48 protein-coding genes (2 of these 48 cut by a window edge) are annotated in these 57,671 nt (G+C 37.0%); 19 read left to right on the top strand and 29 right to left on the bottom strand.

The window, feature by feature from the left end:
• Positions 1-12, bottom strand: the beginning of a protein-coding gene (locus R2Q77_RS15600) for a deoxyhypusine synthase family protein (protein WP_316804656.1). 969 nt of this gene lie to the left of the window's left edge; 12 of the gene's 981 nt are visible here — the first part of the coding sequence; its start codon is at positions 10-12; the stop codon falls past the left edge of the window.
• A 207-nt stretch (positions 13-219) separates the two neighbouring features.
• Here R2Q77_RS15600 and R2Q77_RS15595 point away from each other — a divergent pair, with 207 nt between their 5' ends.
• On the top strand, positions 220-1,347 hold the full coding sequence (locus tag R2Q77_RS15595) for a BamA/TamA family outer membrane protein (protein WP_316804655.1): 1,128 nt from the start codon (positions 220-222) through the stop codon (positions 1,345-1,347).
• Between the two features lie 110 nt (positions 1,348-1,457).
• On the opposite strand, the gene R2Q77_RS15590 is transcribed toward R2Q77_RS15595, so the two are convergent.
• The 7 genes from R2Q77_RS15590 to R2Q77_RS15560 all read right to left on the bottom strand — a co-directional run bounded on the left by R2Q77_RS15590 (position 1,458) and on the right by R2Q77_RS15560 (position 10,227).
• Positions 1,458-3,833 carry an outer membrane beta-barrel family protein gene (locus R2Q77_RS15590; RefSeq protein ID WP_316804654.1) on the bottom strand — a complete coding sequence of 792 codons (2,376 nt, stop codon included), beginning with the start codon at positions 3,831-3,833 and terminating at the stop codon, positions 1,458-1,460.
• A 35-nt stretch (positions 3,834-3,868) separates the two neighbouring features.
• Positions 3,869-5,479: a M56 family metallopeptidase gene (locus tag R2Q77_RS15585; RefSeq protein WP_316804653.1), complete on the bottom strand. Its 1,611-nt coding sequence runs from the start codon at positions 5,477-5,479 to the stop codon at positions 3,869-3,871.
• A gap of 4 nt (positions 5,480-5,483) precedes the next feature.
• Positions 5,484-6,977, bottom strand: coding sequence for an N-acetylmuramoyl-L-alanine amidase (locus R2Q77_RS15580; RefSeq protein ID WP_316804652.1), 1,494 nt, complete (start codon positions 6,975-6,977; stop codon positions 5,484-5,486).
• A 113-nt stretch (positions 6,978-7,090) separates the two neighbouring features.
• Entirely contained in the window at positions 7,091-7,459 is a 369-nt protein-coding gene (locus R2Q77_RS15575) for a BlaI/MecI/CopY family transcriptional regulator (RefSeq protein ID WP_316804651.1), read from the bottom strand.
• 173 nt (positions 7,460-7,632) lie between these two features.
• Positions 7,633-8,682 (bottom strand): peptide-N-glycosidase F-related protein, encoded by a 1,050-nt coding sequence (locus tag R2Q77_RS15570; RefSeq protein ID WP_316804650.1) that lies wholly within the window; start codon positions 8,680-8,682, stop codon positions 7,633-7,635.
• Positions 8,683-8,696: 14 nt separating this feature from the next.
• Complete coding sequence (locus R2Q77_RS15565) at positions 8,697-9,428, bottom strand: DUF4369 domain-containing protein (protein ID WP_316804649.1); 732 nt, start codon at positions 9,426-9,428, stop codon at positions 8,697-8,699.
• Positions 9,429-9,444: 16 nt separating this feature from the next.
• Positions 9,445-10,227 (bottom strand): class I SAM-dependent methyltransferase, encoded by a 783-nt coding sequence (locus R2Q77_RS15560; RefSeq protein ID WP_316804648.1) that lies wholly within the window; start codon positions 10,225-10,227, stop codon positions 9,445-9,447.
• 44 nt (positions 10,228-10,271) lie between these two features.
• On the opposite strand from R2Q77_RS15560, the gene R2Q77_RS15555 reads away from it, so the two are divergent.
• Positions 10,272-11,141, top strand: coding sequence for a transglutaminase-like domain-containing protein (locus R2Q77_RS15555; RefSeq protein ID WP_316804647.1), 870 nt, complete (start codon positions 10,272-10,274; stop codon positions 11,139-11,141).
• 36 nt (positions 11,142-11,177) lie between these two features.
• Here the strand turns inward: R2Q77_RS15555 and R2Q77_RS15550 are convergent, their stop codons facing one another.
• From R2Q77_RS15550 to R2Q77_RS15530, 5 genes are all read right to left on the bottom strand, one after another.
• Positions 11,178-12,032, bottom strand: coding sequence for a hypothetical protein (locus R2Q77_RS15550; protein WP_316804646.1), 855 nt, complete (start codon positions 12,030-12,032; stop codon positions 11,178-11,180).
• Between the two features lie 21 nt (positions 12,033-12,053).
• The gene (locus R2Q77_RS15545) at positions 12,054-12,968 is read right to left on the bottom strand and encodes an alpha/beta hydrolase (RefSeq protein ID WP_316804645.1); all 915 of its coding nucleotides are present in this window, start codon (positions 12,966-12,968) and stop codon (positions 12,054-12,056) included.
• 9 nt (positions 12,969-12,977) lie between these two features.
• Positions 12,978-14,052 (bottom strand): peptide chain release factor 2 gene (prfB, locus tag R2Q77_RS15540; RefSeq protein ID WP_316804644.1). Its coding sequence is split into 2 segments (ribosomal slippage): positions 12,978-13,991 and positions 13,993-14,052, totalling 1,074 coding nucleotides; the frame shifts between segments, so codons are not numbered across the junction.
• Positions 14,053-14,101: 49 nt separating this feature from the next.
• On the bottom strand, positions 14,102-15,406 hold the full coding sequence (locus R2Q77_RS15535; RefSeq protein ID WP_316804643.1) for an amidohydrolase: 1,305 nt from the start codon (positions 15,404-15,406) through the stop codon (positions 14,102-14,104).
• A gap of 114 nt (positions 15,407-15,520) precedes the next feature.
• Positions 15,521-16,036 carry a DUF937 domain-containing protein gene (locus R2Q77_RS15530; protein ID WP_316804642.1) on the bottom strand — a complete coding sequence of 172 codons (516 nt, stop codon included), beginning with the start codon at positions 16,034-16,036 and terminating at the stop codon, positions 15,521-15,523.
• A 163-nt stretch (positions 16,037-16,199) separates the two neighbouring features.
• Between R2Q77_RS15530 and pgi the strand changes: the two genes are divergently transcribed.
• From pgi to R2Q77_RS15510, 4 genes are all read left to right on the top strand, one after another.
• The gene (gene pgi / locus R2Q77_RS15525; protein WP_316804641.1) at positions 16,200-17,846 is read left to right on the top strand and encodes a glucose-6-phosphate isomerase; all 1,647 of its coding nucleotides are present in this window, start codon (positions 16,200-16,202) and stop codon (positions 17,844-17,846) included.
• Between the two features lie 131 nt (positions 17,847-17,977).
• The gene (locus R2Q77_RS15520) at positions 17,978-19,291 is read left to right on the top strand and encodes a pitrilysin family protein (protein WP_316804640.1); all 1,314 of its coding nucleotides are present in this window, start codon (positions 17,978-17,980) and stop codon (positions 19,289-19,291) included.
• Between the two features lie 39 nt (positions 19,292-19,330).
• Complete coding sequence (locus R2Q77_RS15515; protein ID WP_316804639.1) at positions 19,331-20,746, top strand: pitrilysin family protein; 1,416 nt, start codon at positions 19,331-19,333, stop codon at positions 20,744-20,746.
• Positions 20,747-20,990: 244 nt separating this feature from the next.
• Positions 20,991-21,524 carry a DUF4251 domain-containing protein gene (locus R2Q77_RS15510; RefSeq protein ID WP_316804638.1) on the top strand — a complete coding sequence of 178 codons (534 nt, stop codon included), beginning with the start codon at positions 20,991-20,993 and terminating at the stop codon, positions 21,522-21,524.
• 84 nt (positions 21,525-21,608) lie between these two features.
• Here the strand turns inward: R2Q77_RS15510 and R2Q77_RS15505 are convergent, their stop codons facing one another.
• The 9 genes from R2Q77_RS15505 to R2Q77_RS15465 all read right to left on the bottom strand — a co-directional run bounded on the left by R2Q77_RS15505 (position 21,609) and on the right by R2Q77_RS15465 (position 31,186).
• Entirely contained in the window at positions 21,609-22,691 is a 1,083-nt protein-coding gene (locus tag R2Q77_RS15505; protein ID WP_316804637.1) for a glutaminyl-peptide cyclotransferase, read from the bottom strand.
• Entirely contained in the window at positions 22,669-23,034 is a 366-nt protein-coding gene (locus R2Q77_RS15500; RefSeq protein ID WP_316804636.1) for a YraN family protein, read from the bottom strand. Before R2Q77_RS15500 ends, R2Q77_RS15505 begins: the two co-directional genes overlap by 23 nt.
• 18 nt (positions 23,035-23,052) lie before the next feature.
• Positions 23,053-25,029 carry a DNA primase gene (gene dnaG / locus R2Q77_RS15495; protein WP_316804635.1) on the bottom strand — a complete coding sequence of 659 codons (1,977 nt, stop codon included), beginning with the start codon at positions 25,027-25,029 and terminating at the stop codon, positions 23,053-23,055.
• Positions 25,030-25,254: 225 nt separating this feature from the next.
• Entirely contained in the window at positions 25,255-25,554 is a 300-nt protein-coding gene (locus R2Q77_RS15490) for a GIY-YIG nuclease family protein (RefSeq protein ID WP_316804634.1), read from the bottom strand.
• 577 nt (positions 25,555-26,131) lie between these two features.
• Positions 26,132-26,791 carry an SGNH/GDSL hydrolase family protein gene (locus R2Q77_RS15485; RefSeq protein WP_316804633.1) on the bottom strand — a complete coding sequence of 220 codons (660 nt, stop codon included), beginning with the start codon at positions 26,789-26,791 and terminating at the stop codon, positions 26,132-26,134.
• A 22-nt stretch (positions 26,792-26,813) separates the two neighbouring features.
• Entirely contained in the window at positions 26,814-28,394 is a 1,581-nt protein-coding gene (locus tag R2Q77_RS15480; protein ID WP_316804632.1) for a serine hydrolase, read from the bottom strand.
• Between the two features lie 59 nt (positions 28,395-28,453).
• Positions 28,454-29,401, bottom strand: coding sequence for a hypothetical protein (locus R2Q77_RS15475; RefSeq protein ID WP_316804631.1), 948 nt, complete (start codon positions 29,399-29,401; stop codon positions 28,454-28,456).
• A 173-nt stretch (positions 29,402-29,574) separates the two neighbouring features.
• Positions 29,575-30,759 (bottom strand): amidohydrolase, encoded by a 1,185-nt coding sequence (locus tag R2Q77_RS15470; RefSeq protein WP_316804630.1) that lies wholly within the window; start codon positions 30,757-30,759, stop codon positions 29,575-29,577.
• A complete protein-coding gene (locus R2Q77_RS15465) occupies positions 30,746-31,186 on the bottom strand; it encodes an SPOR domain-containing protein (protein WP_316804629.1) in 441 nt (146 codons plus the stop codon). The genes R2Q77_RS15470 and R2Q77_RS15465 overlap by 14 nt, the downstream gene beginning before the upstream one ends.
• Positions 31,187-31,466: 280 nt before the next feature.
• Here R2Q77_RS15465 and R2Q77_RS15460 point away from each other — a divergent pair, with 280 nt between their 5' ends.
• The 6 genes from R2Q77_RS15460 to R2Q77_RS15435 all read left to right on the top strand — a co-directional run bounded on the left by R2Q77_RS15460 (position 31,467) and on the right by R2Q77_RS15435 (position 40,475).
• Positions 31,467-32,051 carry an RNA polymerase sigma-70 factor gene (locus R2Q77_RS15460; RefSeq protein ID WP_316804628.1) on the top strand — a complete coding sequence of 195 codons (585 nt, stop codon included), beginning with the start codon at positions 31,467-31,469 and terminating at the stop codon, positions 32,049-32,051.
• A 50-nt stretch (positions 32,052-32,101) separates the two neighbouring features.
• A complete protein-coding gene (locus R2Q77_RS15455) occupies positions 32,102-33,277 on the top strand; it encodes a FecR family protein (protein WP_316804627.1) in 1,176 nt (391 codons plus the stop codon).
• A gap of 160 nt (positions 33,278-33,437) precedes the next feature.
• Positions 33,438-37,091, top strand: coding sequence for a SusC/RagA family TonB-linked outer membrane protein (locus tag R2Q77_RS15450; RefSeq protein WP_316804626.1), 3,654 nt, complete (start codon positions 33,438-33,440; stop codon positions 37,089-37,091).
• Between the two features lie 10 nt (positions 37,092-37,101).
• The gene (locus tag R2Q77_RS15445) at positions 37,102-38,679 is read left to right on the top strand and encodes a RagB/SusD family nutrient uptake outer membrane protein (protein ID WP_316804625.1); all 1,578 of its coding nucleotides are present in this window, start codon (positions 37,102-37,104) and stop codon (positions 38,677-38,679) included.
• A 2-nt stretch (positions 38,680-38,681) separates the two neighbouring features.
• Positions 38,682-39,584: a putative zinc-binding metallopeptidase gene (locus R2Q77_RS15440; RefSeq protein ID WP_316804624.1), complete on the top strand. Its 903-nt coding sequence runs from the start codon at positions 38,682-38,684 to the stop codon at positions 39,582-39,584.
• A gap of 12 nt (positions 39,585-39,596) precedes the next feature.
• The gene (locus R2Q77_RS15435) at positions 39,597-40,475 is read left to right on the top strand and encodes a DUF4302 domain-containing protein (RefSeq protein ID WP_316804623.1); all 879 of its coding nucleotides are present in this window, start codon (positions 39,597-39,599) and stop codon (positions 40,473-40,475) included.
• A 143-nt stretch (positions 40,476-40,618) separates the two neighbouring features.
• On the opposite strand, the gene R2Q77_RS15430 is transcribed toward R2Q77_RS15435, so the two are convergent.
• The 3 genes from R2Q77_RS15430 to R2Q77_RS15420 form a co-directional block, all read right to left on the bottom strand.
• The gene (locus tag R2Q77_RS15430; RefSeq protein WP_316804622.1) at positions 40,619-40,990 is read right to left on the bottom strand and encodes a PEGA domain-containing protein; all 372 of its coding nucleotides are present in this window, start codon (positions 40,988-40,990) and stop codon (positions 40,619-40,621) included.
• A gap of 280 nt (positions 40,991-41,270) precedes the next feature.
• Positions 41,271-44,747: a preprotein translocase subunit SecA gene (locus tag R2Q77_RS15425; protein WP_316804621.1), complete on the bottom strand. Its 3,477-nt coding sequence runs from the start codon at positions 44,745-44,747 to the stop codon at positions 41,271-41,273.
• A 137-nt stretch (positions 44,748-44,884) separates the two neighbouring features.
• Positions 44,885-45,325 (bottom strand): hypothetical protein, encoded by a 441-nt coding sequence (locus tag R2Q77_RS15420; protein WP_316804620.1) that lies wholly within the window; start codon positions 45,323-45,325, stop codon positions 44,885-44,887.
• 186 nt (positions 45,326-45,511) lie between these two features.
• Here R2Q77_RS15420 and R2Q77_RS15415 point away from each other — a divergent pair, with 186 nt between their 5' ends.
• The gene (locus tag R2Q77_RS15415; RefSeq protein ID WP_316804619.1) at positions 45,512-45,685 is read left to right on the top strand and encodes a hypothetical protein; all 174 of its coding nucleotides are present in this window, start codon (positions 45,512-45,514) and stop codon (positions 45,683-45,685) included.
• Between the two features lie 96 nt (positions 45,686-45,781).
• On the opposite strand, the gene R2Q77_RS15410 is transcribed toward R2Q77_RS15415, so the two are convergent.
• Together R2Q77_RS15410 and rsgA are read right to left on the bottom strand one after the other, a co-directional pair.
• On the bottom strand, positions 45,782-46,732 hold the full coding sequence (locus R2Q77_RS15410) for a Smr/MutS family protein (RefSeq protein ID WP_316804618.1): 951 nt from the start codon (positions 46,730-46,732) through the stop codon (positions 45,782-45,784).
• A 73-nt stretch (positions 46,733-46,805) separates the two neighbouring features.
• Positions 46,806-47,726: a ribosome small subunit-dependent GTPase A gene (gene rsgA, locus R2Q77_RS15405; RefSeq protein WP_316804617.1), complete on the bottom strand. Its 921-nt coding sequence runs from the start codon at positions 47,724-47,726 to the stop codon at positions 46,806-46,808.
• A 491-nt stretch (positions 47,727-48,217) separates the two neighbouring features.
• Between rsgA and thrA the strand changes: the two genes are divergently transcribed.
• The 6 genes from thrA (at position 48,218) to thrC (ending at position 54,720) form a co-directional block, all read left to right on the top strand.
• Positions 48,218-50,671, top strand: a complete 2,454-nt coding sequence (thrA, locus tag R2Q77_RS15400) for a bifunctional aspartate kinase/homoserine dehydrogenase I (protein WP_316804616.1) — start codon at positions 48,218-48,220, stop codon at positions 50,669-50,671.
• Between the two features lie 4 nt (positions 50,672-50,675).
• Positions 50,676-51,128 (top strand): DinB family protein, encoded by a 453-nt coding sequence (locus R2Q77_RS15395; protein WP_316804615.1) that lies wholly within the window; start codon positions 50,676-50,678, stop codon positions 51,126-51,128.
• A gap of 5 nt (positions 51,129-51,133) precedes the next feature.
• Positions 51,134-51,766, top strand: coding sequence for a LysE family translocator (locus R2Q77_RS15390; protein WP_316804614.1), 633 nt, complete (start codon positions 51,134-51,136; stop codon positions 51,764-51,766).
• Positions 51,767-51,797: 31 nt separating this feature from the next.
• Entirely contained in the window at positions 51,798-52,277 is a 480-nt protein-coding gene (locus R2Q77_RS15385; RefSeq protein WP_316804613.1) for an N-acetyltransferase, read from the top strand.
• Between the two features lie 38 nt (positions 52,278-52,315).
• Positions 52,316-53,305 carry a homoserine kinase gene (locus R2Q77_RS15380; RefSeq protein ID WP_316804612.1) on the top strand — a complete coding sequence of 330 codons (990 nt, stop codon included), beginning with the start codon at positions 52,316-52,318 and terminating at the stop codon, positions 53,303-53,305.
• A 104-nt stretch (positions 53,306-53,409) separates the two neighbouring features.
• Positions 53,410-54,720 carry a threonine synthase gene (gene thrC, locus R2Q77_RS15375; protein WP_316804611.1) on the top strand — a complete coding sequence of 437 codons (1,311 nt, stop codon included), beginning with the start codon at positions 53,410-53,412 and terminating at the stop codon, positions 54,718-54,720.
• 72 nt (positions 54,721-54,792) lie between these two features.
• On the opposite strand, the gene R2Q77_RS15370 is transcribed toward thrC, so the two are convergent.
• Complete coding sequence (locus R2Q77_RS15370) at positions 54,793-56,211, bottom strand: sugar MFS transporter (RefSeq protein WP_316804610.1); 1,419 nt, start codon at positions 56,209-56,211, stop codon at positions 54,793-54,795.
• Positions 56,212-56,324: 113 nt separating this feature from the next.
• A protein-coding gene (locus tag R2Q77_RS15365) for a glycoside hydrolase family 10 protein (protein ID WP_316804609.1) crosses the window boundary here: on the bottom strand, positions 56,325-57,671 show its 3' portion. 171 nt of this gene lie beyond the right edge of the window; the window shows 1,347 of its 1,518 coding nt (coding positions 172-1,518); the start codon falls outside the window, past its right edge; the stop codon is at positions 56,325-56,327.

Here is a 57,671-nt window from a genome sequence, read left to right as displayed (position 1 = left end):
TGTATTGCTCATTTCGTTTTGTATTGTTTGGCGCAAAAATAGACAAACCGTTTGCAATTTGCAATTAACAGTTTTAACCGGCAGTATACGCCTCAATTTTTGGTTTCAAATCTTGCCTGCATTTGCCTAAATCAACAAATACACCAATTTACGATTACCGTGATGAACTAATGACAACCGAACCTATAATCTTTTAGTTAAATTCCTTTTCTTTGCGCCATGAAAAAAATATACGTTTTATTTTTTCTTCTGATCGTTTCTTTACCCGGCATGGCGCAAATGAAACTGATCAGAAAACTCCTTTCTGAAGAAAAAGATACCACCCGTAAGGCCAGTTTTATGCCTATCCCAGTTTTTGGCTATGCACAGGAAACTGGTTTTGAATTTGGGTTAGGTGCCCTTTTCTCTTATTACAGAGACAGAAAGGATACTACTAACCGCAGCTCCAATTTTTCGGGAACAGCTTCTTACTCTACAAAAAAAACGTATAGTGTAAGTTTACAGGGCGATGCCTGGAGTAAGGGCAATATTTACCATACGATTGCAGACATCAAGTTTAAAAAAATGCCTTTTGACTTTTTTGGAATTGGCAATAATACACGTAAAACAGATCAGGATAAATTGGTACAGCAACAATTAAAAATTGCACTCGACCTTGAAAAAACCTTTATTAAAAATGCTTACACTGGCGTTTCCTTAGGTTTTGAAGATTATGATTTTAGTGATAAAAGTCCGGACGGGATTTTCAATAAACATACCTTTTCGGGTAAAAAAGGTGGAAGTGTAATTTTTACAGGCGTATCCCAGAGTTACGACACACGAAATTCTAACAACTATCCAACAAAAGGCTTTTTCGGTCGGGTAACTTATCAATATGCACCTGATTTTTTTGGAAAAGATAATTTTACCGGAAGCCAGATTACCGTAAATGTCCGTAATTTCTGGAGTTTGAGTAAAAAACTGGTGTTGGGCGCGCAGGGAATTTATAATACCATACAAAGTGCACATACACCATTTTATTTGTTGCCACAACTGGGTAATGATGAGATTATGCGGGGTTATTATGCCGGCCGCTATCGCGATGAGAACTTGCTGGCTTTACAAACTGAATTGCGTTATCGTTATAATAACCGTTTCGGAGCGGTGCTTTTTGCAGGAACAGGTACCGTTTGGGGAAGGACAGATTTTAATGTAGATAAATTTAAACCAAACCTGGGTGCTGGCTTGCGTTATTTCTTCGATCCGGCTAAAGGTTTAAGTGTACGTTTAGACTACGGCATTGGCGAAAAGCAAGGGAATGAAAAACGCCAGAGTGGATTTTACATCAGTCTTGCAGAAGCATTTTAAAAATTAAGCTCATTTTACCAGGAACTACTGAAATGTATAGTCTTTCCGTTATTTCTAATTTTGAGTTGCTTATTTTTTGCCACAGGTTTTATGGCGGTCAAACGGGGCATTTAATTGCTCCTTCTTCGCTCCTCTTCATTTCCTGGTTTCCTATCCTGCTGTTTTATTTTTGCATTGCCAAAATTATAACGGATGCTAAACCGAAGCTGCTGAGAATCGTAATAGTTATTGTATGCCTGGCTAATTCCATTAACAACGGTATTAAACCTTTCCTTATTGGTTTTCAAAACATCCGATGCACTTAAAGCCAGTTGCAGTTTCTTTTCTAAAAGAAGTATTTTAAATCCCAAATCAAGATTACTTTGCGCTTTGGTTTTGTTTAAGCCTTCCAATCCAGCAAATTGATACCAAAAACTCATGTCGGCAAGTAAGGTTTTTCCTTTGTTTAAGGTAAACTGGTTTAAGGTAGAAAAATAAGCGCTAAACCCATTTAAGTTGGATAGGGTTTGACTGATTGAAGAATGATTAGTTGAATACAAAACATCCAGCCTGTTGCTACTTTCGAGCCAGTTTAACTGATTAAATGTAATTGAGTTGCTTAACTGGTATTGATAACTCCTGATAAAATTTATTGGTTTTGAAACCTGAAGATTAGAAGTTGCTTCTACAAGATTAACATCACTGTAACCATTATTGGTATTGCTTAAAGATAAAGTGGTATTAAAAATGCTGGCGTAGGTATGCGAAATTTCGATATTATTGTTGTAAGATGGCTTCAGGAAGGGATTACCCTCTGCATAACTTGATGGATTGCTATACCAGCGAAATGGATTTAATTTTCGGTAAGCTGGGCGGTTAATTCTCCTGCCATAATTAATGGAAAACACACTCTTGTTACTTAATTCATAATTAATAAATAAAGTAGGGAACAGCTGAAAGTAATCGCTTTGATTTTTTTCGTTAAGCGAAATGCCTTTAATTTGTGTATACTCTCCTCTTAAACCCGCCTGAAACGCCCACTTTTTAATTTGCCGGTTTATATTTAGATAGGCGGCCTGTGTATTTTCAGTATAGTTAAATACATTACTCTGATCCGGATCAGTCTCGTAAATATTATTGTTCATTTTATAAAATGAAACATCACTGGCATTTTTTATAAAACTCAGTTTTGTACCTACAGATAGCTTAAAAACTTTATGAGGCAGATCAACATCAGCTTTAAGCGTATACAAATCTATGTTTTGTTTGCTGGCAGATAAATATTCAGCAAATGAATCTGGGATAAACATTCCATCTCCAAAATAGCTTACGCTATTAAAGAAACGGTTTTTATCATCATTGTATTTAAACCAATCTGCATTAAATGTAACTTGTTTTCCGGCAGAATCAAGCAATTGCTTTACATAAAAATTTACGGAGTTATAATTCGATTTAATTAAAGCGTTTGCATCCGAATTTAAAATGGAATCAACCTTTTGCTGACGGCTTAATATGGTTGTTTTAATATGCTCTTCAGAATGAAAATCGGTATGCCCGGTATTGTAAGATAATCCTAATGTAGTATTTGGATTAAGCTGATAATCTGCTCCAACCTGCCCACTGGGCACTGTTCTGAAATTCCGGTCCTTGTTTACAATATTTCTGGTTTGATTGGGATAAAAAATATTGCTTTGTTCAAATGGCACCAAAGAACCTTTTCTTATATTAAAATTGCCGTATAAGGTAACCCGGTCTTTTTTGTAGCTTAAATTACCACCAGAGGATGCCGTAATATGATTTGCCTGTGTTAAAACAGCATTCACTGATCCACGAAATCCTTCGGTAGTTGTTTTTTTAAGTACGATGTTGATTAAGCCATTATTTCCCTGCGCATCATATTTTGCAGGTGGATTGGTAATGATTTCAATTTTTGAGATGTTACCGGAAGGAATTGATTTTAAATAATTGGATAAATCATCATCTGACAGCTGAATAAGCTTATCGTTAATCATCACATTAACGCCGCCTTTACCAATTAAAGATACTTTATCATTTAACACCCGTACACCTGGCACTTTAGCCAGCAACTCGAGTGCATCCGTACCAATCCCGGCAATACTATTTTCGGCATTAAAAACTGCTCTGTCTATTTTTTTCTCCAGTAACGGTTTCTTAAAATTAACCTGAACATCATTAAGGTGAGTTGATGTACCTTTTAAAACCATATTGATTTTAACACTTTCTTTAAGTGTTATGGTTTTTTCTTCGCTAAGAAAATTAAGCGCCGAAAAAACGAGCGTGTAGTTGTCAGCTTTAAGGTTTTGGAAGGCGTAATAACCCGATTCATTACTTTGAGTATATTTTACCCCATCCTTGCTGCTTAACTTAACCGTAACCGTTTTTAAAAGTTGATTTTCCGTGTCGCTGATTTGACCACTTACTGTAAATTGGGCAAAAGCATTCCATGTACAAAAGAGTACCATTGTAAAAGTTAAGAATATTTTCATGTTGAATAAACCAGATTAGCGTTTGTACTACTTAATCAATCTTGCCAAACTTCTGTTTTTCCTTTTAAGTCGAACTTTAATCGTGTACCAGAAATTGTGGTTTGGGTTTTACGGTTTACCATAACAGGATTTTTTGCCGAGCCGCTTAAGGTTTTAGTATTATAGGTAATTTCATCGGCTGTAATGTCAAAATCTTTGTAGCTTATTTTTGCTTTTCCATATAAAGTAATAATGGTTTTATCTTTACTCATTCTTATAGAATCATTAGCCTTATACTGAAATTTATCTAATATACTTTCCTGTTTTAATTCAGGTGGTATGCTTTGGGGCAATTTTAGTTCTGCAACAGTATAATAAGTTCCTTTTTTCAGTTCAAAAACCATTGTCGTGCTACTCACTGCATTTCCATTTCTATTTACAAAAACAACATTTTTAGCATTAATAAGGCCATTTTCCGTATCTACTTCTGCGTAAGCGGCCTGTAATTTCCCACCATAAATTTCCATCTCAACACCTTCAAAATTCGACAGTTTTCTTTTAGCATTACCTGTAAGCTTTTTATATGATAAAATCTTTGGCATCTCAAAGGCTTTAGTGGTATCTACATTTACCATTAATACTTTTTGTTTTGTTGCTCTATATTTAGGTTTGGCAGAATTAATTACACTTTTCTCTATGTCTGTTTGCTCACCAGAAATTGATTTCCGGTTAGGACCGTCGCTAACTGCTGTTTTTATTTTAGCCGGAGATTTAATTTGTGCATAAATAATTTGAACCGAAAACAACCACATTAACCCTAAGCCTAAAGGCAAAACCAATAAATACATTAACTTTTTCATGTTTTTAGACTTAGATTGAAACAACATTTTTATTCTTTCCTTGATTGGGCTTTTTACAAAATTGTGTACCAAAGGCATATTACTTTTTACCACAGCAAGTTTTAGCAATAGCCCTGCATAATCTTTATTTCCAAAACTTAATGAAGTCAACTGATCGGCTTCATATTCATGTGTTTGTTCCAAAGTTTTATTATACAGATAAACCACAGGATTAAACCATAAAATTGATTTACAGATCATCATGAATAGTTTATCTGCCGAATGGTATTGACTGGCATGGACCTGTTCATGTTTTATCATCACCTGTAATTCATTATCCGTTAAATCATCCTGGTTAATAAATACATAATTAAAGAAAGAGCAGTTTGTAAAGCCACTTTTTTTGAAAATTAACTTTAAGCCGTTAATCTGATGTGTGTATTTTCTGGTGTGCTTAAACAGCTGAAACAACTGCCATGTGCAAAGGACTAACCATGCCGCTGCCACAAATGTATATATGCCCTCAATCCACGCAAACCAGTTAATTGCGTCCACCTCATTTGGCATTGTCTGTATTATTGAATTTGATTGAACCACTTCCTGTGACGGTCCAATTAATTCCTTTTGCAGATTTACAGCTGGAATAGATGCTATTTTCCGTTCTATATTAAATTGAAGTGCCGGAATCATAAAACTCAGCATTAAACTGATGATCAGGTAAAAACGGTTGATTTTAAAGAAGGTTAATTTTCTTAATACCAAAACATAAAACCCAAAAAATAATACTGTACAGGCACTTACTTTAAGCAAATAGATTAACCATTCCATATTATTAAGATTTTGAAAACTTTACAAAACCATCTAAAATCAAATTACTTATTCTCCGCAGGTTTTTTTCGTCGTTTGTATAAGCCAAGCTGTTCTCATCCTGCATATTCCCTAACTCAATCATAATTGCAGGAATTTTAGATTCTCTGAGCAGCATTAAATTTGCATTTCTTAAACTGCCATTAACCTCCACTCCATGGAGTCGATTAAGCGCATGGATAACATTTACGCCAAAAATTTCAACTGCTTTAATTTCAGGATTTGATTGCGAAACCAATACTTCTATTCCATTGAAAGGAACTTTTACCATTGGATTGGGGGTAGAATTATGGTGTATAGAAATAAATGCAGTAGCATTTTCATCAGGTAATCGATCTTTAAGTGCTACATATTCATCTTTATCACGGGTTAATAGCACCTTAATGTTTCTTTTAGCCGCTTCTTCTTTTAATATTTTTGCAGCCCTCAAGTTCAAATCCTTTTCCTTGATACCACTTGGGCTTTCTGTTGCTTCATCTTTTCCACCGTGTCCCGCATCTACAACCAAAACCAGTTCCTGATCAACAATAATTTTTTCAGCTTCTGCCTGGTTTTCTAAATTGAGCGCTGGTGAAACATTATTTTCGACTGGCTGCGTCTTTGAAATACGCTTCCTTTGATTATTAATTGTGTTTAAAGGTTCTGTTCTTAAAGCCTGTTGTGGCTTAATATTAACCGGGGGCGAAACTGTTTTATAGATTAAGACATCTTTTTGATTTACAAATGCCGTACAACACAGAAAAACAAGGGGGATAATGATCAGGTAAACAAGCTTTTTAACATCTGCATGAGGCTTTTTATACAGCATACTAATCCGGCTTTTTAGTGGAAGTTTACTAAAACTATTTATAGCAAAACCGTTTAATGGCGTGGCAAGATTAAGCAAAAGCGAAGCATATTGTTTCTTATCATACACTTCAGTTGTTGCCTCATCTGCCAGATATTCGTGTACATGATCCAGCGCATTGCGCCAGCGGTAAATAAAAGGATTAAACCAAAGTATTGAAACCGCTAAGTTAACCAGCAATTTATCCATAGCATGCCATTGCATAACATGGATAGATTCGTGCTGAATAACCAGTTGCTGCTGCGCTTTTGGAAGTGAGTAATCAACAATAATTTTATTAAAAAAAGAACAATTCTTAATCCGCGAATTTTCATTTACAGAAATGACATTGCCCTCCGTATTTATTTTATTCTTATTTAGATGATAACGCACATAACCAAAGAGGTAAAGCGCACGTATAAATAAAAGACCTAAAATTAAATAATACAAATAGGTTAAATCTTGCCACCAGTTTATAGCTAAAGAAGTTTCATTTCCCGAATTGATATAGTCTTTCTCCGCTGATGCATCTTTACTGTAACTTGGCTTGGGGATTTCCTTTCCAGGTTGCGTAAAAATTTCCTGGCGGTGCTCAAGCGTAATTGCTGGAATGGCAAAACTTATCAATAACATAAGGAGCAGGTAAATTCTGTTTAACCTAAAGAATGTAAGTTTTGATAGCAGGAGGTGGTACACCAGAAAGAAAATACCTGCACAAGCAGAAACTTTCAATAAATAAATTAAGATCATGGTTTCGTTTCCTGGTTAATAATTTTCTGAATCTCTTCTATTTCCTGCTGGCTCAGGTTTTCTTTCTTTACCATGAAAGAAATCAGGTTGCTAACAGAGTTGTCAAAATAACCTGAAAACAACTTGGTAAAAGTTGTTTTTGCATATTCATCTTTGCTTATGGCTGGGTAATATTCGTAGGTTTTGCCATAAGCTTTATACGCAACATAACCCTTTTTCTCTAAAAGCCTTACAATTGATGAAATGGTATTGTACGGTGGTTTAGGTTCCTCGTCCAGTTCATCAATAATATCCTTAACAAATGCCTTTTGCAGTTTCCATAAAACCTGCATTATACGCTCTTCTGTCTTCGTTAATTCTTCCATACCCAAACATATAACTTATTTTTCAGTTTAGCAACTGAAAAATAAGTTATATGACTGAAAAATCAGTTTACAAGAATTAAAAAACTGATATACAGGGAAATTACCTTAAAAAATAGCACAAAACGGATCGTAGAAATGTATGATCCTTTAAAAAAATTACAGTTGATTTGAATTTACTGTGTAACCAGGTAACACGATAAGAGGTAATTGCTTTCCGTTTTTAACAGAACAGCTTCTGGTACGGCAATTTTTAAAAGGTGCTTGCCAGCATTTAAAGGCCCCAGGTTAACTATACGAACCGGCACAGCTGCACCAGGGCACCAGCTTCGGCGCTCATTTGCAATATTGCCAAAATAAATCCCATTGGGTTGGGTGTTGTAAATTTCAAAAGGGCTACAATTCTGATTCATTTCCAAGCGGGTATATTCTTTCCCATCTAAATATACCACATGCGTTCTCCAATTGTATTCTTCACCATTCTCACCGGCTCCATGCCCTGATGAAATCAGGTATAACACAGCAGATTTTGTATTCTTAGCAATTGTAAACTCAATTTCCTTAGCGTTATGGCCGGCAGTAGTATCCTTGCCATCTAAAGGAAAATAGCTTAATAATGGTGTTATTTGTGTAGTACCTTTTGCTTTGCTCTTATCACTGATAAAATCGACTGAAACGGTAAAAGTTAACAAGGAACCATCACAACCAATTACTTCCTTCTGCCCCGCTCCGGTTGTACCGAAAATTTCTGTTAATACCCAAATATCACTGTTTTTATCTCTGAACATACCCGTTACCTGATCTGCCTGTGCGATATATGGAATTTGATCAGGCCTACGAGACTTATACATAAAAGGGGTCATAATGCGCAGCAGTTCATATGCTTCTGCCTGAACATCATCGTAAGGCTTATTTTTTGGGGTTTTATATAAAGTTACTCGTCCTATCCGGTCATAATTATCACAACCGGCAGTTACCACTAATTTAACACTTAACGTATTGCCTACTTTCGATTTCTCCTCATCAGTAAGTTTACGCATATACTTGGTATTGCTTAACCTTGTTAAACCTGTCTGCACCGGCTCATTTACTGGCTTTGCATAACCATCGTAAAAATGGACACCCTCCAGTACATTAATTACATTACCATGCTTTTGGGCAAAGGCACATAATGAACTAAAAAAAACTAAACTGAACAGGAAAATATTTTTTGTAAAAGTAGTCATGGTTTTTAGACGGATTAGTTCTTTTTTCTTTTCTCCTTTATGTCGGCTATTTCTTTAATAATATCATGGCCATCAACAGATTTTTGTTGCTCCATAGGCAATTTGTTAAAATATGCCTGCGCCTTATCTAAATTAAGCGTAGAGCCGTTGGCTTTTAAATACATTAAAATTGCATCAGGTGCATAAGGTTTGTTTATATCCTGATCTAAAAATGTAGCTAAGAGTTTCATTTTAGCATTCCGTGCGGAATCTATTTGTCCATCTACTGCTTTCATCTTTATGGGATCAGTAGCTTTTGTTCTCTTTTTCTTCCACCCAAGTAAACGTAAATTTGTATCTATTTTCAGGTACACTTTCTTAAAGGCAGCGTATTCATCCTGCATAGGCACTCCGGTCACTTTCGCTCTTCCTAAATAGCCCGTTGCATTTACATGAACAGTACCCTCTTTAACAAAAAAATTTAAAATATTAGGGTCTGCTGCCTGATTTGGAGAAGTTCCAGGCTTTGTAAACAGCAATTTAACTTTAACATTGGGGCTCAAACTCTTATCAAACGTAAAGGCATTGTTTTTTACCAAGGTACTGTCTAAAATAGACTGATTTTTAAGCTGATAAACAAAATAAATCAACCGCGAGCTTTTGTCATCCTCAGGGAAATTGATTTTCCCGATGATTTGTGTCCTGACTTCTTGTGCGAAGCACAAAAACGGAAGTAAGCTAAAGGTTAATATCAAAAACCGCTTCATGAATTGAAAATTAATTTTAAAATTTAAGTTTAAAATGTTCTTTAGCTTGTCCTTTTTTAAAATAAACAAGCCCTATCCAAAATAAATCAATTGTTACCATAACATCAGGATGATTTTTAATTTCTTCCCATGCTTCTTTCATACCCTGACTCCAGTAAATATCATCAAAAATAAGCAAGGAGTTTTCATGAACTTTTGGCAAACACCATTTAAAATAATTCAGTGTAGCGTCCTTTCGGTGGTTACCATCAATGTATACAAAATCCAAATGTTGCTGCTCATCAATAATACCAGGCAGGATTAAATCAAAATTCCCTACATGGAGTTCGATATTATTCAATTCCAATGCTTTAAAGTTATGCCGGGCAACTTCTGCCGTTTGCGGGCACCCCTCTATGGTAATAACCGCTGCCTCCGGGTTTGCTTCTGATAAATACGCCGTTGTAATGCCCAGGCAAGTTCCAAGTTCTATTAAATTTTTGGCTTCTGTGTTTTTGGCCAGGCGATAAATCAGCTGCGCCAAACGTGGACTTTTAAGTGCATTTTTTGCAATCTGACTTACCTTCTTTGTTCGGTTTTTATTCAGGTGAGAACCCGCTCCAAGGTCTGTAACCGTAATATCAGAATCGTCATTAAAAAGTTTTTTTCGCTGCGCTTCTATATTTTTGTATTCAGTTTTCTGGGTAAAATCGTAAATTACCTCATCGGCCAGTTTATAGGCAAATGGAGAATGTGTGCCGTGCCTCGATTTAGCTGTTAAACGGTGTTTTAGGTAATCTGTAATAAATTGAAATAGCATATTATTGCAAAAGTAATTAAACGCCGCAAATGGATGTACATTTTATGGAAAATAACGCAGAGATAAGTGCTTTAGTAAAATTGCTTGATGATCCTGATGATGAAGTTTATCAGCATGTTGAGCAAAAGCTACTGGAATATGGTGGGTCGGTGATTCATTATTTAGAAAATGCCTGGGAACAATCTTTTGATGGTCTTTTACAGGAACGTATAGAAAACATTGTTCACCAGATCCAATTTAATACCGTTAAGGAGGATTTAAACTTATGGTATTTAAGTGGCGCATTTGATTTATTACAGGGTGCATTGATTATTAACCGCTATCAATACCCTGATTTGGATGAGCAGAAAATAATTAACCAGCTGGAAGAAATTAAACGTGACATTTGGCTTGGCTTGCAGTATGAAATGAGCTCGGTTGAAAAAGTAAAACTGATTAACCACGTGCTTTACCAGCAATATGGCTTTGGTGGCAATACAAAAAACCATCACGATCCTCAGAATTCTTATTTAAACCAGGTTTTGGAGAGCAAAAAGGGAAATCAAATTTCTTTAGCCATAATTTACTCTACTTTAGCCCAAAAACTGGATTTACCGGTTTATGGCATCAATTTACCGCAGCATTTTATTTTAGGCTATATTGATGAAAGCAAACAGGATGGTAGCGAATATGGTGTGCTTTTTTACATTAATGCTTTTAATCGTGGTAATATATTTGGCAAACACGATGTGGATCAGTTTTTAAGACAGTTAAATTTAGAAGCTTTACCTGAATATTATCGCCCCTGCTCCAACACCGATATTATTAGAAGAGTGATTAGAAATCTAATTTCGGCATACGAAAACGCAGGAGCTACCGAGAAGGTTGCTGAACTGAACAAATTGCAGGATATTATTGCCGAAAACAAAGATTAAACCGATAAAACCATCCCCTCACCACATTTAAGTAATCTACCTGCAGGTATAAGCTAAATTGTATTTTAGGTTTGTTGTTACATCCGTAAGCGTTGTGGCATCTGCTAAGGTTTTTACATTTTTCTTATTCAAGATACTGGTATAATTAGAGGTAAAATCCTGCCCGGTCGAATTATTGGAAATTAAATCCTTATTGAAGGTATAATCGTTTGTGGTAATGGTTTGATTCACCACCGTTCCTGATTTTGTTGATTGGGTATTTACCACTTTGGTTGCAATACCTACCGACATACTGCCATATATACGGTATGGCGCATCAAATTTCGAAACCATTGTGTTAAATGGTTCTATAAACTGTAAGTTAGGGTTGGTTAGGGTTGATGAATAGGTAATTGTAGTTACATCCGTTTGATCAGCACTAAAACCAACATCTTTCCGGGTAATGCCAACCAAGTTACCGCCCGAATAAGCTAAAGTATATGTTGATTTTAAAGCACCGGCTTCATAGTATTCTACCGTGGTAATATATCCGTTGGTATAGGTATATGCCTCGTAATTGCTTGTACCAGTACTTGCTACCTTAACTGCTTTGCCGGCACTTAAAGTAACTTCCAAATTGCCGCCATTGGTACCTTTAACGGTTACTTTATCCGTGTCATATGTTATATTGAAGGTATTTGTTGTACCTGCCCGCTGAATAACCCGGTTATTTGCATCATAAGTAAGGTTGTACGTATTATCTAAAGTGGTTTCTGTAAATGCTTCAATTTTAACGGCCTTACAGCCCTGGTCTATTACAGGATCAGTATCAGCTGTTTTTTTACAGCTAATGATAAAAACCATTGCCAATAAAAAAACTGCAGACAGTAAGATTTTTATTTCCTTATTCATTTTTATATTTTCTTAAGCAAGTTATATTACTGAAATATTTTTAAGCCAGTCTCTTAGTAAATTAAACCAATCTACATCCGAAGTTTTATTGTGCAGACCAAAACCATGGCCACCCTTGGCGTATAAATATAATTCTGTTTTTACTTTATGTTTTATGAGGGCGTCATTCATCAAAATACTGTTTTGAACAGAAACCGTTTTATCGTCCTCTGCCTGAACTAAAAATATTGGCGGCGTTTTTTTAGTTACATTTTGATTTGCCGAAAAATAATGCTTTAAAGCATCTGAAGGATTTGGGCCTAACAAATTTTTCATAGTTCCGGTGTGTACCGATTGTTCAAAACTAATTACTGGATAAATTAAAGCTCCGAAATCAGGTCTTAAACTAATTTTTTCAGCATCACTTATTTTTAGGTCATTGTAATGGGTAAGCAACGTTGAAGCTAAATGGCCTCCGGCAGAAAAGCCCATAACGCCGATTTTATTTGGCTTAACAGCATATTGCCGGGCATTTTTCCTAACTAAATAAATGGCCTGTTCAGCATCCTGAAGCAAAGCATAGGTTTTATCCACCATAATTTCATCACTTGGCAAGCGGTATTTTAATACAAAAGCCGTAACACCTATTTCATTAAAGCGTTTAGCCACTTCTGTGCCCTCATGGTTATACGCTAAAATACTATAACCACCACCAGGACAAATAATTACCGCAGCACCATTAGCGATATTAGCCGGTGCCTGAAAAACCATAAGATCTGGCACAGTAACCTTGCTGATTCTTATTATTCCATCCTGTCCCGTTTCCGAAACTTCTTTGTAGTTTTCTGCGTATTTAGATCCGGGTATGGTATCCTGATACAATGGAATAATTTGCTGTGCCTGCACATAAGTTGCTGTCATAAAGAACAGGATGCTTAAAAGTGATGATTTTATCATTATTTTCAATTAAAACTCCATTAAATATGCTTTCAGAAAATCGTTAATATCGCCATCTAAAACCGCTTGCGGATTTGAAGTTTGGTAATTGGTTCGATGATCTTTAACCCTGCGATCATCTAATACATAACTTCTGATTTGCGAGCCCCACTCTATTTTCTTCTTTGAACCTTCAATTGCAGCCGTTTCTTCATTACGTTTTCTTTGTTCAACTTCGTAAAGCTGAGATTTTAATAAACGCAATGCATTTTCTTTATTCTGCAATTGAGACCTTGATTCCTGGTTTTTAATAATAATGCCCGAAGGCTTATGGTACAAACGAACAGCGGTTTCGACTTTGTTTACATTTTGTCCACCGGCTCCACCAGCCCTGAAAGTTTCAAACTCTACATCAGCAGGATTAATGTTAATCTCAATGGTATCATCTACCAATGGATAAACGTAAACGGAGGCAAAAGAAGTATGCCGACGTGCATTTGAGTCAAAAGGCGAAATCCGCACCAACCGGTGAACACCATTTTCTCCTTTCAGATAACCATAGGAAAAATCACCGTCAAATTGAATGGTTACCGTTTTTATCCCCGCAATTTCTCCATCCTGCCTATCTTGCTCTGTAATTTTATAGCCGTTTTTCTCGCCCCACATCATGTACATACGCATCAGCATATAGGCCCAGTCGCAACTTTCGGTTCCACCGGCGCCTGCTGTAATTTGCATTACTGCAGAAAGCTGATCTTCTTTGCTGCTCAACATATTTTTCAATTCAAGATCGGCAACAGCCTGTTTACTTAAATCAAATTGCTCCTGCAATTCTTCTTCTGAAGCATCTCCTGCCTGATAAAAATCAAACATCACAACAGCATCTTCTACTGCGCCGTTTGCTTCATCAAACCCATCAGTCCATTTTTTCTTTGAGCTGATGCTTGCAAGAACCTTTTCTGCTTTTTTCGGATCATCCCAGAAATCGGGTGCCATGGTTAATTTTTGTTCTTCACGGATGGCATAAAGTAGTTCATCAACGTCAAAGATGCCTCCTCAGTTCCGTTATTCTGGAACTTAAATCCTGTATTTGTTCTTTAGTCATTACGCAAATGTACTTATATATTTTTTTAATGGCCGGAGAAGATTTTCAATTATTTCTTCATCTCCATGTAATCAAGTGTTAAATTAGATAACAGTTTAACCCCCAATACAAAACCACTTTCATCGATGTAAAAATCGGGCGTATGATGCGAAGGGGCCTTTAAAGGATCTTTACCTTTTGGCATTCCTCCTAAAAAAACAAATAATCCGGGTACTTTCTCCTGAAAAAAAGAAAAATCTTCAGCACCGGTTACAGGTGGCTTGAGTTTAACGTTATCCTTCCCCGCTGTTGCCTGCATGCTTGGAAGCATTTTTTCGGTTAAAGCTACATCATTAAAAGTTACCGGATAGTGGTTGCTGTATGGAATTTTAACCTCGGCAGTTGCCCCGCCAGCTTCAGCTGTTTTCGTTACAATGGTTTTAATTCTATCAATAAACATGGCTTCATCTTCTTTACTAAAATTACGTACCGTTCCCAGCATTTCTACTTTCTCGGGTATGATATTCGAGCGTACACCACCATTTATAGCACCAATAGTTACTACACCAGGATTTTCAGTCACATTTAAATTTCTGCTTACAATGGTTTGCAGGTTATTAATAATTTGAGCCGAAACAACAACCGGATCTATACTGCTCCAGGGGTAGGCGCCATGAGCCTGCCGACCTGTAACTATAATTTTCATGTCGTTTACTGCGGCCATTGTACCGCCCGGGCGATAGGTTACTACGCCTACTTCAGTTTGCGAATTGATGTGCAAACCAAAAATTACATCTACTTTAGGATTCTCCAATACACCTTCTTTGATCATCAGTGCTGCTCCGCCCTCTTCCCCAGCCGAAACACCTTCTTCTGCAGGCTGAAAAATGAACTTTACCGTTCCCTTAATATCTTTCTGCATGGAAGCCAGCACCTCTGCCACGCCCATTAAAATGGCCATGTGGCTATCATGCCCACAGGCATGCATAACCCCAACCTCTTGTCCGTTATAAGTTGTTTTTACTTTTGATGCAAAAGGAACATCAACTCTTTCCACTACCGGCAGGCCATCCATGTCAGCTCGCAAAGCTACAACAGGCCCTGGTTTACCGCCTTTTAATATGCCTACAACTCCAGTTTTAGCCACGCTGGTTGTTACTTTAAAACCTAAGGATTCCAAATGTTTTGCAATAATATCAGCTGTTCTAACTTCATGGTTACCCAGTTCGGGATGTTCGTGAAAATCGCGACGCCAGCTGATGACTTTTTGTTCAATGGCATCAGCCTTTTTTGAAACCGCGGCCCTTTGATCTGATTTTTGGGCAAATGTGCTAACCGATAAAAGTGTAAAGAGGGGTAAATAAAATATTTTCATAGAAACAGATGGCTTAAATGCCCTAATCTAATCAATTTAAGCAAATTACGACAAGCTGCCAATAAAAAAAGCTATACAGATTTGCATAGCTTTTTTTTCAACATTATATCGTTTCTAATTAAACATGCCTTTTAATTTATCAAGAATGCCACCACCTTCTGGTTGTGCGCCGGCCGCCTGGTCTTTATTACCACCACCAAACATGCCCACTACATCTGATAAGTCAAATTTACCATCTGCTCCGCCTGCCAGCTTACCAATTACATCCTGAATATTGAATGAACTATCGTTAGGATCGTTGGTTTTCTGCGTAAACTTGCTAATGATAACCGGGATAATACTGGCTGCAATAGATTTGGCCGTATCACCACTAATGCCCAAAGCACTTAATTTATCAACAAAAGTACCTGAAGCCTGAGTAGCAACGGCGCTACCTTCTGCATTTTCACTTTTAAAGATGTCGGTTAAAGAGCCTATATCACCCGAAGTTAATTTATCTTTCAGGGTATCAAAAATAGAACTTGAAGCAGCTTGTATTACGGCTTCATTATGCTCGTTTGGTATTGCGCTATTGTTAACAACAGCATCCTGTGCGTTTTCCCGCACTAATTCATTTAAGTTTTCTAACATGATCGTTTTTATTTCTTATTAATTTAATGAGGATGATTTAACTGTCAATAGGAATCTATATGCAAGTTAAGGCTTTAATTGAAATAAAAAATTCTTTTGTTTTTGAACCTTAAAAGACAATTTTAAATTTTTGCTTTATTACTTTTACAAAAACAAAAAGAATATGCTACCAAAAATAAATTTTACCGAAACGGAAGCTTACAAATACCTGGCTGACCATTTTATAGATATTAACCAAAAAAGTATTAAGGATCTTTTTGAAAGCGATGCTGATCGTTTTACTAAGTTTTCGGTTTTCTTTGAAGATATTTTGCTTGATTACAGTAAAAACAGAATAAGCGATGAAACCTTGGCATTACTGATGCAACTTGCCCGCGAGTGTAAGCTTGACGAAGCAATTAAAGCGATGTACAATGGCGATAAAATTAACGAAACTGAAGACCGTTCCGTTCTACACATTGCCCTGCGTAACCTGAGCAATACCCCCATTTTAGTTGATGGTAAAGATGTGATGCCTGAAGTAAATGCCGTATTGGGTAAAATGGAAAAATTTAGCAACAGCATTATAAGCGGCGAATGGAAAGGCTTTACTGGCAAGGCAATTACCGATATTGTGAATATTGGCATTGGCGGTTCCGACCTGGGACCTGTAATGGTTACAGAAGCATTAAAGCACTATAAAAATCATTTAAATATCCATTTTGTTTCCAATATTGATGGTACGCATATCGCTGAAACTTTAGCCGGTTTAAATGCCGAAACGACTTTATTCTTAGTGGCTTCGAAAACTTTTACCACCCAGGAAACCATGACTAATGCACACTCTGCACGCAGCTGGTTTTTAGAAAAGGGAGGAAAAGAAAACGATATCGCCAAACATTTTGCGGCCCTCTCAACCAATGCAAAAGATGTAGCTGCATTTGGAATTGATACGGAAAACATGTTTGAGTTTTGGGATTGGGTTGGTGGTCGTTACTCTTTATGGAGTGCTATTGGCTTATCGATCTCATTAAGTATTGGTTTCGACAATTTTAAACAATTACTTGCAGGTGCACATGCTACTGATAACCATTTTAAAACGGCAGAATTTGAAAGCAATCTTCCGGTTATTTTAGGTTTACTGGGCATTTGGTACATTAATTTTTATAATGCCGAAACTCAGGTGATTTTACCATACGATCAATATTTACATCGTTTCGCAGCTTATTTCCAACAGGGCGATATGGAAAGTAATGGTAAACATGTGGATAGAAACGGAAACGAAGTTGATTATGAAACAGGACCGATTATTTGGGGAGAGCCTGGAACCAATGGACAGCACGCTTTTTATCAATTGATCCATCAAGGCACAAGAATTATTCCTGCTGATTTTATTGCCCCGGCCCAAAGTTTAAACCCGCTTGGCGAACACCATGCTATTTTACTTTCAAATTTCTTTGCGCAAACAGAAGCTTTAATGAATGGCAAAACAGAGGAAGAAGTAACTGCTGAGTTAAAAAAAGACGGCAAAACAGAGGCTGAAATTAAAAAACTGGCACCGTTTAAGGTTTTTGAAGGTAACCGTCCAACAAATTCTATTCTATTAAAAAAAATTACGCCATATAGCCTTGGAAGCTTAGTTGCCCTATACGAACACAAAATATTTGTACAAGGGGTAATCTGGAACATTTTTAGCTTTGACCAATGGGGTGTTGAATTAGGTAAACAACTGGCTAAAAAAATACTTCCTGAACTCGAAGACGCAGGTAAGGTTTCAAGCCACGACAGCTCAACAAACGGGTTAATCAATCAATATAAAGCTTGGAGATAGAATAATATTACCCTAAATATCAAAAGGCAGCCTGCGGCTGCCTTTTTTTGTGATATATTTTTTAATTTAGGCCAACTAACCCTATAGTTATCTACTCAGGTAGAATCCTTACTAAACATTATTATTTAAAAATGAAAAGAAAATTCCTTTTAACAATGGCCATATCCGGTCTGTGCTTTGGTGCTTTTGCCCAAAAAGTACAGTTTACGGAATATGATCTTGACAACGGTCTTCATGTAATTTTACATCAAGACAAAACTGCGCCAGTTGTAGCGGTATCTGTTATGTACCATGTAGGTTCTAAAGATGAAGATACCACCCGGACCGGTTTCGCCCATTTTTTTGAACACCTTTTATTTGAGGGCTCTAAAAACATAAAGAAAGGCGATTTTATGAAACTGGTAAGCAGCAATGGCGGGCAGAATAACGCCAACACCAGTCAGGATCGTACCTTCTATTACGAAATTTTCCCATCTAATCAGCTTGAGCTTGGTTTATGGCTGGAAAGCGAACGCATGTTACATCCGGTTATTAACGAAGTCGGGGTGAAAACACAAAATGAAGTGGTCAAAGAAGAAAAACGCCTTCGCATTGATAATGCCCCTTATGGTAAATTTACCGAGAAAATTTTTAGCCATCTTTTCGACGGTTCTCCATACAAATGGCAGCCAATTGGTTCTATGCAACATTTAGATGCAGCAAAATTAAGTGAATTTATTGCTTTCTTTAAAAAGTATTATGTGCCTAACAATGCTGTATTAACCATTGCTGGTGATATTGATATTGATAAAACAAAGACGCTGGTAAAATCTTATTTTGCTGAAGTACCAAAAGGCGAACCTGTAGTACGAAAAGCTTACGAATTACCTGCAATTACTAAAGAAATTATCGATACAGCCTATGATGCCAACATCCAGATTCCCGCAATTTTTGCCGCATACCGGGTACCAGGCATGAAAAGCAGGGATAATAAAGTTTTAGGTATGATTAGTTCAATTTTATCTGGTGGCGGAAGTTCAAGATTAAGCACTAAAATGGTTGATCAGAAAAAAACGGCACTGCAAGTGGCGGCCTTTAATTATACATTGGAAGATTATGGCGCCTACATTACGCTTGCATTACCAAATAAAAATACTCCACTTAATGATTTATTAAAAGATATGGATGATGAGGTTTTACGCCTTCAAACGGATCTAATTAGTGAAAGTGATTATAAAAAGCTCCAGAATCAATTTGAAAACAGCTATGTAAGTGCCAACAGCCGAATGCTGGGGGTAGCTGAAAATTTAGCAAACGGTTATACTTTCCACAATAAGGATAGTAACGATATCAACAAACAATTAGAAGTAATCAGGTCAATTACACGCGAAGAAATCAGAGACGTTGCAAAAAAATATCTGAACAAAAATCAAAGGGTTGTATTGTATTACTTACCAAAAAAATAACAGCTAAAAACTATTTTCAAATTAATTACATTTCAGAACATGAAAAAATTATTCATTATAGCTGCTGTTTCCTTATTGGCTCAGGGCATATCAGCACAAACTATAGATCGCAGCCAAAAACCTAAACCAGGTCCGGCCCCGGTTATTACCATCGGCGACCCCGTTGTTTATAAATTATCAAATGGAATAACCGTTTTGGTTGTAGAAAACCATAAACTGCCTAAAATAACGGCTAATTACAGCATTGATGCTGGACCTATTACAGAAGGTGCCAAGGCCGGCGTAATATCGTTAATGGGCAGTATGTTAAACGAAGGAACGACAGGTAAAACTAAAATAGAATTTGACGAGGCTGTTGATCAGCTTGGTGCAGATGTAAATTTAGGTTCCTATGGCGGCAGTGTATCGGCTTTAACCCGTTATTTTAACAGTGCGTTTATATTAATGGCTGAAGGCATTCGCCAGCCTTCTTTTCCACAGGCTTCTTTTGAAAAAATTAAATCCCAAACGTTAACCGGATTAAAATCAAGCGAGAAAAGTGCCAAAGCCATTTCTGCACGGGTTGTAAATGCCCTTGCTTACGGAAAAAATCATCCTAACGGAGAGTTTACTACCGAGGCTTCCATTAACGGAATAACATTAGACGATGTTAAGGCTGCTTACAAGCAGTATATCACACCTTCAAGAGGTTTCTTAACTTTTGTAGGTGATATTAAACCAGAAGCGGCAAAGGCTATCGCCGAAAAGGCATTTGGCGATTGGAAAGGTACTGCACTCACCATACCTAAGCTTTCTATGGTAAATAATCCGGCTAAAACTGAGGTGGATGTGGTTAATGTAAGTAATGCAGTTCAATCTGAAATTACCGTAACCAACCTGATTGAGCTACCAATGAGCAGCCCTGATTATTTTGCCGTATTGTTGGCCAATCAAATTTTGGGCGGGGGTTCTGAGTCCAGATTATTTAACAACCTGCGCGAAAAACATGGCTTTACCTATGGCGCATATGCCAACACAGGTGCCGGCCGTTTTCAATCTAAATTTTCGGCTACCGCTGCTGTAAGAAACGAAAAAGTTGATAGTGCTGTTGTAGAGTTTTTAAAAGAAATTAAACTCATTCGTACAGAAAAGGTCTCTGCCGAAGAATTGCAGAATGCTAAAAACCTTTATAACGGTTCGTTTGCTTTAGGACTGGAAAACCCTGCACGTACTGCATCTTTTGCCAGCAATATTTTAATTAATAATTTACCTAAAGATTTCTATCGTACTTACCTTCAAAAAATCAATGCGGTAAATACAGATGATATTTTAAGAGTTGCCAAAAAATATTTTAACCACGATAATACCCGTGTTGTTATTGTGGGCAAAACAGAACAGTTTATTGAAGGTTTAAAGAAAGCCGGTTTCACCGTTAATCAGTTCGACAACTACGCGTCGCCTGTAGCTGCAAAATAACCGCCGAATTTAACGTTTTTTTTAAAAGCCATTTCTTATTTAATTAAGAAATGGCTTTTTTGGTTTATGGAATTAATTTAGTGGAGATTGCCGCAGATCACAGCCCTGTGAACACATCGATAAGATGACCAGTTTGTGCATTTAACAGCCATTATAATTAGTATCTTTAATATAAATTCAATTATCATCTATGGATTTACAACACTTTCGGCATCATTAAATTGTTAAACACATACAATTGAATATGAAACATTTAAAATATCTGATGGGTATTGCACTCCTTGTAGTAGCAACCCAGGGTTTTGCTCAAACCGATAAAGAAACAACCGTAAGAATTGTTGGAGATAAAAACTTCGTTTTTGTTGCAAACTCAGCCACACCAATGTCTAATATGGATGTTTCAAAGGTGATGGCAAGGATGCCTGGTGGACAAACCGGAGGTATAATTAATTTATCAGGCTCGCAATACGATTTAAAAATAACACCCGATAGCATTGTGGCTTACCTTCCTTATTACGGGCGTGCTTTTAATGCCTCATTTGACCCTAATGAAAGTGGCATAAAGTTTACTTCAAAGGATTTTACTTATACGCAATCTAAAAACAAGAAGGGAAGTTATACCATTCAGATTAACACTAAGGATGTTAAAAGGGAAAATTACAGGTTAACACTTAGCGTTTCTACAAACGGCTACGCCAGCTTAAATGCAATCAGCACCAACAGGCAACCCATTACTTTTAATGGTTATATAAGCGAACCGAGTAAAAAAAAGGAATAAATAGAAAGTTTACCAGGCTGAACTTGCCGAAATGATTTGTTTAGAAAAACACATCGTACGACAAGCTCAGACTGGTATATAAATTTATTTTTTAACAATTTGAATCTGGAAGATATTTGGCCACTTTTTACCGGCTACAAATAACCTTTTACCAGCTTTATCATAGGCAATTCCATTAAGCACATTATTTGCAATTTCATCTTCTGTTTTGAAATATCCATTAGGTAAAAGCCCTGAAAGATCGATTTTTCCTTCTACTGCGCCTGTTTCAGGATTAATTATTAAAATATTATTTGTGGTGTAAACATTGGCGTAAATTTTTCCATCAATGTATTCCAGTTCATTTATCTGTTTAATTGGTCCTTTATCATCGAAAACATCAATTGATCCAATTTTTTGATATGTATCTTTATCAAGAAAATAAATGGTGTTTGAGCCATCAGTGTTCAAAATTTTCGCGCCATCAAAAGCCAGGCCCCAGCCCTCTATTCCAACCGTATAAGGAAATTCAGCCAGTTTTTTAAAGGTCGCTTTATCATACACAAAACCAACCTTCTCCCGGTAAGTTAACTGAATTATTTTATTACCAACCACTGTAATGCCTTCTCCAAAATATTTTTTATCGAGATCGGTTTTCTGTATTACTTTCCCGGTATTAACATTAACTTTCCTCAAGCTTGAAGTACCATAACTTCCAGCACTTTCATAAAAAAATCCATCATGATATTCCAATCCTTCTACGTAAGAAGAGGTATCGTGTGGCAACGTCTTAATCACTTTATATGTGTATTCTACTGGTGCCTGAGCTGCTAAAATATTAATATTCGAGGTTAAATCTTCTGACTGACCATCTTTATAAATTTTTGCCGTAATCAAGTGGCTGCCCATTTTAAAGCCTGCGGTTTTTAGTTTAATATCGGCTGTATCTTTTTGAGAAACGATTTTAGTAGAATCAATAAAGTAAATGACAGAATCTACTGGTTTTTCTTTCCCAAACTGGATATTTATGTCGAGCTCTTTTCCTAAAGCTACGTTTGTTCCCGATTCAGGGGATATAAAGCTCCTATAAACGGCAGTAACCTCCGGATGGCAGGCACTTGCAAATAGAACCGTAGTACCTATAAAAAAAGTATTTTTAATTTGTTTAATCCGCTGGCCAAAATGCATCTTCTATATGTTTTAGTGTATAATTGTGATCTTTTGTAAATGTAATGGCAATTACATCAAAACGAATTTCATTCTGATGGTTCATTATTTCAATATAGGCAAGCGAAGCCAATTCCATTTGCTTTTGTTTGGCCTGGTTTACAAACTCTTCTGGTTGACCAAATGCCACAGAACTTCTGGATTTTATTTCAACAAAAACCATCAGGCCATTTTGGTAAACGATTAAATCTATTTCAGCTTTACCATAGGTCCAGTTTTCATCTAAAATTTCGTAGCCTTTTTCTTCTAAATAGCGCTTTCCAATGCTTTCACCTAATTTTCCTAAGTCATTATGAAGTGCCATATTTCCGTCGTTCAATCATTATTTAACAATCACAGAACCTAAAAACTTAGAAATATCCCTTTCTACATTTTTAATAGTTGCGTAACGCTGCATTAAAATTGCCTGGTTATCTCCATCTTTTTCTTCTTTAATTTCTTTTAAAAGAGAAGTTAAAATATCATCAACCTTTCTTTTCTTCAGGTGAAAAATTCCACCAAGAATTGTAGCTTTTAAGTTTGAAGATTCATCTTTAACGTAAATAAGGTGTTTATTTAACCAATTTTCACTTAGCGAGTATGGAGAGGTAGAAAGCGTAATGGCCAAATCGGCTATTGTTCTATCCTCGTGTTTTATAAAATGATTTGCTGTTGGCAAACGGCCATTTTCCAATTCTATTTTATAATAGTCGATTATCTTTTTACAAAGCGGATCTGTAAACTCAACGTCAGCTAAATTCTGTACGATGAAAGAGCCGATATACATATCGTCAATATTATCCCAGTTTACAAATTCGTGCCCATAAGCCAGCAACAGGCGTACAATCTCCTTTTCCTGATGCTCATCTGCATCAACCTGTTCCGGCATACCATCAGGTCCGGCATTGTCATCCCAAAGATTATCTGGTGGCCCTAATGGTTCGGGAGGGCCTGATGAATATGAATTATTATTTGAATAAGCACTGCTGTTATTTGACGGGAAGCTTTTCTTCAACTTAGCTGAACGCATTTTATTCAACTCTGTTAAAAGGATACGTTCTTCAATTTCGAGCAAACTACTACATTCTCTTATAAATACTGAGGCTTTAATCGGGTCAGGAATTTTCGCGATACTTTCTACAATATCTCTAATAATACCTGCTCTTTTAATCGGATCATTACCGGCCTCCTTTAACAACACATTGGCTTTGTATAAAATAAAGTCCTTTCTATTGTTCTCTATATAGATTTTGAATGCGCCTGCTCCTACATGATGCATGTAAGAATCGGGATCGTGCCCATCGGGGAAGGAAACAATTTTCACGTTTAGTCCTTCTTCCAAAATCATATCCAAACCACGCAAAGAAGCCTTTATACCTGCAGCATCTCCATCAAACAGGATGGTTACATTTTGCGTAAAACGCCCGATTAGTTTGATTTGTTCGGTGGTTAATGAAGTTCCGGAAGAGGCAACAACATTTTCCACACCCGCCTGATGTACCGAAAGTACATCAGCATACCCTTCTGCCAGGTAACAGTTATCCAAATCCCTAATGGCCTTTTTGGCATGGAAAAGCCCATATAATACGTTTGATTTATGATAAATTTCACTCTCTGGTGAGTTTACATATTTCGGAACATTTTTATCTGTTTTTAGGGTACGTCCGCCAAAACCGATAATCCTGCCTGTAAAATTATGAATTGGAAACATAACGCGACCGCGAAAGCGATCATAAATTTTACCCTTATCATTCTTGATCGATAAACCGGTTTGCTCCAAAAACTCCAGATTATGCCCATTATTAATGGCACTTTGAGTCATCGCGTCCCAAACATCCGGTGAATAACCAACTTCGAATTTCTTTAAAATGTCTTCTCTAAAACCGCGTTCTTTAAAATAGCTTAAACCAATTGTTTTGCCTTCATTTGTTTCCCAAAGTTGTTTTACAAAAAAAGCAGCTGCATATTGAGAAACGATGTAAAGACTTTCCTTTGCACTTTGTGCTTCTGCATCCTGCGGCGTTAATTCTGTTTCAGCAACCTCGATGTTGTATTTATTTGCTAAAAACTTAAGTGCTTCAGGATAAGAATATTTTTCGTGGTCCATGATGAAACGAACCGAATCTCCACCTTTACCACACCCAAAACATTTATAAATACCTTTGGTAACTGATACGTGGAAAGATGGTGTTTTCTCTCCATGAAAAGGACAATTACCGATTAAACTGGTTCCGCGTTTTTTTAAGTGCACAAAATCCCCTACTACCTCCTCAATGCGGGCGGTATCCATTATCTTATCTATCGTTTCGCGGTTAATCATATTTTATTTTTATTCGTCAACTTCTGTTCGCAATGACGTAAACATTAACGTCTTTGCGAGGCCGAACGACGAAGCAATCTACCTCACTATTTAATTTCTTATTCCAAAACCTAAAGATTGCTTCACTCCATCGCATAAACCCTTCCTTCTGTTCGCTATGAGGTAAACATCAGCGTCTTTGCGAGGCGGTACGACGAAGCAATCTTTTGACAAAAATAATGAATATTACCACTCTTTCACTTCTGCCCACAAGTCCCTCCACTCTGGGTTCATAGATTGAACTAATTTAATCTTCTTTATTCTACTACCACCTTTTATCCTTTTTTCTTCCGCAATTGCCTCCTCAATAGAACTGTAAGAGCAAAAATAAACAAGTTTATCCGTGTTATACTTCGCCGAGAAAGAATTAGGATATTCTTTCTCTTTATGCTCTTTTATACGGAACAATAAATCAGAAGTAACTCCTGTATATAATGTGGTATGGGTAAAATTTGTCAAAATATAAACTGTTCCGCCACGCTCCATATTTTATCGATTTACAGGGAGATTGCTTCACCCTATCGCACAAAAACCTTCCTTATGTTCGCAATGACGTAAACATTAACGTCTTTGCGAGGCGGTACGACGAAGCAATCTCTCTCACTATTTAATTTCTTATTCAAAAACATAAAGATTGCTTCACTCCATCGCACAAACCCGGCCTTCTGTTCGCAATGACGTAAACATCAGCGTCTTTGCGAGGAGGTACGACGAAGCAATCTACCTCACTATTTAATTTCTTATTCAATTCCAAAACCTAAAGATTGCTTCACTCCATCGCACAAACCCGGCCTTCTGTTCGCAATGACGTAAACATTAACGTCTTTGCGAGGCGGTACGACGAAGCAATCTACCTCACTATTAATTTCTTATTCAAAAACATAAAGATTGCTTCACTCCATCGCACAAACCCGGCCTTCTGTTCGCAATGACGTAAACATCAGCGTCTTTGCGAGGAGGTACGACGAAGCAATCTCTCTCACTATTTAATTTCTTATTCAAAAACCTAAAGATTGCTTCACTCCATCGCACAAACCCGGCCTTCTGTTCGCAATGTGGGTGCCTATTTTACCAAAGGCAGCAACTGATCTGCAACCAGCTTGTTTCCAATATCATTGAGGTGTACTCTATCAACGGTTAAAATCCCTTTTTCTTTATCTTCAGGGTTGTTTTTAGCTTCATATTCGGTGAAAACTTTTCTTAAATCGCAAAGCGGAAGATTGTTCTTAGCGGCGAGTTCCCTAATACCAGCGGCATATTTATTCAACTCTGCATCCAACTCATTGGAGCCATCTTTTTTCTCACCAACCACTGAGGGTGTACACAATACCACCTTACTTCCCACACCTTGAATTTTATTAATTAATGCCTGATAAAATTTTAAATATTTATCATAATCTGTTCCGGTATGCGACGATTGTTTATGCCAAACGTCATTAATACCGACATAAATAACCACCAAATCGGGCTTTTTATTCAGCACATCATCTTCCAATCGCAAATATAAATCGTAAACTTTATTACCGCCAATTCCCGCACCTGTAACAGTATATTTCGCAGAATCTAAAGCTTTTTTAATCAAGGTTACGTAGCCATTTGCTGATACGCCTTGCTGGGTAATAGAATCACCAAAAAAGATAATACGTTTTGGTTTATAAGTCATTGCTGTTAGAAAAGTTAAGCAGATACAAAGTACAATACTTGTTTTAAATAGGTTTTTCATAATTTATGTTCAATGGTTCATATTATTTCTGATCATCTTTCTTAAAATCGAGATCCTGGAAGTCAAAACTAAAGTCCGTCAATGGTGAAATGGCTTCCATTTTAAATCCATTTGCGCTTGCATTATTATCAAGTGAGAAATTCACGAAGGCATCAGCATCCAGGCTCCTGTCGTTCCATTTTACAATAAAAGTGTTGCCTTTATAGTAAACCATATCGCCTCTTAGTTTTGGAGAATTTTTAGCCTGGAAATGCATTTTTCCATTTTGCTCACTAATGGTTGCTTCACCAAACCAAACATCAGAATAGGTTCCTAAATATTTTTTATTGCTAACCGCATTGGTTGCATTTTTTTGTTCAGCAGTAATATCTGCCCAAATTTTATCTGTTACTTTTTTAGCATAGTCTACCTCAGCTTTTGCTCCCGCAGCTTGTTCCTTAACCCTGTCTTTTCCCGTTACACCAAAATAACCATCCTTAATAGCATGTGTAACGGCATTAAAAGCACCGCCAGCTTGCTGATTGGTTAAAACAACAATTCCGAGTTTTAATTCAGGAATTAAAGTTACCTCGCTTACCATACCAGCTAAACCACCTGTATGCTCGGCAACCAGGTTTCCTTTTTCATCACTTAAAAACCAGCCCAGGCCATACCCAAAGAAATGCCTGTTATATGAACCTCTTCCTGCCGGAATAATGCTGTGTAATGTCCACATTTGATTTTGTGCAGCTTTGCTAAATAAGGTTTTATCTAAATTATCACCATATTTCCCTCCATTAAGCTGCGCCAATACCCATTTGCTCAAATCGTTTACACTGGTGTTAATCCCACCCGCAGCATTACTGTTTTCCGAAAAATCTTTAGGTATTACACTAATTTTTCCATTTACGGGTGCGTGGGCATCAATAATATTACTTTTATCTTTTAAACGATTAAACGACAAAGCACTTTTTGTCATGCCTAAAGGCTGCATAATCTTCGATTCGATGAAATCCTCATACTTCACCCCTGCAGTACGTTCTATAACTTCCCCGGCAACGATATACAATAAGTTGTCATAATCCCATTGGGTACGAAAGCTCGATACAGGTTTTAGATATCTTAAGTTATGGATAATTTGTTTCTTAGAAACCGTTGAAGAATCAGGCCAGATCATTAAATCGCCGGCACCTAAGCCTAAACCGCTCCTATGCGAAAGTAAATCGCTGATGGTAAATTCTGCCGTAACGTATGGATCGAACATTTTAAATTCGGGGATAACATCGGTTACCTTTGTTTCCCAGGTGAGCTTTTTTTCATCAACCAGCATTCCTAAAGCGGCGGCTGTAAAAGCTTTAGTATTTGATGCAATACCGAAAAGTGTATTTTCATCTACCTTTTGGGCTGATTTTAACGATCGTAGCCCGTAACCTTTTGCATGAATCACTTTTCCATCCTTAATTACCGCAACGGCCATGCCCGGCACATCGAAGGCTGTTAAAACTTTTTCGCTTAAACTATCGATTTGCTTAGATGTTAATACCTGTGCTTTTAAGTTGCTACTTATTGAAAATATAGCTAAAACAATAAATACACTTCGTTTAAAAAAATGATGTTGGTACATGGAGTGAGGTTTAATTAAAACGTTTAAAGATAATAAATCTTTTAACCCTAATTAAATCCTTATTTGTGCTTCTCGAGCTTATAGTCTTTATGCAAAATCAGAAAACTTGCCCGTTCTTCCTTCTTAAAAGGAACATTCCAGTTTCCCTGGTAGGTAATTTTAGTTGGCAACTTATCTTCTCCAAAATAACCCATTTCAATATTCATTTGTACATTGAAATCAAAAAGCATGTTACTGTATTTCATATCTACATAACGCCCAAGAATGTTAAAATTGCGTTTATCAAAAATGGTCACCAACTCTTTAATCATGATCCCATCTTTGGTCCAGCTGCTTAGTTCAGGCTTAACAGAAACTTTAAACCGGTAAACGGGAATCGAATCCAGGTAAGTTCCACTGGTAAACCCATAATCATAATACTGCCGCATATTGGCCGTAAAAATCTCCGTTTTACTTCCTATAAACGGAATACCTTTTACCGGTCGGCCCGGATTAAAAATTAAGGTTTTGAGTTTTACTTTATAGCCTTCATTTGTTGTGCCCCCTTTTTTGCCATCCATCGGTTCGTTTTTAACAAAGTCAGAACTATAGGCATTCATAAAAATGTAATCAAACATTTCTACTGTATACAATTGATACTTGCCGTTTTTCTTATATACTTTGCCAGTATCCTGCTTAACTAAATATTCTATTTTATAAGGACCACTATTATTGTGGCGAAGTTTGCGGTAAATGCGACCATCAACTTTATTTTTTTTATCGTAGGTATAAATGCGGTTTTCGGCAATGAAACTATACCGTTTCATATCCCTGAAAGATTGATAAAATGTGGTATCGTTTATAATGGCATTGATGAAAGTTTCAATATTTAAACGTTCAGCTTTAATGTTTACGGTAGAATCAAGCGTTATCGTTTTAATGGTATCGGGATTGAAACGATTAATTTCCTGACTGTAACTTTTGAAAAAGAACGGGATTAACAATAAAAACAAAAATATTTTTTTCATGTGTTACTTTAAATACAAAAATAAAGCCAAAGGAAATAGCATTCATTAAAGATGGCCGTCAGGTGGAATTATTTCAGCAGCTTTCTTAAGTTTAAAAATTCTAAAATAAATTTAAGGCGGCGATCGTTTTAAACAAATTGCCTAATGAATAAATTTTAGCCCATGGCATTACACTAATTTCCCAATTGTTTTACTGCAATATAAGCCATTAAACCTGTTGATAGCTTAAGTGCATCTTCATCTACATCAAATTTTGGTGTGTGTACGGAGTGCTGGGTATCTTTTGCGGCATTTCCAGTGCCTAAACGGTAAAAACAAGCATCCGTTACCTGCGAATAAAAAGAAAAATCCTCTGCAGCCATCCAAATATCCAGGTCTATTACATTTTCTTTACCTAAAAAATCCTCTGCAAAACTTTTAGCATTTGCGGTTAACTTTTCTTCATTAATTAAAAATGGATAACCTCTGTGAATATCAAAGTCACAACTGCCACCCATACTTTCGGCCATGCCTTCTGCCATCTTTTTCATACGCACATGCGCTTCGGCACGCCAGTTTTCGTCAAGCGTTCTGAAAGTACCTTCTATTTTAACTTCGTTAGGAATAATATTAGTTGCGCCGTTGGCAATTACTTTACCGAAAGATAAAACAGATGGTAAACGGGGATCTGCATTGCGGCTTACAATCTGCTGTAATGCAATAATAATATGAGAAGCAATTAAAACAGGATCTATATTTTGATGTGGTTGTGCTCCGTGGCCACCTTTTCCGGTTACGGTTACATATAACTCATCTGTTGAAGCCATGTAAATGCCCGAACGGAAACCAACTTTACCTGCGTCGATTAATGGCATTACATGTTGCCCAACAATAGCATCGGGTTTAGGATTTTCCAGAACGCCTTCTTTAATCATAATACTGGCACCCCCAGGCAACAATTCTTCCGCTGGTTGGAAAATTAATTTAATCGTTCCACCAAAATCATCTTTAAGCTGGTTAAGAATATAGGCTGTACCCAAAAGCGAGGAACTGTGCACATCGTGACCACAAGCGTGCATTACACCCTGATTTTTAGAACAGTATGGCTTGTCATTTGCCTCATGTATGGGCAATGCATCCATATCTGCACGTAATGCAATAACTTTTTCAGAAGGTTTATTTCCTTTTATTAAACCTACAACACCTGTGTTGGCACAATCTGTAAATTCAATACCCCATTTGCTCAACTTTTCTTTAATAAATAACGAGGTTTCAAACTCTTTAAAAGAAAGTTCGGGATTGGCATGTATGTGGCGACGATAGGCGACAACATCATTAAAAATGGTTTCGGCTAAGTCTTTAATTTTATCTTTGATCATCCGTGTTGGTATCTAAATTGGGTGCATTAATTTTTTCCCTGAAAATAAATAAAGTTGGGAAATTTGGTCTGAGTTCGTTCATTAAACGCTGGGCTTCCAGTTTAGTTCTGAAATCGCCAACACGAACATAATAATTCGGCTCCTTGTAAATGATATAGGTATTCAGTTTCGGGTAAAGCCCTTTAAAACGCGATTGCTCACTAAAAACTTCTCTTCTATCCGAGCCATAAAATATTTGTAGCCGGTACCCATAAGAAGAAACAATGGCTTTATTAGCCGTAACATCGCCGGTTGATTTGTAAACTTCTATTCTTTTGGCTATTAAACTATCAATTAAAGGATCTTTTATAACAGTAACTTCTCCCCTTTGCGCAAAAGAAATTTTTGAAAAAAATATACAAAGTACAAAAGTAAAAACTATCTTCATGGTCAATTAACTTTCTAAGGCATAAACAGTCTCGCCGAAATTGATACAAAATTCGGCATTCTTTATGGCTATTACAAATATTATAAACCATGGGATGCCCTGAGCAGCCCAAAACTAATCAACAACCAACCAAAAGTCATTTTAAGAAATAACAAAAAACGATTGGAAATAAACAATACAGAACTACATCTTCGACCAAACAAATAAACTACAATAAGATTAAAACCACTTCCTACCTGATAGATTTTAATCTCTAAAAATTCAGATTTTCATATAACCAATGAATATTTTAACGCAAAAAAATCATTCAGATAAGGAATTGCTTCTTTTATTGAAGGAGAACAACCAAGTTGCGCTTAAACACATCTATAATACCTATTGGAAGCAACTTTATCTTACTGCTTTCAGCATTCTTAAAGACGCTCAGCAAGCTGAAGATATTGTTCAGGACATTTTACTTCAGCTCTGGATTCGCAAAAATGAGGTAGAAATTGAATCCTTAAAAGCTTATCTTTTCACTGCCGTAAAGTATAAGGTTTTAACTTATATTAAATCGGCCAGCAATCGAAAAGTATTTTTAGAGGTAGATGAGTTTGAAAAACTTGCCGGAACTACCGTTTTGAGAGACCGCCTGGAAGAAACGGAGATAAACATGCTTTTGGATCGGGGAATTTCTACTTTACCAGAACGTTGTCAACAGGTTTTTATATTAAGCAGAAAGGAAAACTTAAACAACAAAGAAATTGCTGAACGAATGGGTATTAGTCCTAAAACCGTCGAAAATCAAATCACAATAGCATTACGGCAGCTAAAATTAGTGATGAGCGATTATGTTTTAATTTTTGGCCTTATTTTCTTTTTCTAAAAATTTCATAATCCTTTGGGGGTAAGGCTGCTTTAATCAGACTTACCTATATGAACGATCCAAAAACAGATCAGGAATTTAAGGAACTTGCCCGCAAATGTGAACTCGGCATTGCAACAGAAGCTGAACAAAAAGCATTTGATCAAGCCTATGATAAGTTATCTGTAAGACACCAGGATTGGAATAGCGACCTAATGGGTGATGAAGACTCGGTTAAGCACACTATTTTTGCTCAGCTGCAGCAGAGTGTTGCTAAACACGAATCACAAAAGAAAAGGCTGTCGTTTTATAAATATGCCGCTGCTTTTGCAATTTTATTTTCCATAGGATTAGTATCTTATTTTCAACTCCACAAAACAGATAGTACAAGTTATATTGTTTCAAGCCACAGCAAAAAAGACAATAGAGATTACAATAAGGCGTATTTAACATTAGCCAATGGCTCTAAAATATCTTTAACAGATGCTGCCAATGGCAATATTATTCAGGAGGCTGGTATTTCTGTTTCAAAAACAAAGGATGGTCAAATTGTATACCGCGTTTTAAGTAATGATGCAAGCAACGAGGAACAACCAACAATAAATACAATTTCTACACCTGCTGGCGGCCAATATGCTGTGATTTTACCTGATAACAGTAAGGTATGGTTAAATGCCTCATCATCCATAACATTTCCAACGGCTTTTGTAAATAAAGAAAGAAATGTAACCACTACCGGCGAAGTTTATTTTGAAGTTTCTAAAGATCCCAATCACCCTTTTAAGGTTAAATCAGGCGAAGCACTCGTTAGTGTTTTGGGCACACATTTTAACATCATGAATTATGATGATGAGCTAAATACACAGGTTACCTTAATGGAAGGCTCGGTTAAATTAAATTTAGGCGAAAATTCACAAGTCATAAAACCAGGCGAGCAAGCATTCTTCTCCCGCAATTCGAATCAAATTACACTTAAAACAATTGATACAGACGATATTATTGGCTGGAAAAACGGCTATTTTAATTTCGATAATACGCCAATTGAACAAGTGATGCGGGAAATTAAGAGATGGTATGACGTTGATGTAACGTATGACGGCGCCAAACCTAAAATTTCTATTACCGCAATGATTTCCAGACGTAATAAAATCGATAAGATACTTGATTTGATTAAAAAGTCTGGCGGAGTAGATTTCGAAATAAACAACAAACAAATTACAGTTAAAAAGATTAATGGAGGGATATAAATGGATAAATAAATACTAAACTTCAATTAGGGTTAACAAAAAATAACCTTTCCAGATTGCAGTCCGGAAAGGTATAAGTCCTGCATGCTCGCAGGGTGAAGGGTTACCCAGAAATCAAATATGTGAATCAACTTACTTAATAAACCCAACAATCTAATATATGAATGATTTATCACATTCACTAAGGAGTTATATCGCTCTTTTTTATCCCACTATTCATAAAAAACCAACCTTTACAGGTACAAAAAAAGCCTTTTTGGTTATGAAATTAACAGGAATAATAATTTTGCTGATTACTTTTCAGGCAAGCGCAATAAGCTTCGCCCAGAAGGTTAGCATCAACAAAAAGAATACAGAATTAAAAGACCTTTTTAAGGAAATCCATAACCAAACGGGTTATGATTTTATTTACAACAACGATGTTTTAAATGTTTCAAGCAGCTTTGACATTAATGTAAAAAATAAAGATGTATCAGATTTATTAAAAGATATCTTCTCAAACAAACCACTTTCGTTTTCTATTGAAGATAAAAACATAATTGTTAAAGTAAGAGAAAGATCAGATTCAAAACCTGACCGTATTGTAACTGGTAGAGTTATAGCCAGCGAAGATAAACAGGCTTTACCTGGCGTTAGCATTAAGATAAAAGGTACAGCAAAAGCTGTTTCTACAAGCAATAATGGAGAGTTTTCCATTAGGGTAAGTGATGGTGATGTTTTAGTATTCTCGATGCTGGGCTATGTTTCTCAGGAAGTAAACACGGATGGCAAGAATTCTATCAATGTTACTTTAGTACAATCAACCAGCAACTTAAACGAGGTCGTTATTACGGGTATTGGTGGTGCAGTTGATAGAAAAACGTTTACCGGAGCAACTACAAAAATATCAGTAAAAGATGCTGAGTTAGGTGGATTACCTGATCCAAGTAGAATGCTTGAAGGTAGAGTGGCCGGGGTAAGTGTTCAAAATACGACCGGTACATTCGGAACCGCGCCTAAAATCAGGGTACGTGGAGCAACCTCTATTCTTGGTAGCTCGAAACCACTTTGGGTTGTAGATGGCTCTATTTTAGAGGATGTAGCGGATGTATCTGCTGATGATTTGGCGAGTGGTGATGCACTTACTTTAATCAGTTCGGCTGTAGGTGGAATGAACTCTAACGATATTGAATCATTTCAAGTTTTAAAAGATGGTTCTGCAACGTCTATTTATGGCGCCAGGGCCAAAGCAGGGGTAATTGTAATTACCACAAAAAAAGGTCGCTCAGGCTATAGCCAGCTTAATTATGTTTCAGAATTTACCGTAAGAGCTGTTCCTTCTTACAGTTCATTCAACATTATGAATTCTCAGGAGCAAATGGGTTTTTATCAGCAACTTTTCCAAAGAGGCTGGTTAAACTTATCTGATGTTTCCAATGCGACTTCCAGTGGGGTTTATGGCAAAATGTATGAATTAATTAATTCAGGTCAGTTGTTAAATACTGAAGAAGCCCGCAATGCTTATTTAAGACAGGCAGAATATAGAAATACAGATTGGTTTGGAGAATTGTTTAACAGTAATGTAATGCAGAACCATTCCTTAAGTATTACATCTGGTACGGATAAATCTCAATATTATGCTTCAGTAAGTGTTGTTTCTGATCCGGGATGGGCAAAACAATCTCAGGTTAAAAGGTATACCGCCAACTTAAATGCGACATACAACATATCTGATAAGCTTAAGTTAAACATTATCACCTCGGGTAATTACAGGGCACAAAGAGCGCCGGGTACGTTAGGTCAGGCTACCAACGTAGTAACCGCAATCGTGAGAAGAGATTTCGACATTAACCCTTACTTGTATGCTTTAAATACTTCCAGAACGCTTGATGTTAACGAAACGTACACGAGAAATTATGCACAATTTAACATCTTAAAAGAGTTGGAAAACAACTATATGGATATAAATGTTGCCGAAGTTAAGTTTCAGGGCCAGTTAAACTGGAAAGTAGTTAAAAACTTTGATTTAAGTGCTTTCGGAAGTGTAAGGTATCAGCAAACCTCTCAGCAACATTACATCAAAGATGAATCTAACCAGGCTTTGGCTTACAGGGCCATGGGCACAACGGTGATCCGAGATGCGAATCCTTATTTATATACTGATCCGGTTAACCCATATGCTGTACCGGTAAGTATTTTACCTGCTGGTGGTATTTACAACAGAACGGATTATAAAGCGCTTGTTAATGATTACCGTGTAAATGCAAAGTACCACAATAAGTTTGCAGAAAAACATGTATTAGATGTTGAGGCAAGTGCTTCTGTTAATTCCATCGAAAGAAATAACAACTGGTACAGAGGCTGGGGCTTACAATATGGATTAGGTGAAATTCCATTTGTAGATTATAGAATTTTCAAAAAAGGACAGGAATCTAATTCTCAATACTATTCTGTTGGCAACACAAGAGGTAAAGAAATTGCTTTTTTTGGTAAGGCTGCTTATTCTTACGATGAAAAATACAGTTTAGAGTTAACAGGTAGATATGAAGGCTCTAACAGATTAGGTAGAAGTACATCTGCAAGGTGGGCACCTACATGGTCTGTTGGTGGATTATGGAATGCGAGTGAAGAGGATTTCTTTAAAAAGTTAGAAAGCCCGTTATCTTCATTAACGTTTAGAGGTTCTTATAGTTTAATGGCCGATCGTGGACCATCTTATGTGACCAACTCTTTAGTTGTAATTGATAGTTATAACCCATGGAGACCAAGTACAACGGATAACGAAACCGGGCTTCAAATTAGTGATTTAGAAAACTCTGCCTTAGGTTTTGAGAAACAATATGAAATGAATTTGGGAATGAATTTTGGCTTGTTTAACAACAGGTTAAATGGTGATGTAAACTATTATAGAAGAAGAGGCTTTGACCTTATTGGCCCAATAAATACGCAAGGATTAGGTGGACAGATTACTAAGTATGGTAACGTAGCCAATATGAAATCGGGAGGTTTAGAAGTTGCCTTATCGGGTACGATTATGAAAACACCTGATTTCTCATGGACCGCTACTTTTAACTACACTCATGCAACTACAGAAATTACGGACTTACAAAACAGACAGAGGGTTATCGACTTAATAACAGGTAAAGGGCTTTCGCTTGTAGGCTATCCGGTGAGGGCATTATTCTCTATTCCATTTGTTGGTTTACGTGATGATGGTTTGCCTCAGTTTACCAATGCAGATAATTCAACAACGGTTACAGGTATTAACTTTCAAAACAGAACTAACGTAAGCTTTTTAAAATATGAAGGTTCAATTGATCCAACTGATTTTGGAGGTTTCGGTAACGTTTTTACTTATAAAGGTTTTAGCCTTACCCCGTATATTACCTACTCTTTTGGTAATGTAATTCGTTTAAATCCAGTTTTCAAAACAAATTATACAGATTTAGATGCTACAACAAGAGAGTTTTTTGATGCATGGAATGTACCAGGCGATGAGTATAAAACCAATGTTCCGGTTGTTTTAGATGATAGATATAACCGCATGAGCAGTCAATATTCGTATGCCTATAATGCTTACAACTATTCTTCGGCTACAGTAGCAAAAGGCGATTTTATCAGAGTAAAAGATATTTCTGTTGCCTACCAATTGCCTAAATCATTTTTAGCCCGTATAAAAGTTGCGTCAGCCAGTTTAAGGTTTAACGTTTCTAACCTTTGGTTAATTTATGCAGATAAAAAATTAAATGGACAAGATCCTGAATTTGCTAATGCTGGTGGTGTTGCATTGCCTTTAGCGAAACAATACACGCTATCATTAAAATTAGGACTTTAAATTAATTATTATGAAAAAGAAATTTATATATATAGTACTTGTTACGGTTGTATTATTTAATCTTTCTTCTTGTAAGAAATATTTAGATGAATTACCGGATAACAGGGCCGAGTTAAACAATACGGATAAAATATCCCGTTTATTAGTTTCAGCATATCCTGCAAATGCTTACGTTGTAGCTGCAGAGTTTTCATCAGATAATGTTGACGATTACGGACCGAGTTATAGCACCACAAAATTGTGGCAGCAAATGTATGGATGGGAAGATATTACCGAAACGGCTAACGATGGAATAGAACGGATTTGGAGCGGCTGTTATGGTGCAATTGCAAGTGCTAACCAGGCATTAACAGCTATTGATGAATTGGGGAACCCAAGTTCGTTAAATGCTGCCAAAGGTGAGGCATTAGTGGCCAGGGCTTACAACCATTTTATTTTGGTAAATGTATTTGGTCAGCACTATTCGCCTACAACATCTGCCACGGATTTGGGCGTAACGTATATGCTTAAATCAGAAAATACGCTTGATCCAAAGTATACCCGCAATAGTGTAAAGGAAGTATATGATTATATTTTAAAAGATATTGAAGAAGGTCTTCCATTAATTAATGATGCATCATATGCGAATGCGAATGTTGCTAAATTTCACTTCAATAAATCGGCTGCCAATGCATTTGCGGCAAGAGTTTATTTATACATGGGCAGATGGGCTGATGCAGTAAAACATGCTACAGCATCTTTTGAAAATTCTCCTACAAGTTACGTAAGAGATTATGTTAAAATTGCGAGTTTCTCTGCATCATTTTCAAATATGGCAAGAGAATATAATGGGAGTTCAATTAAAGCCAATCTTTTAATTACACCTGCAGTTTCTTCTATGGGTACTATTTTTGGAGGTTATACCAGCAATACCAGAATTGTACCAGGTGCTGCTGTTGCTAACTTTGAAACGCTCCTATCAAAAGGACCGTTTGGAACATTTTCTACTACTGGCTACAGATTAAAGGCTTTTTCTTATACATCAAGTAGCAACAAGGTACTTTTCCCTCACTTAAGTTATCAATTTGAAACCACCGATCCGGTTGCTAATACTGGGTTTTCTCATGGTGTATTTTCTCCTTTTACATTCGAGGAGGTTTTACTAACCAGAGCAGAGGCAAATATCCAATTGAAAAACTATACCGCTGCCCTTGCCGATATGCAATATTGGGGTAATTTCACCTACACCAGTACAACTTTACCAACTTTAACAGAGGCGAACATCAATACATGGGCAAATTCTTTCGCCTATTACACTCCAACAGCGCCTACACCGAAGAAAAAGTTGAATCCTGAATTTACCATCGAGGCCGGCACACAGGAGAACATGTTGCACGCTGTATTATACATGAGAAGAATTGAAACCTACCATACGGGTTTAAGATGGTTCGATATTAAAAGATATGGTATTGAAGTAACCAGAAGAAGTACAACAGGAGCGGTAATAAATAGTGTTTCCAGTAATACTTTGGCCATTAAAGATCCAAGAAGAGCTATACAATTACCTCAAGATGTAATTGCAGCAGGTTTAACTCCTAATCCAAGATAACTATGAAAATTAAATATAACCTTATATGCTTAGCCCTCATCAGCTTGATTTATACATCTTGTAAAAAAGAAAAGCTAAGCGATAAAAGTGTTTTTGTGGATTCTAATCTTCCTAAAAATGCTTTAGATAATTACGTATACAACAATTATACTGTTCCTTATAATATCGATATCATTTACAAATATGTTGATAGAGAAAGTGATATAACTTATAACCTGGTGCCTGCAACATACGATGCATCGGTTAGAATGACAAAGTTATTGTTGCAATTTGGTTTAAAACCCTATGATGAAGTTACCGGAAGCAAAACTTTTATTAAGAGATATTTTCCTAAACTTTTATCATACATAGGCAGTTCATCAGTTAAAAGTAATGGTACAATTGTACTTGGAACAGCCGAAGGTGGTAAAAAAATCAACTTATACAATTTAAATAATTTACCTACAAATTCTACAAGCATCAGTTATTTAAATCAATACTATTTTCATGTTATCCACCATGAATTTCAGCACATACTTAACCAAACCAAGCCTTTTCCAACCAGCTTTCTTACAATTTCTGGTTTGGCATATGTAGGTGATACCTGGAATACAGCGTTTACATCTAATGCGGCGGCAATTACTGCCGGCTTTATTTCTCCATACGCATCAAAAGAAGGTACCGAGGATTTTGCTGAGTTATATTCGTTTTACGTAACCACATCTGCAACTGATTATACGGCTTACTTAAATTCGGCAGGAACTTCTGCAGCAGCATTAGCAGGGATAGCAACCATTACAACAAAAATGGAAATTGTTAAAACCTATATGAAAAATGAATTTGGAATTGATATGGATGTATTAAGGGCAAATATTCAAGCTAAAGTTGCAGGCTTGCCAACATTTGATCAAACCACCCTACCTTAAATTAAAAGAATCATGAAAAAACAATTTTTATTAGTATCAATAGTATCAGTTCTTTTATTTGCAGGTTGTGATAAAAAGAAAGATAGAATATTTGATGAAGATCCAACCACAAGATTAAATGCCAGTGTTGATAATGTGTATAGTGCGGTTAAAACAAAGCAAGCATGGATATTTAGTTATTATCCCGGTGTAAATACGGAATACGGAGGATTTAATCTTTTCCCTAATTTCACCAGTGCAGTAGATGTAACCATCCAGGCAGATTATGTAGCTACTTTACAGACTGGCAGTTTTAAAGTTTATCCAGGTGCCGGGCCAATCCTCACATTCGACAGCTATAATTCGGTTATTCATTATTTTGGCTTACCGGCCTATTATACAGTTGGCAATGGCTCTAACCCTACAGCTGCTCAACTCGCGGCAGCCAACATCGGAACTACAGATGCAGGCATGAAAGGTGATTTTGAATTTTTAGTGCTTAGTGCCAACCAGGATTCTATCTTGTTAAAAGGTAGAAAATATGGCAACATTATGAAGATGAAATCTGTTGATGCGGCTCAATTGCCAACCATTATTACTAATTACAAAGCTGCTGCAACTACTTTTAATGCATTCAGAACTTTTAAATTAGAGGTAAACGGTACTGCCTATGCAACAACTTCTACCACTTCTACAGTAAGTGGCGTGGTAAGGCCAAATCGTTATTTGAATGTAACAGGTAAAAGCATAAGCATTTCGTTTATAGTAACCGATACAGGCCTTGAATTTTATAAAGAGTATCAAATTGATGGTGTTAAATTTAGTAAGCTAAAATATAACGCCCCAAATACTACTTACGCAAAAGGCTATTATTCAAACAGCAGTGGTTCATTTAAAGTGATTCCATTGTAGGAATACAATTTGTAATTTATTTACCGCCACAATTAACATTAATTGTGGCGGTTTTTTTTTGTCTGATTATTACCTAAAAAAGCTTAAACAAGATTAACATCAAAATGCCCTCGTTTTCAAGCGCCTGAAAAGGTGAGTTGATTTTATTTTTTTGGTTCTAATTTAATTTCATGAACCTTTGGATCGTACTTCATCATAGCGCCTGTAGCCGCATCTATTGCGAAACCAAATAAGCCTATTAAATTTAAAACAGCTACCGGATTAAAGGTGGTTCCAGGTTGAAATGTTTTTGTTTCGTATCCGTCCAATTTCAAGGATAATGTTTGTCCCGTAAATCCTTTCTTTAAAGGAACTGCCATCGGGGTTACGCCAACTTTAATGCCATCAACTTCAATGTCGGCAGCCGGAGGAATAGAATTAATTTGAACGGTTTGTTTTGACCCTGTAAAAACAGTGGCGCAGCTGGAGAACAGCAGTGTCGCGCTCAAGGCGGCAACGTTAAAAACTTTTTTCATTTGTGTGTTTGTGTGTGTGTTTCTTACTCTTATGGCTTTTCAGTACCGCCCCGTTTATAATGGTTTCTGGACTCCATTTTAAGTTTATTTATCATCAGGAAACTGCCTACCAGTTTCAAATTGATTTATTCTATTTTTTAATCCTTTCGCAACATCGAAACTATAAAAACTTCGAAAATCCCCTTTTCTAAATATAGGGTTTAATTTGAAAATTAAAAATTTAGTTATACAAAAAAAGGCCTTGATTTCTCAAGGCCTTTACAAAATATTTATATTTTAATTACAAATTAGCTCCGTGGCAGTTTTTGTATTTTTTGCCACTACCACAAGGGCAAGGCTCATTACGCCCAACGGTTGCTTCTTTGCGAACGGGTTGCTGAGGAACTGCTTCACGTGTATCTCCAAATTCAACACCTGGCTCTTCTCTTCCAAACTCTTGTTTGGTTGTTTGTAGCTTAGGTTGTTTTTGCGGAGCCGGAGCTTCTCTAACTTGTTCTGCTTCCTGCTGAACAGGAATACCACCTTTATACAAGAAACTTACAACCTCTTTATTTACTGCATTCAGCATGCTTTTAAATAAGTTAAAGGCTTCCATTTTATAAATTACCAATGGATCTTTTTGTTCGTAAACTGCATTTTGAACAGACTGTTTCAAATCATCCATTTCACGTAAATGCTCTTTCCAGCTATCATCAATTAAAGCAAGTACAATTGTTTTTTCAAATGAACGAACAACTTCTTTACCTTTATTTTCAATGGCCTTCTTCAAATCTACAGCAACCTGGATTCCGCGAATACCATCTGTAAAAGGAACAACAATTTGTTCGATATGCTCACCACGCTCTTCAAATACCTGTTTTAAAACGGGCAATGATTGCTGAATAATTGCATCTGATTTACGGGCGTAGAACGATTCAGCCTCATCAAATAATTTCTCTGTTAACTGAGTTACGTTTGATGAAGAGAATTCTTTTTCGTTAATGCTGGTATCAAATGAGAAGTTTTTAATCACTTCTAATTTAAAGCCGTCATAGTTTGCTTCTTGTTTATATTCAGTAACGATATCTTCAGCAACATCGAAAACCATATTGTTCATGTCCACATCTAAACGTTCGCCGAATAAAGCATTTTTACGTTTAGCATAAATAACGGTACGCTGAGAGTTCATTACATCATCGTACTCCAATAAGCGTTTACGAATACCGAAGTTGTTTTCTTCTACTTTCTTTTGTGCACGCTCAATAGATTTTGTAATCATGGAGTGCTGAATTACCTCGCCATCTTCGATACCCATACGCACCATGATACCAGAAATACGTTCTGAACCAAATAAACGCATTAAGTTATCTTCCAGCGAAACGAAGAATTGAGATGATCCCGGATCACCCTGACGACCAGCACGACCACGTAACTGTCTATCTACACGACGTGATTCGTGACGCTCGGTACCAACAATAGCTAAACCACCAGCATCTTTAACGCCTGCCCCCAATTTAATATCGGTACCACGACCAGCCATGTTGGTTGCAATGGTAACGGTTCCTGCCTGACCAGCTTCGGCAACAATATCGGCCTCTTTCTGGTGCATTTTGGCATTTAATACATTGTGTTTAATTCCGCGGAGTTTAAGCATCCGGCTTAACAACTCTGAAATTTCTACTGAGGTTGTACCAACCAATACCGGACGACCTGCTTTTGGTTCTAACTGACCAGTTTGAGGGTTAACCGCAGGTATTAATGCACCTTTAGCATCAAGCTTAGGTACGGCTCTACCCGTTGCATCGTATTTAACCACCGGTTTACCGTCTTTTTGTTTGGCATTTCCTTCTTTATCCAGTTCATATTCTGTTTCGTAATGAGAATATGGGAAAACAAGGAATTGAATTTCAGATGCTACAGCATTATATTTTTCACGAACGGTACGGTAAACGTAATCCTGCTCATCTCTTCTTGAAATATTTCTGTTGGTCGGAATCTCAACCACATCTAATTTATAGATAGACCAAAATTCGCCTGCTTCTGTTGTTGCAGTACCCGTCATACCGCAAAGTTTGTGGTACATACGGAAATAGTTTTGAAGTGTTACGGTAGCATAGGTTTGTGTAGCATCCTCAACCTTAACATTTTCTTTAGCTTCAATTGCCTGGTGTAAACCATCTGAGTAACGGCGGCCATCCATAATACGACCGGTTTGCTCATCAACAATTTTAATTTTACCTTCATCAATGATGTATTCAACATCAATTTCGAATAAGGTATATGCTTTTAACAACTGGTTTACAGAGTGAATACGTTCTGCCTTAACAGAATAATCACGCATTAAAGCATCTTTGGTTACTACTTTCTCTTCTAAAGGAAGATCAGATTTTTCCAGTTCCGCAACTTCAGTACCTACATCAGGCAATACAAAGAAATGAGGATCTTCTCCTGATTGGGTAATTAATTCAATCCCTTTTTCAGTTAATTCTACCTGGTTATTTTTTTCATCAATATAAAAGAACAATTCAGAATCTACCTTTGGCATATTCTTAGATTGATCTGCCATATAGTGGTTTTCTGTTTTTAACAACAAACCACGTACACCGCTTTCACTTAAGAATTTAATTAAAGCTTTGTTTTTTGGCAAACCACGAAAAGCACGTAATAAAGCTAAACCGCCTTCACCTTCTTCGGTACCGTTGTTACCGGCATTGATTAATTTTTTAGCTTCGTTTAAAGCTTGTGTTACATAGGCTTTTTGAGCATTAACCAAACGCTCAATGCGTGGTTTTAACTCATAAAATTCGTGCTGATCGCCATGAGGAATAGGACCTGAAATAATTAAAGGGGTACGTGCATCATCAATTAAAACTGAATCGACCTCATCCACCATTGCAAAGTGCAATTTACGTTGCACCAACTGATCTGGCGTTTGCGACATATTGTCACGCAGGTAATCAAAACCGAATTCATTATTGGTTCCGTAAGTAATATCTGCAGCGTACGCTTTTCTTCTTTCTTCTGAGTTTGGTTCGTGTTTATCAATACAATCTACACTTAAACCATGGAATTCAAATAAAGGGCCATTCCACTCACTATCCCTACGGGCAAGGTAATCATTCACGGTAACAATGTGAACACCCTGACCGGCCAGTGCATTTAAATAAGCAGGCAATGTACTTACAAGGGTTTTACCCTCACCAGTTGCCATTTCCGCAATTTTACCACTGTGTAAAACAACACCACCAATTAACTGTACATCGTAGTGTACCATGTTCCAGGCTACTTCTGTACCGGCTGCATCCCATTTATTGGCCCATTGAGCTTTATCGCCAATAATTTTAACATTGTTTTTGCGTGCCGCATAATCGCGGTCAAACTGGGTAGCCGTTACTTCTAAAAATTCATTTTCACTTAAACGGCGCGAAGTTTCTTTAACAACGGCAAATGCTTCAGGAAGAATTTCTAAAAGTACTTTTTCCAGTTCTGCATCACGGTCTTTACCTAAAGCATCAACCTGATCGTATAAAGCTGTTTTCTGGTGAAGATCTAAATCTTCGTTTTCTGCATCAGCTTTTAAGGCCGAAATTTTAGCATCTATATCTGTTAAAAAAGCAGAAATCCTGCCTTTAAATTCTATTGTCTTAGTGCGCAATTCATCATTGCTTATTGAAGAAAGCTTTGCATATTCTTCGTTTATTTTAACAACCAGCGGCTGTATGCTCTTTATATCTCTTTCTGATTTACTTCCGAAAACCTTGGCTAAAAATCCTAACATTATATCTTAAATCGTATTTATTATTAAAAAATTGTTGTGTTACAACAACCACGCCATGGCTTGTTCTAAGTCAGTTTGGCAGTTGCTGGTTTAAATGGGGATCAAAATCTTATCAAAAGATTTTTCAAGAAAGAGAACTAAGGGCTGTTGTTCTTTGGCTTTTTCCGTATCGTTAAATCAGCAATAACCTGATTTACGCTCACATATTTTTCGACTTTTAATTGCGGTTGGGTACCAATTAAAGCAAGTCGGGTGTAAGAAAGCAAATAAGGATTACGGTGTTCATTAAGCTTAACCGACACATTATCAGCTGTATTCACACTGATTTTATGCTCATTACAATATTCATTTAATATCCTAAGCCCTTCAACACGTTCGGCTTTTGCCAAATGTGTTAAGCTAAAAAATACAAGAGATATGGTAACCAGGTGTTTCATTAATAGCGGCAAAGCTAATTTTAATCTTTTATAAAAAGAAATTTCATTATCGCAAAAAGTGTACCTTAATTTTAGTGTTGTCGCTCCACATACGGTTAAGCGTTCCAAACCGGCTAACAAAATAACGGTTAAAGCTGGCAAAACAACCTATTTTATTGGAAAATTATCGCCGCGTTTGCATGCTTTTTGGTAGTCCTGCTCTTGCTGCAAGCCCGGTAAAAAAACGGGGCTTTCCATGTCGATCAGGCTTATTTAACAGGGGTTCTCTGGGATGCTGTATATTCTTTTGACTTCGAAAACAGCCCGAACGAGTTAATTGAAATTATTTTGTTTAATGACTTACCGCTTCGGATTAGTGCCGGGATTTTTGAAGGTCGTAAGGAAGCGATATATAAAATGCAGAAACCTAAAAATAGTTTTTACGCTTTTACAATAGATGGCGCATTTGAAGTAGAGGAGCGCTTAATGCATGCCCGCGATGGCTTAGCACTTTGGGACTGAGCAAATAGAATTAGAGGCATTAAGCAACAACTCCATTGTACTTATAGTTGAAATACTGAACTAATGGGAGTGAAAATTCGCTCCCATTAGTTCGGCCTATTTAAATACGACTTCTGTAGCACCGTAGCCAAATTTTTCTTTACGGGCATCCATATAGGTTTTTATATGTGGATTTTTGCTAATCAGTTTATGGATTTTATCTCTTAGGGTTCCGTTTCCGGTACCGTGTATAAAAATAATTTTATCAAAATGATGTACAATGGCTGCATCCAATGCATGCTGAAAATGAGCTATCTGAATCTGCAACATTTCATCGGCTTCCAAAAAGTGATGATCGTCTCTTAGCTTTTCTATATGTAAATCAATCTCTCTTTCAGGCGCGGATACCGTTTTCTTTTCGGCAGGTGATTTAAAGAAACTCTCTTTTAATTTTTGCGCATCGATGGTTACCTGAACCTGTTCGTCTAATCTGATTAACCAGCCTTTATTTTTTAATTGAGGTAATTCTTTTTGATCCGTACTAAAATCTTTTGCCCTGAATTTCTTTTTAATTACTACAGGCTCAACTGGTTTGACATCAGCTTTGCTAAACATCAGAAACTGAAAATTAAATTCGGGCCAAATGTCCAGATCAGGAATGGAAGCCGAATAGACTAAGGCCGACTGATGTGCTTCGATAACACCATAAAAAGAACCTGCATATTTATCTTTACGCTGGGTTGTTAAACTAACCAATAAAACATTTGGACTGTGGTTTTGTAAATGGAAATGAACTACATTACCTACTTTTTCATCTGTAGCCACGGCAAGGTAAATTCCACTTTCAGTTTTATTTATTGTGGGCACGTTTACAACTATTGGCTTCGGTAAATCTTCTTCTTCGGCTGCACCATAGCCATGTACCGAGGTTAAATTACTTACCGCAACCGGAATTTCAAACCCATCACTATCTGTTACGCCCAGCGTTTGGTTATCAATAACCTTGGTTACATAACCCTCACGTTTTTCATCAACAAAACGAACAAAATCACCCAGTTTAAATTTCATCTTTTATTTTTTTAACCACAAACACTCCCACATTTATCAGTTAAGCGATTGAGTGTTGTTTCGATTTTTGTTTTTAATGTCGGGTATCATTTCCGTGGAAAATGCTCAGGTAACTTTCGTACCTCGAAACGGCAATTTCACCTGTATTAACAGCTTCTAAAACGGCACAACCAGGCTCATTTATATGTCTGCAATTGTTAAAACGGCAATTGTGCGAAGTTTTAAATATTTCCCTGAAAAAATGTCCAAGTTCTTCCTTCTCAATATCAATAACGCCCAACTCCCTAATGCCTGGGCTATCCACAATAAAACCACCCTGCGGCAATTCAAACATTTCTGCAAAAGTTGTAGTATGCTGTCCTTTATCGCTCCAGTCAGAAACCTCGCCGGTTCTTAAATCACGATCAGGCAGAAGCGCATTAATTAAACTTGATTTCCCTACACCTGAATGACCAGAAATTAAAGTAATTTTATCGGTAATCAATTCCTGGATAACAGGTATATTAATTCCTTTCAGTGCGGAAACTTCATAGCATGCATAACCAATATTTTCGTAGATATTTTTAAATTCCTGTAGAATTTCAAGCCCTTCCTTGCTAAACAAATCTAACTTATTAAATACCAGAACTGCAGGAACATCATAGGCCTCTGCAGTTACCAGAAAACGGTCTATAAAACCTAAAGATGTGCGTGGCGAGGCTAAGGTAACCACCAGCATAGCCATATCCAGATTTGCTGCAAGAATTTGAGCTTGCTTACTCAGGTTAATGGATTTGCGAATGATATAATTTTTACGGGGTAGCATCTCATTTATTAAACCTTGATTGCTATCTCGTTCCAGCTCAAATTTTACCCGATCTCCAACCGCTATCGGGTTGGTGGTTTTAAGTCCTTTAATCCTGAATTTGCCTACAATGCGACAATCGTAGCGTTTACCATCGTCGGCTAAAACACTATACCAACTCCCTGTAGATTTAATAACTAAGCCCTGCATATTTGCAACAAAGGTATTAATTAGGAATGGAAAAGGCTGTAAGATAGAAGTGGTAAAATGGCATATGGGAAAAGAGCCACAAACTTATTCCTCATTTACAAGCTTATCCGCCTTTGTTTGGTATTATCACCAATTGCACAAAAACAAACCATATTCATTTTAGGCGGTACGGTGATAACACCGACCATGAGCTTCCTTTCTTTATTCAAAATATATGGCTATTTTATTTAGTTAATCGTTTTATTGATAAATTTTAAATAAAATTGAAAAAATATTTGCATTTTAAAAAAATATTCTCCTACTTTACGGTGTACAAAGTACACAAAGACAAGATGAATTTTAACACTTCGATTATTACAACAATTATTACAACCACCGGTATAAACCAGAGGGACTAATTTGTTGTAAATTGAAAAAACATAAAACACAAAGAAAGTCCCGACCCGAGTCGGGACTTTTTTTTTAACCCAAATTTTTTAAACCCAAAAATAATGAAGGTACTCAAATTCGGCGGCACATCCGTAGGTTCGGCCGAGAACATTAAAACACTCTTACGCCTGGTGGCTGAAGAAAAACAGAAGAACAATCCGATAGTTGTATTATCGGCAATGAGTGGCGTAACCAATTTGCTAACGGATATGGCCGAAAGTGCCGAACGAGGCGAAGATTACGACTCATCTTTAAAAGAAATTGAAGCAAAGCATTTTGCGGTTATTCGCTCGTTGCTTCCAGCAGCAGCTCAAAATCCGGTGTTTACCCGGTTAAAAATCTTTTTTAATGAGCTGGAAGACTTATTACAGGCCGTAAGCAATTTGCGCGAACTGAGTTTGCAAACCAAAGACCAGATTTTAAGTTATGGCGAGCGCTGCTCAACCTTTATGATTGCACATATTGCTGCACAATCTTTTGGTGAAGCGCAGTATGTAAATGGTTCGGAGCTAATTAAAACTGATGGTAATTTCGGTCAGGCAAAGGTAGATACCGAATTGACTGAAATGTTAATCAACGATTTTTACCAGGCCAACAAAAGTAAGGTTCTTTTTGTAACTGGTTTTATTTCAAGCAATGCAGCTGGTAGGATTACGACTTTAGGCAGAGGTGGTTCTGATTATACCGCAGCAGTTTGGGCTGCCGCTTTAAATGCAGAGGAAATAGAGATCTGGACAGATGTAAATGGTATGATGACCGCAGATCCACGTATTGTGAAAAAAGCATTCTCTTTGCCAGAGTTAAGTTATACAGAGGCCATGGAGCTAAGTTATTTTGGGGCAAAAGTGATTTATCCACCCACCATGATTCCAGCTTTCATGAAAAAAATCCCAATTGTTATTAAAAACACTTTTGAACCGGATTTTGCAGGCACTTATATTAAAAGTGATGTTAAGCCATCAAGTTTACCCATCAAAGGAATTTCTTCTATTGATCACATCAGCATCATTAACTTAAGTGGTAGCGGTATGGTGGGTAAAGCGGGTTTCAGCGGCCGTTTATTCTCTTTACTATCCCGTGAGCAAATTAACGTGGTGCTGATTACTCAATCTTCGTCTGAGCATAGCATTACTTTTGCAGTTAAACCCGCTGATGCTTCACAGGCCATTGCTTTAATCAAAAAGGAATTTGAACTGGAACTGGATGCCATAAAATTAGAACTTCCGGAAGTTGAAAACAACCTTGCAGTTTTAGCTATTGTTGGCGAAAACATGAAACGTACACCTGGAATGAGTGGCCGTTTATTTAATGCCTTAGGCAGAAACGGAATTAATGTAAGGGCAATTGCACAAGGCTCTTCCGAATATAATATTTCCGTAATTATCAGTGCGGCCGATCTGTCAAAAGCAGTTAATGCGGTACACGATGCTTTCTTTACCGATTTAAAACGAACCCTAAACATTTTCTGCTTAGGCACTGGAAATATCGGCAAAACCTTATTTAATCAATTGCGGGAACAAATGCCTTTCTTAGCTGCCAATAATGATTTGCAGGTTAAAGTTGCCGGAATAAGCAATACCAGGAAAATGGTTTTCAAAAGCGAAGGTTTGTCTTTAGAGGATTGGGAACAAGAATTAAATAATAACGGCGAACCAGCTGACCTGTCAGTTTTTGTGGAGAAGATGAAAGCCTTAAACTTGCCAAATTGTGTTTTTGTAGACAACACAGCAAGCGAATCGCCAATAGAATTTTATCAGGGCATTTTTGAAAGTAGTATTTCTGTGGTTACCTGCAATAAAAAGGGGAATTCTGCAGATTTTGCACAATACAAATCATTTAAAGATACTGCCCGTAAGTTTGGTGTAGATTTTTATTATGAAACCAATGTGGGTGCAGGCTTACCAATCATCCGCACACTACGGGAATTGATGATGAGCGGTGATAAGGTTGCCCGTATCGAAGCCATCTTATCGGGAACAATTTCTTATATCTTCAATAATTTTAAAGGAGAAGCAGGTTTTTATGAAACCGTTAAAGAAGCACAGGAATTGGGTTATACCGAACCCGATCCGCGTGACGATTTAAATGGAAAGGATTTTATGAGAAAAATGCTCATCCTGGCTCGCGATGCAGGTTATCCTTTAGAAGCAAGTGATGTAAAGATTGATAACATATTACCACAAGCCTGCTTACAGGCCGCAACGGTAGAAGATTTTTATAATGAACTTCAAGCCAACTCAGCCTACTTTGAAGAACTTAAAAATAAAGCGGCTAACGAAGGAAAGGTTTTACGCTACATTGGTAAACTTGAAGATGGAAATGTAGAAATCAGTCTACAAATGGTTAACGACAGCCATCCGTTTTACATGCTATCGGGAAGTGATAACATTATCTCCTTCACTACCGACCGGTACAAATCGCGCCCTTTGGTGGTTAAAGGACCAGGTGCTGGTGCAGAAGTTACAGCTGCAGGCGTTTTTGCCGACATCATCAATGTAGGCAACTTAAACAATTAAGGTAATGAGCCTCGTTTTGGAACAAAAAAATGAAATTCTTAACCTGGTTGACCAGGCTTTGATTGATTTTGAAAATATTGTAAAAGAAACCTGGAATTATAAACCCAATCCGTTAAAGTGGTCTAAAAAGGAATTATTAGGTCACTTGGTTGATAGTGCTTCAAATAACATCCGCCGTTTAATTGTAGGACAATATGAACAAGGAGTTAAAATTGTTTATCACCAGGATGAATGGGTTTGTTATCAGAATTACCAGGAAGCTGATGTTGAAGATGTTAAAATGCTTTGGAAATTACTAAACGGGCACATTTGCAGGGTAATTGAAAAAATACCTGAAAATAAGCTGCAAAACATTTGCGATACCGGGAAAGGAAAAATAGAAATGCATACCCTCGCCTATTTTATTGAAGATTATATAGTGCATTTAAAATACCACATACAACAATTAATTTCATAATTATTATGTTAGGGATAGAAAATTTAGGGGCTTTTATATTAACGGCAATTATTGTGGTTATTACACCAGGTGTAGATACGGTAATGGTTTTAACGCGCAGCATTTCGAAAGGAAAAACTGCCGGTTTATACTCTGCTTTAGGCGTAAGCCTGGGCTTGCTTGTGCATACTTGTGCAGCCACCTTTGGGCTCTCTCAAATTTTATCAAAATCGGCAATGGCTTTCAGCATCGTTAAGTATTTAGGAGCAGCCTACTTAATTTATTTAGGTTATAAATCTTTTACCGGAAAAAGTGAACCTGTTGAGGTTAAACTTGCCGAAACAAAAGTTACGGGCATGAAGCAAATGTTCTTCACCGCATTGCTAAGTGATGTTTTAAATCCTAAAATAGCCTTGTTTTTCCTCGCATTTTTACCCCAGTTTATTAGTAGCACCGAAATTAACAATCCAGTTCCTTATTTAACATTGGGCATAATCCTGTTTTTTGTAACCTTAATCTGGTGCTCATTTTTAGCATTAGCCGGAAGTAAGGCAGCCCGGTTATTTAATAAAAACAAAAACATTGAAAACTGGATAAACAGAACATCAGGTGTTATTTTTATCCTGTTGGGTTTAAAAATAGCTTTAACCAAAAAATAGATACGTTTTATAAGTGCAAACAAGTCATTTAATGAACATGCAGACAGAGGTTTTGGTCAAAAAAGATTTAAGCATTCTCGAAAAAGAAGCCATCATTATACTTTGGAATCAAGAGTACCCAAAAAGGCTAAACTTAGAAAGCTTAAATGCATTTGATGAATACTTAAATGCTTTATCGCAGAAAGAGCATTATTTATTATTTATCGATGGCGAAATTAAAGGTTGGGCATTTACCTTTATAAGAGAAGAAGAAACCTGGTTTGCAATTATTATTGACCAGAAAGTGCAAGGCAGGAGAAATGGCTTGCTTTTGATTACTAAAATAAAAGAAACTAACACAGAACTAAATGGCTGGGTGATTGATCAAGAAAGTGAGATTAAACAAGACGGACAATTTTACCATTCACCTTTAAAATTTTACCTGAAAAACGATTTTAGTATTTGTGAAAATATCAGACTGGAAAACGAAAAAATGTCTGCTTTAAAAATAAAATGGGTGCGCAAAAAATAAACCTTGCCACATTTAAAATATAATCTGAAAAGATAACAATGGAAGATAAATTAGAACTTAAACCAAAAGAAGAGCTGAAAAAAGCATCTGCAAATACGATCAAAAGTATAAAGGTTTTCGCACCAGCAACAGTAGCCAACGTAGTTTGTGGTTTTGATGTATTAGGCTTCGCCGTTAACGAACCAGGCGATGAAGTGGAGATGCGTTTAACAGATACACCCGGTGTACTGATTAAAAGAATTACTGGCGATGAGGGTAGATTACCGCTCGATGCTACAAAAAATACTGTTAGCGCAAGTGTTCAGCATTATTTAAAACACATCAATCGCTTGGACATTGGTGTGGAAATAGAATTGCATAAAAAAATGCCAATCGGAAGCGGATTGGGGTCAAGTTCTGCAAGTACAGTAGCCGGTTTATTTGCCATTAACAAATTAATGGGCGATTTATTAACACCTGCCGAATTGGTACCTTTTGCGATGAAGGGTGAAGAACTGGCTTGCGGTTATGGCCATGCAGATAATGTTGCCCCTGCCCTGCTTGGTGGTTTTGTTTTAGTTAGAAGTTACGAACCACTTGATGTAATTTCTTTACCAACGCCCGAAGGCATGTATGCAGCCATTGTTTATGCAGAAGTTGATGTTCCAACCAAAGATGCCCGCCAAATGATTCGCAGTAAGGTATTGTTGAAAGATGCTGTAACCCAGTGGGGAAATGTTGCCGGCTTAGTGAGCGGATTATTTATGAACGATTTTGACTTAATCGGGCGAAGCATGAAAGATGTTTTGGTGGAGCCTACCCGTTCCATTTTAATTCCTGGCTTTGAGGAAATGAGAAATCTGGCTATGGAAAATGGCGCAATCGGATTCGGAATTTCAGGTTCAGGCCCTTCGGTTTTTGCTTTAACCAAAGATGAAGAAACCGCAAAACGCATTACCAAAGCACAACAACAATACTTAAACAAAATTAATATTAACAGCAAAGCTTATGTTTCTTCGGTAAATGCCGAAGGTCCAAGAGTAATGTAAGAAAGATGTGAGTTAAAGGCTAACCGTATAAACCCCTAGCCCAAATAAGAAACTAAAACGCCGTATGTTTCTTTAAACTTTACACTTAAACCTTATACCATAAAATGAAACTATATTCAACCAATAATAAAACTTTACGTGTTTCCTTTAAAGAGGCCGTTTTTAACAGCATGCCGCAAGATAAAGGTTTGTACATGCCTGTAGAAATCCCGCAGCTTGACCCAGCGTTTATCCAAAACATTGAGCAATATTCTTTACCGGAAATTGCCTATAAAGTAGCGTCAGCTTTGCTTAAAGATGAAATTCCGGCTGATGATTTAAAGGCGATTGTTGATGATGCCATTAATTTTGAAGCCCCTGCAGTTAAGCTTGATGAAAAAACCTTTGTACTGGAATTATTTCATGGCCCATCCTTAGCTTTTAAAGATTTTGGTGCTCGTTTTATGAGCAGGGTAATGGCTTATTTCCTTAAAGATGGAGAACAACTCCTGGATGTTTTGGTTGCAACTTCGGGCGATACCGGAGGCGCTGTAGCACTTGGCTTCTTAGGGGTTCCGAATACCCGTGTAACCATACTTTACCCTGAAGGAAAAGTAAGCCCGATACAAGAACTTCAGCTAACAACCAACGGACAAAACATCAGGGCAATTGAGGTTAAAGGTACATTTGACGACTGCCAGGCCTTAGTAAAACAAGCTTTTGCTGATGAAGAACTTAATGCGAAGTTCAGGTTAACTTCTGCCAATTCAATCAATATTTCAAGATTAATTCCGCAAACTTTCTATTATTTCAATACCTACGCCCAACTTAAAAAGCAAGGTTTCAGCGATGTTTTGTTTTCTGTACCCAGTGGAAACTTTGGCAATATCGGGGCAGGCTTATTAGCCTATAAACTCGGCTTACCCGTAAAACAATTTATTGCGGCAACAAATGTAAACGATACAGTACCTCGTTTTTTAGAAAGCGGCATATACGAAACCAGGCCATCCGTGCAAACTTATGCCAACGCCATGGATGTTGGCGCACCAAGTAACTGGGTACGCATTATGGATTTGTTTAACCAGGATTTAGAGGCCTTGAAAAAAATCGTTACCTCATACCGTTTTAACGATGACGAAACGCTTGCAGCCATTAAAGAAATAGATGCCAAATATGATTATGTAGCCTGCCCGCATACGGCCATTGCTTACCTGGCTGTTGAAAAATACAGGAAGGAGATCCCACAGGATAATGGCGCCGCAGTATTTTTATCTACCGCACATGCCTGCAAATTTCCTGATATTTTTCCGGATGATATTGCTGCAAAAATAGAAATCCCTGAACAGGTAAAATCTTTGGAAAGCAAACCCAAACATGCAGATAAACTGGGGGTTGATTTTGATGGATTTAAAACCTATCTGATAAGTCAGGATTAAAATGCTTAGGCAACTACGAAAGCAGGATGGTTATAAAGGAAAAAGTCAGGAAATATTTCCTGACTTTTTCCTTTAGTGTCCAGATTTCATACTGGTTTGCTCAATATTTTTCAATCGTTTGGAGCAATAAATCCCGAAGTATAAAATAAACAGGTAACAAACTAAAGGCAATACAAATGAGTGGTGAACACCAATTTTATCGGCAATTGCAGCCTGTATAAGAGGCATTATGGCTCCTCCTAAAATAGCCATAACCAATAATGATGAGCCCTGACTGGTATAACTTCCTAACTTGGCAATAGCAAGTGTATAAATATTAGAGAACATAATCGAATTAAAAATTCCGATCCCCAGGATGCTGTACATGGCAGTATCACCTTTATTAACCATAGCAGAAACCAATAGCAATACGTTAACGGCAGAAAAAATTGCCAGTGTTCTGGCAGGAGCAGATTTTCCGATCAAGAACGCAATAAAGTTTAAACCTATAAAAACCAGGAAGAAACTGATTTGCGCAAAGCTTAAACTTACTATGCTAAAAATTAATACAAATACCAAAATACCTGTACCAAGCATGTAAATGATTTTTTTGGTCTGGCTTAAGGTATGGTTAAGCGATATTGAACCTACAAAACGACCAATCATTGCGCCACCCCAGTAAAGAGAAAGGTAATTTTTACTGATGACTTCATCAAAACCTTTAATTTCTTTTAATAAGCTGATGATGAAACTTCCAACGGCAACCTCTGCACCTACGTAACAGAATATGGCCACAATACCCAGTTTTAAATGCGTAAACTTTAAAACACCAAAGCCTTTAACCTTTTCATCTTCTTCAGCTTTAAAGGATGGCAATTTCACATAAAAAATTAACAAGGCTACCAGCAATAGTATTCCTGCAAATATTAAATAAGGAATGCGTGTTGCTGATGCGCTGAAACTTCCGTCTGCTTCAGAAAATAATTCGAAAATTAAATGCCCGCCAAGAATTGGGGCAATGGTTGTACCAAAAGCATTAAAAGCCTGAGTTAAATTTAACCGGCTTGATGCGCTATCTTCGGGTCCTAAAAGCGAAACATAAGCATTTGCGGTAATTTGTAATACGGTAAAACCTAAGCCTAAAACAAACAAAGCTCCCAAAAACAATGGATAAACCGAATAAGTTGCCGCCGGATAAAAAAGTACACAGCCTACTGCGGCCAATAGTATTCCAAATAAAATGCCTTTTTTGTAACCCACTTTATTAATTGGATCGCCTTTGGTATACGAGATGATAAAATAAATTAACGAACCTATAAAGTAAGCACCAAAGAAACAAAACTGAACCATTAAGGATCCAACGTAACTCAGTTTAAAAAGCTCTTTCAGATAAGGAATTAAAATATCGTTCATGCAGGTTATAAATCCCCACATAAAAAATAAAAGTGTAATGGTAATTAGAGGAACAGCGTAATTTGTCTTAGTCTTGCTTTCGGCAATTGAGTTATTCATTATTCTTATTAGTATTTAGTTCTGTAAAACTACCGAATAAACACCTTTAAGCCATTATAAACACAAATTAGTTACTCCACCAAAGGGTTAATTTAACATCTCGCTGACCATTTTTACGGCATAACCTGCATAATTTCCATCTTACTTTCGTTCCCGGTCCGGTCTACAGCCGTTACTGCAATATTTTTCAGTTCGGTTTTAAGGCTAACTTTGCCTGAAGTATACATTGCAGACTTAGGAACCAGTAAAAACCTGCTTTTGGCATTTAAAATCGTATAGGTCCATTGATCGCCATACTGGCTATACACAATATACCTGAAGACATCATCCTCGTTTTTAGGTGTCCATTTTACATAAAAATCTGTTTCTTTGGCTTCTACATTAACTTTTGGTTCTGCCGGGGCACGGTCATCCAGCCAGGGCGAAGCCGGAACCAAAGCATCTTGCTTGTAAGGGCCTTTTAATAAATCGTTACGTAAACTCTCGTGTTTGGTTAATGCACCAATACTCCAATGCACCGCTCCAGGGCTTTTAGGCAAAATTCCCCTGGTAATCATAATTTCGTTAATAATTTCGTCGCTGTTCTTTTCTCCGCCGCCAATACCACTATTCATTCCAGGCCACAAATGACGCTGTTTTATGTTTTCAGATTGCCACCAACCCAGCAATACAGGAAAACTCTGCGGGATGTTATTAATTTGCCAATACAATTGTGGGGTAAAATAATCTATCCAGCCTTCATTTAGCCATAATTTTGCATCAGCATATAGTTTATCGTACTGATCGTAGCCTTTAATGGATTCAGGGTATCCCGGTCTCCAGATTCCAAAAGGACTGATGCCAAATTTCACATATTTCTTTTCAGATTTTATCGTTTTGTAAATCCTCTTGATAAATGTATTTACCGCTTCCCTCCGCCAATCTCCCTTCGATAATTTGCCGCCATCCTTTTGGTATTCGGCATAACTGGCCTCATCAGGAAAATCGGCACCTCCATTATATTCATCATAAGGATAGAAATAATCATCAAAATGTACGCCGTCAATATCATAGCGTTTAACAATATCTTTCACAACTTCTGCAGATAAATCCTGGGTTCCTTTTTTTGATGGATCGAGCCACCAATAGCCTTGCTTTAACTTATAAACCAACTCGGGATGTTTTTTAACGACTGATAAAGGCCCAGGTTCTCCACCAGCAATATGATGGGCGCGGTAAGGATTTAACCAGACATGTAATTCTAAACCACGCTCGTGCGCCGCATTTATCCAAAATTCTAATGGATCGTAGTAAGGATCTGGTGCTTTACCCTGGGTACCTGTTAGAAAATATGACCATGGCTCTAAATCACTTTTGTAAAAAGCATCTGCTTGCGGCCTCACCTGAAAAATTACTGCATTAAAATGATTCACCTTAAGCATATCAAGCAAAGCCAAAGCCTCATCCTGCTGTTGTTTTGT

Origin of the sequence: Pedobacter nototheniae, assembly GCF_032678625.1 — a bacterium.
GTDB lineage: Bacteria > Bacteroidota > Bacteroidia > Sphingobacteriales > Sphingobacteriaceae > Pedobacter > Pedobacter nototheniae_A.
The sequence above is the reverse complement of the archived record's forward strand: the minus strand, read 5'-3'. Positions and strand labels throughout refer to the sequence as shown.

Coding starts and splice junctions, on each gene's coding strand:
- R2Q77_RS15595 (WP_316804655.1), top strand. CDS start 220: ATGAAAAAAATATACGTTTTATTTTTTCTTCTGATCGTTTCTTTACCC.
- R2Q77_RS15590 (WP_316804654.1), bottom strand. CDS start 3,833: ATGAAAATATTCTTAACTTTTACAATGGTACTCTTTTGTACATGGAAT.
- R2Q77_RS15585 (WP_316804653.1), bottom strand. CDS start 5,479: ATGGAATGGTTAATCTATTTGCTTAAAGTAAGTGCCTGTACAGTATTA.
- R2Q77_RS15580 (WP_316804652.1), bottom strand. CDS start 6,977: ATGTTATTGATAAGTTTTGCCATTCCAGCAATTACGCTTGAGCACCGC.
- R2Q77_RS15575 (WP_316804651.1), bottom strand. CDS start 7,459: ATGGAAGAATTAACGAAGACAGAAGAGCGTATAATGCAGGTTTTATGG.
- R2Q77_RS15570 (WP_316804650.1), bottom strand. CDS start 8,682: ATGACTACTTTTACAAAAAATATTTTCCTGTTCAGTTTAGTTTTTTTT.
- R2Q77_RS15565 (WP_316804649.1), bottom strand. CDS start 9,428: ATGAAGCGGTTTTTGATATTAACCTTTAGCTTACTTCCGTTTTTGTGC.
- R2Q77_RS15560 (WP_316804648.1), bottom strand. CDS start 10,227: ATGCTATTTCAATTTATTACAGATTACCTAAAACACCGTTTAACAGCT.
- R2Q77_RS15555 (WP_316804647.1), top strand. CDS start 10,272: ATGGAAAATAACGCAGAGATAAGTGCTTTAGTAAAATTGCTTGATGAT.
- R2Q77_RS15550 (WP_316804646.1), bottom strand. CDS start 12,032: ATGAATAAGGAAATAAAAATCTTACTGTCTGCAGTTTTTTTATTGGCA.
- R2Q77_RS15545 (WP_316804645.1), bottom strand. CDS start 12,968: ATGATAAAATCATCACTTTTAAGCATCCTGTTCTTTATGACAGCAACT.
- R2Q77_RS15535 (WP_316804643.1), bottom strand. CDS start 15,406: ATGAAAATATTTTATTTACCCCTCTTTACACTTTTATCGGTTAGCACA.
- R2Q77_RS15530 (WP_316804642.1), bottom strand. CDS start 16,036: ATGTTAGAAAACTTAAATGAATTAGTGCGGGAAAACGCACAGGATGCT.
- pgi (WP_316804641.1), top strand. CDS start 16,200: ATGCTACCAAAAATAAATTTTACCGAAACGGAAGCTTACAAATACCTG.
- R2Q77_RS15520 (WP_316804640.1), top strand. CDS start 17,978: ATGAAAAGAAAATTCCTTTTAACAATGGCCATATCCGGTCTGTGCTTT.
- R2Q77_RS15515 (WP_316804639.1), top strand. CDS start 19,331: ATGAAAAAATTATTCATTATAGCTGCTGTTTCCTTATTGGCTCAGGGC.
- R2Q77_RS15510 (WP_316804638.1), top strand. CDS start 20,991: ATGAAACATTTAAAATATCTGATGGGTATTGCACTCCTTGTAGTAGCA.
- R2Q77_RS15505 (WP_316804637.1), bottom strand. CDS start 22,691: ATGCATTTTGGCCAGCGGATTAAACAAATTAAAAATACTTTTTTTATA.
- R2Q77_RS15500 (WP_316804636.1), bottom strand. CDS start 23,034: ATGGCACTTCATAATGACTTAGGAAAATTAGGTGAAAGCATTGGAAAG.
- dnaG (WP_316804635.1), bottom strand. CDS start 25,029: ATGATTAACCGCGAAACGATAGATAAGATAATGGATACCGCCCGCATT.
- R2Q77_RS15490 (WP_316804634.1), bottom strand. CDS start 25,554: ATGGAGCGTGGCGGAACAGTTTATATTTTGACAAATTTTACCCATACC.
- R2Q77_RS15485 (WP_316804633.1), bottom strand. CDS start 26,791: ATGAAAAACCTATTTAAAACAAGTATTGTACTTTGTATCTGCTTAACT.
- R2Q77_RS15480 (WP_316804632.1), bottom strand. CDS start 28,394: ATGTACCAACATCATTTTTTTAAACGAAGTGTATTTATTGTTTTAGCT.
- R2Q77_RS15475 (WP_316804631.1), bottom strand. CDS start 29,401: ATGAAAAAAATATTTTTGTTTTTATTGTTAATCCCGTTCTTTTTCAAA.
- R2Q77_RS15470 (WP_316804630.1), bottom strand. CDS start 30,759: ATGATCAAAGATAAAATTAAAGACTTAGCCGAAACCATTTTTAATGAT.
- R2Q77_RS15465 (WP_316804629.1), bottom strand. CDS start 31,186: ATGAAGATAGTTTTTACTTTTGTACTTTGTATATTTTTTTCAAAAATT.
- R2Q77_RS15460 (WP_316804628.1), top strand. CDS start 31,467: ATGAATATTTTAACGCAAAAAAATCATTCAGATAAGGAATTGCTTCTT.
- R2Q77_RS15455 (WP_316804627.1), top strand. CDS start 32,102: ATGAACGATCCAAAAACAGATCAGGAATTTAAGGAACTTGCCCGCAAA.
- R2Q77_RS15450 (WP_316804626.1), top strand. CDS start 33,438: ATGAATGATTTATCACATTCACTAAGGAGTTATATCGCTCTTTTTTAT.
- R2Q77_RS15445 (WP_316804625.1), top strand. CDS start 37,102: ATGAAAAAGAAATTTATATATATAGTACTTGTTACGGTTGTATTATTT.
- R2Q77_RS15440 (WP_316804624.1), top strand. CDS start 38,682: ATGAAAATTAAATATAACCTTATATGCTTAGCCCTCATCAGCTTGATT.
- R2Q77_RS15435 (WP_316804623.1), top strand. CDS start 39,597: ATGAAAAAACAATTTTTATTAGTATCAATAGTATCAGTTCTTTTATTT.
- R2Q77_RS15430 (WP_316804622.1), bottom strand. CDS start 40,990: ATGAAAAAAGTTTTTAACGTTGCCGCCTTGAGCGCGACACTGCTGTTC.
- R2Q77_RS15425 (WP_316804621.1), bottom strand. CDS start 44,747: ATGTTAGGATTTTTAGCCAAGGTTTTCGGAAGTAAATCAGAAAGAGAT.
- R2Q77_RS15410 (WP_316804618.1), bottom strand. CDS start 46,732: ATGAAATTTAAACTGGGTGATTTTGTTCGTTTTGTTGATGAAAAACGT.
- rsgA (WP_316804617.1), bottom strand. CDS start 47,726: ATGCAGGGCTTAGTTATTAAATCTACAGGGAGTTGGTATAGTGTTTTA.
- thrA (WP_316804616.1), top strand. CDS start 48,218: ATGAAGGTACTCAAATTCGGCGGCACATCCGTAGGTTCGGCCGAGAAC.
- R2Q77_RS15395 (WP_316804615.1), top strand. CDS start 50,676: ATGAGCCTCGTTTTGGAACAAAAAAATGAAATTCTTAACCTGGTTGAC.
- R2Q77_RS15390 (WP_316804614.1), top strand. CDS start 51,134: ATGTTAGGGATAGAAAATTTAGGGGCTTTTATATTAACGGCAATTATT.
- R2Q77_RS15385 (WP_316804613.1), top strand. CDS start 51,798: ATGAACATGCAGACAGAGGTTTTGGTCAAAAAAGATTTAAGCATTCTC.
- R2Q77_RS15380 (WP_316804612.1), top strand. CDS start 52,316: ATGGAAGATAAATTAGAACTTAAACCAAAAGAAGAGCTGAAAAAAGCA.
- thrC (WP_316804611.1), top strand. CDS start 53,410: ATGAAACTATATTCAACCAATAATAAAACTTTACGTGTTTCCTTTAAA.
- R2Q77_RS15370 (WP_316804610.1), bottom strand. CDS start 56,211: ATGAATAACTCAATTGCCGAAAGCAAGACTAAGACAAATTACGCTGTT.